Here is a 57251-nt window from a genome sequence, read left to right as displayed (position 1 = left end):
AGAAAGGGGGGCGACGCGGCCGATGACATCCCCTTCAGCTTCATCGCCATGGGCTGACCGTCGGCCGAGGAGCTCCATCGCCGATCGGCGGTCGTGCCGACGCTGAAAGCCGGTCGAGATCACGGGACAGCTCCGCGGCGGGAAGTGTGGACGCGACCACGTGCCCCGAGTACGGGTGCGCCGGGCGAGGCCGAGCGTCGCCGGCCTGTGCCCGGCCTCCTGCTGTTCGGTGAACCGCGCCTCGGCGTCGACGAGCGTCTCCAGGCGTCGGCCGGCCTTGTCCCGCTCATCGGCCCCGATCGGCACTCCCGCTCACCGTGCGCCCGTACGGTGCGAAGGAACCGGCCCGCCCAGCTGCAGTGCGACGCCTGGCTCTTTGGAGGGCCGGTCATCGTCGGTGCCGCGCGCCAGTCGGTTGGTGGTCCGTGGTGCGCCGGTCGGAGGCATCGTCCGGTGCGTCGCGGCGGTTGGCGGTGGGCTGCTGCCGATGATGCCGAGGACAGGGGCATGCGGGTGGCTGCATCGCTGCGATCGGCGCGACGAAGGCGTGGCCGGATGCCCGGTGACTTCCGGAGGCAGAAGGTTCTGGCGTGAGTCCGACTTCCCAGGTGTTCAGCCATGCCATCAGCAACTTCTCCAGCGTGGTGTCCGGCGGTGTCGATCCCCGGACGGGGCTGTTCGGTGTGCGGATCGGGCTCGGCGAGCTCGTCGGCAACCGCGCTCTCGGCCCGACGATGCCGCTGACGCTCTCGTACTCGCCGCTGTCCCGTACCGACATGGGGTTCGGGCAGGGCGTGTCGTTCGGGCTGACCACGTACGACGTCGACGAGCGACTGTTGGTCCTGTCCAGCGGCGAGCAGTACCGGGTCGAGGAGACCGGGACGAAGGTCGTCCTGCAGCAGCACAAGCTCGACACCGTGCACGTCGCCCGGGACCAGGAGAAGAACCGCTACCGGATTGTGCACAAGTCCGGTGATGTCGAGGAGCTGACCGGGCCCGGGAACGGCCACAGCCTCAAGGTGCCGACCGCGCTGCTGACCCCCACCGGGCACCGCCTGGACCTGAGCTGGGACTTCGCCGCCGGCCCGCAGCCCCGCCTGACGGCGGTCAAGGACGAGCAGGGCGCGTACGGCGAACTGTTGACCGTGGCCTACGTCGGCCAGTCCAAGACCACCCTCCACGTCCTGCCCGGGCAGGAGGAGGGCTACGACGTCGAACTGTGGTTCCGCAATGGTCTGCTGGGGAGCGTGCACCACTTCGGGGCCGGACCGGACAAGCCGCTGGTGTGGGAGTTCACCTACACCGCGGTCGGGGACGAGGGGGAGTGGGGTACCTGGATGACCGGTGTGAGCATGCCGGGCGGAATGACCGAGACCGTCTGGTACCGCGACGACGGCCACCGTTTCCCCGCGACCGCCGACATGCCGGCGCTTCCCTGTGCATACCGGTACGTCCTGACGCCGGGCGGGGGACAGCCCCCGATCGAGGCGGCGTACGACTACACGGACACGAACTTCCTCGGCGGCCATTCCGACGTGGACTGGGACAGCTCACGGGACTGCCTGTACGACGTCCTGACGGAGTACACCTACGGCTCCACGGAGTCGCGGACCTGTGCGGGCCAGACCACCCGGACCACCCGGAGGTACGACACCTACCATCTGCTGACCACCGAGAAGCAGCAGCAGAACCACTGCTCGCACCTGGTGGAGACCCAGTACTACGCGGTGACCGGAAAGCCGTTCGAAGAGCAGCATGCGCAGTTCCAGCTCCCGAGGAAGCACACGGTCACCTGGTCCGACTTCCGGCAGGGAACGTCGCGTGTCGACGTCACCGAGACCACCTTCGACACGGAGGGCAACCCGCGGTCCCAGACCGACCCCGACGGCAGGCTGACCGAGTGGACGTACTACCCGTCGCAGGGCAACGACGACTGCCCGCCCGATCCCAACGGGTTCACCCGCCTGCTCAAGAGCGTCGTACACAGGCCCTCGGACGACGCGGGCGCCTTCCCCGACGCACCCGTCCGCACGACGACCTACCGCTACACGGCCCATGACGTCCCGGCCGAGGACTCCCCGGTGAAGAAGACCGTGCTGAAGTCGGAGGAGAAGCACTACGCCGGAACCGACCGGCTGCTTCAGGGCAATGCGTACTCCTACAGCACCTCGGACGCATCGGAGTTCGGCCGTCTCACGGGCCTGGTCGAGACGGAGTACGACGACACCGGAGCTGCTTCCTGCGGGACGGCCCACACGTTCACCTTCTCGGTCGACGGGGACGCGCTGGTACAGGCCGACACACTGGTCGTCCAGGTGCTCTCCCAGGACCCGCTCACACTGACGCGTTCGCAGAGACGGTCACGGTTCACCGAACGCCTGCGGTCCGAAACCGACACGCAGGGCGACGTGACGGAGATGACCTACGACCGTCTGGGGCGACCGCTGACGCGCACCACGAATGCGAAGGACACCACGTACAAGGCGACGGAACAGCACGCCTACGAGGTGGGAGGTTCCTTCGCGTTCACCGCGCAGTCCACGGACGTGCTGGGCAACCGGATCCGCGACGGATACGACGGAGCGGGCCGGCTCATCCAGCGCGAGCGCAGCGACATCGGCGACGACGGCCAGAACCACGACTGGTACGTCGTCCAGCGGCAGAGCTACGACGAGCAGGGCCGTCCGGCGTCGGTCACAGTGCTGGACCAGCTCCCGGACGGTACGGAGCAGACCCGACTCACCCGGACGTTCGTCTACGACGACTGGGGGCAGCTCAAGGACACCGTCGACAGCGACGGACTCACGCACCGCACCCTGACCGACCCGGTCACGCTGACCACCACCACCCAGCTCCTGGCCGCGGGCGGTGTGAGGACCGGCAGGAAGGTGACGACCTGCAACCAGCGGGGCGAGCCGTTGAGCGTGGAGCGGTTCGACCTGGACGAGAAGTCCGCGGGGAAGCGCTCCCTGAAACGCGACGGCTGGGGACGCCTGCGCAGCGAGACCGACGAGATGCAGCACACCACGCACTACGACTACGACCTCCACGACCGGCTCGTCACCACGACGCTGCCGGACGAAGCGACGGTCACGCACACCTACGCGCCCTTCTCGTCGGAGGCGCTGGTCACCGAGGTCCGGGTGAACGGCGCGCGCTACGGCACGCAGGAGTTCGACGGCCTGGGTCGGCTGAGGTCCTCCACGTCGGGCGGACGCACCTGGGCCTATCACTACACGGCGGACCACGACCCCCTGCCCGCTTCGGTCACCCTGCCCGACAAGAAGACCACACACGAGTTCCGGTACATCCGGCAGGTCGGCAACGCCCTGTCCCAGGTGACGGCGGACCGGATCTGGCAGAAATACGAGTACGACCCGCTCTCCGGCGCGCTGCGGCAGGCCAGCGAGGGGGCGAAGGACAGCGACGCGAGCGTCACGATCACCCGCACCTACCACCGCTCGGGACGGCTGCACACCGAAACGCTCTCCGGCCAGCCCGACCGCACCGCGACCTGGGACTACACCGTGGGCGGCCGCCAGCACAGCTACCAGGGAGTGGACGGCAAGACCCAGCGGATCGCCCGGGACGCCTTCGGCCGGCTCGCCAACGCCGTCGACCCGGACATGGAGGCGACGCCCCAGTACGACCCCCTCGGCCGCGTGGTCAAGCAGTCGGGTACGGACACGCAGACGAAGGACACCCTGACCACGGTGCTGGACCTGGACGCCTTCGGACGCGAGAAGACGCGCACGATCACGGACGGCCAGGGGACGACGTGGACGCTGGAACACACCTGGCAGCCGAACGATCTCCTCGGCCGCCGAACGTTCAAACGCGGCACCACGACGCTGAGGGACGAGACCTTCAGCTACAGCAAGCGCAATCAGCTCACCGCCTACACCTGCACGGGCGACGCGCCCCCGACGGACGGCCAGCACAGGATCACAGAACAGACGTTCGTCCATGACGCCTACGGCAATGTCACCGAGTGCACGACCGCGTTCGCCGACGGCACCAGCACCAAGGCCGAGTACAAGTTCGACAAGGACGACCCGTGCCAGCTGACCCGCATCCACACGGCTTCGGGGCAGACCGATCTGAGCTATGACACGGCCGGGCGGCTGATCAAGGACGACGCCGGACGCGCACTCACCTACGATGCCCTGGGCCGGCTGCGCGGGGCGGGCCCGGCGAGCACCTACGGATACGACCCGCTCGACCGGCTGCTGACCCAGGACACCGCCGGCACCACCAGCACGCTCCACTACCGCGGAGCCCGGCTCGCCCTGGTGGTCGAGGGCGACCGGACCACCCGCCTGCTCCACCTCGGCGCGGCCTGCGCGGCCCAGCACCGCAGCGGAGGAGGCCAGAGCGAGACACGGCTGCTGGGCACGGACGGCAAAGGCACCGTACTCATCGCCGCCGCCGGGAAGGACCATGAGGAATCCGCCTACACCGCCTACGGACAGCGCACGGCGGGCGGCGGGACGAGCGTCCTCGGCTACGACGGCCAGCGCACCGATCCGGCGACCGGCTGGCTGCACCTCGGCAACGGCTACCGCGCCTACCACCCCGGACTGATGCGGTTCACCACCCCCGACAGCCTCAGCCCCTTCGGTGCGGGTGGGATCAACCCCTACGCGTACTGCCTCGGCGACCCGGTCAACCGCACCGACCCCACCGGCCACCTCAGCTGGGGCACCTGGCTCAACATCGGCATCGCCGCGCTGGGCGTGGGCCTGGCGGTCTTCACCGGCGGCCTCTCGATCGCCGCGGCCGCCGGCATCTGCGCCACCGTTGCCGCCGTCACCGCCACCACTCTCGGCGTCGTCTCGGCCACCACCGCGGTCTTCGCCGCCGCCGAAGAAGAGCGGAACCCCCGGACCGCCGCCGTCCTCGGCTGGATCTCCCTCGGCACCGGCGTCGCCGAATTCGGGGTCGGCGCCGGTGCTGCCGGCGGCCGCCTCCTCGGTGCCGCCGGGCGCAGGCTGTCCCGATTCGCCGCGCGGAGCGGCCGCTCCACCATGCCGGCGGAGGAGCGGGCCGCATTTGCCCAGGGGGGAGCCGCCTACAGGCGGTATCTCAACTCGCTCCCGGAACACGAGTTCGGCGGACGGGGCAGGCCACGCGTCTCGAGAAACACCACCCCCCAGGCAGCCGAACCCGATCCCGTCGCGGGGCCCTCCGGGCAGGCTGCGGCCGCAGTCGAACCGAGCACGGACCTCCAGCCCCCGCCGCATGAGACATTGTTCCACTACACAGATGCCGACAGCCTGAAGAAAATCCTCGCCTCCCAGAAACTGAAGGCATCCAAGGTGGGGGTGCCAGGCCATCACACGGTACACGGCGGCGGGAAATATCTGACACCTCTGAAGCCGGACGAATGGGATGTCTTCGAGGTATCGAGCAAAATCGCGCACACCGAAAACATCAGCCGGTACACCCATTTCTTGGAGATCAGATCAGCCGACCTGAACGTGGTCCAGCCGGTCAAGGGGCGTCCTACTGTCTACATGATCAGGGGAGAAGAGGACCTCGACCTGACAGGCAGAATCGTGAGCTGGAGTCCTTATCCTTAAGAGTGGGCCGGAATGCGGAGGAAAGCGCGGTGTCGTCGAACGTGCTGCGAGTGGGTGATACGGCCGATGCCGAAACCGGGGACGGAAGGTTGTACCCGGCGACGGTCATCGATCTGTTCTCGTGCTGTTTTCCGTGCTGAGTGATCGGCGCCCACCACGGCATCGGCCCGGTGGAGCGCCGCCGACACCCGTCGCTGACACCCCCCCAGGGGATTGACAGTCAGGGCTGCTGTTGTCTGTTGCGACCCGTCCGCTCGGCCGGAAGGTTCGTCAGGCGCCACCGTGCCGCCGGCGCGGTCACCGGCCGCACGACAGCCACCACTGAACAGGCGGCGTCCACCGGGCTTCGATACTCGATCCCAGCGTTGGGGCTGGCAGGCACAGGCCGGTCCGGATGCGAGCGGCTGGCCCTCGCAACCGGTGTCCGTGACAGCCGGGCGGCTTCGGCATGGCGGGTCCGGTCGGGGGAGTCCGGCCGTTCGGCCAGTGTGTCGGCCGTCCCGCGGGGCTGTGGTGCGGTGGGGTGTACGGACGACCCATCAGTACCTGGAGGAATCATGCGGCTTCGCAATGCGACGGCCACCGGGCTCGCCGGGCTCGCCCTGGCCCTCGCCGTGCCTGCGGTCGGGCACGCGGCCGGCAGCGTCCGGCAGATCGGCACTGGTGGCTCCCAGTCCGACAGCGTCGTCATCACCGGCCATGGCCTTGCGACCCCGGGATCTCTCATTTGGGACGGGAACGACACCGGGTCCGCCACCGTGGGTGGAGAGGACTGACCGAGCAGGGATCCGGATGGCTGCGGGTCCGGCCGAGCGGCCGGACCCCGCGAGGCTCGGCACCCTCCGAGCGGCCGACGCGGGAACGCTCGGCCAGTCCGCGTCCAGCCGTCGCATCGAGGGAAGGCCGCTGCCGTCGGCCGGACCACGCCGGGTTGTAGCGCAGCCGCCACGTTCGCGCCGCGTGGTTCAGGGCGCTTCGCAGCATGGCTTCCGTGCGGTGGACGGTTGTTCGCCGGCGGCCGGCGGCGAGCTGCGCGCTCACCCGGGCGGCGATGTGCTTGGGGTGGAGGTCGAGGAGCAGCATGCCGCCGAATGCGGGGACCAGGTCGCGCTCGAGGCACGCCCGGTAGCCCGCCCGGGTGCTCGGGGCCGGCGCCGGCCGCCTCGACTCCGGCTGCTTGTGCAGGAGCAGCCCGACGCGCAGCGTCCGTCCTCGTGCACACCCTGTGTTCGGTGTCCATCAGCCGCGCCGTCTCCCGGGCCGCCTCGGCCCGGCTCGCGAACGGTCCCCCCGCCTGCTGACGACCTGTCAGAAAAGTCAGCAAAAGGTCAGCATTCATCCGCCCACAGCGTGCAAAACCCGCCTGAACGTGGGAATCGGCGAGGTGCTCGCGACTGCTGGCGAGGGGTCAGTCGGCGGCGCTCATTGCCGTCTCGCCCGGAGCCGAAGGCGGTTGTGAGCCGCCTCGCAGAGGCTGATCGCCGCGACCGCCGAGTTTGGCATTCGTGCAGGTCAGGCTTGGTTTCCTCGCGCCTTGAGGGCGACGTTCGGAAGCTCCGGCGCGGGCAGCCGGTCGCCCGGGTAGCCCTGGACCTCGCCGAAGCGAACCCCCTTCTCCCAGTCGAGTCGGGCTTGCACGATCTCCTCGCCGGATCGGCCGATGAAGTTCCACCACATGACGATCTGCTCGTCGAAGGGGGTGCCGCCGAGGAGGATCAGGCGGGCGGGGGTGGCGGAGGGGTTGGTGAGGGTGAGGGTGGTGGGGCCGGCCGGGAGGTAGCCGAGGTCGGCGGGGTGGAGGGGGGTGCCGGCGAAGGTGATGTCGCCCTGGTCGACCAGGAGGCCGTGTTCGAAGGTGGGGTCCACGTCGAGGGTGACGGTGGCGCCCGGGTCGAGGGTGAGTTCCGCGCCGAGCAGCGGGCTGAAGGTGGGGACCGGGGAGGTGTCGCCGGCCAGGGTGCCGAGGAAGACGCGGGCCTCGCCGCCGTCGACGGTGACCGGGGCGGGGACGTGGTGGTGGAAGTCCCGGGCGGTGTGGCGGTGTTCGTCGGGGAGGGCGACCCAGAGCTGGACGCCGTGCAGGACGGTGGTGGCCGCCGTGGACGTCTCGGAGTGGGCGATGCCCTGACCGGCCGTCATGAGGTTGAGTTCGCCGGGGCGGACGAACGCGTGCACGCCGAGAGTGTCGCGGTGCTCGATCTCGCCGCTGAACAGCCAGCTGACGGTCTGCAGTCCGATGTGCGGGTGCGGGGCGACGTCCATGCCGCCGGTGACGGCGACGTCGTCGGGGCCGTAGTGGTCGATGAAGCACCAGGCGCCGATCAGGGTGCGCTCGCGCTGGGGGAGGGTGCGACGGACGGTCATCGCGCGCGGCCCGCCGAGCGGGACGTCCCGCGGCGGGAGGACCCTGGCGGTGGTCGGGCGGGGCCCGTTCTCGGTGGTGCTCATGGTGATGCTCCCTCCCGTGCCGCCCGAACCCTGCCGGGATTCCGGACGACTCGTTCCGCTTGTCCTGCTCGATTCGGTCGGTCTGCTCGGCGCGCTGGACCCTCGCGGGGCCGGCCGTTCGGCAAATCGTTTCAGCTTCAACTATTATGGACGATATCGTCGGACAAACACCAGCGCGCATGCGGAGGAGCTCCAGGTGACCGAGGTGGCGACCATGACGAACGACCGGCGGGTCTACATCGACAAGCAGCACCCGCGGGCCTTCCGGGCCCTGCTGTCCACCGCCGAGACGGTCCGCGAGGCCGCCGCCGAGGCGGGACTCGACCGCCGCCTGGTCGAACTGGTCAATCTGCGGGTCTCGCAGCTCAACGGCTGCGCGTACTGCCTGGACGTGCACACCAAGGCCGCGTTGCAGGCGGGCGAGAGCGTGCAGCGGCTCGGCGTGCTGAGCGCCTGGCGCGACACCGCACTGTTCGACGAGCGCGAGCGGGCCGCACTGGCCCTGGCCGAGGCGACCACCCACCCCGCCGACGCCACCGCCCAGGAGACGGCGTACGCACAGGCCCGGGCGGTGTTCGGGGACGAGCAGATCTCCGCCGTGATCTGGGTCGCGGTCGCCATCAACGCCTTCAACCGCGTCTCGATACTGAGCAAGCACCCCGTCAGGCCCGCCCGGGTGCCCGTGACGGACTGACGACCCGTCGGAGCGGCGCCCCTCGGTAGCCGCCCGCCCGTCCGCCCGAAAATGCATGGCCGGCGGACCCGGGCGGGTGGCAGGGTCGGAGAATGGCCCACCAGCCCGGCTCGCCCCGCCACTTACCGCCCCGTCCCTCGCTGTCCGGTCACTCGCTGTCCGGTCACTCGCTGTCCGGCGCCGTGTCGCCGCGGCGTTCGTCGGCCCCGCGTTCGCCGCGCGGCCCCGTCGCGGCCGGGCAGCCGTCCGAACTGCACGCCGTGCGCGCCGACTTCGACGACAGCACGATCGTGGTCTACCAGGCGTACGCGCCGGCGATCGCCGAACCCGCGCTGCGCGCCGGGCGGTTCGTCGCGCCGTTCTCGTTCCGGCGAATGACCTGGATCAAACCCTCGCTGCCCTGGCTGCTGCACCGCAGCAACTGGGCCACCAGACCCGGGCAGGAACGCATCCTGGCCGTCCGGATCACTCGCCGGGGCTGGGAACGCGCGCTGGCGGCAGCCGAGTTGACCACCGGGGACCAGCAGCGGCTGGCGGCGGCCGAGGTGCATGTCCAGTGGGATCCGGAACGGTCGCTGCGCGGGGCGGCGCTCAACCACTACAGCATCCAGGTCGGCCTGGGGCGGGAGACCGTCCGTACCTTCGTCGAGGAGTGGATCGTCTCCCTCACCGACCTCACCCCGCAGATCCGGCGCGCCGCTGGACTGGTTCGCGCCGGCCGCGCCGAACAGGCCCGTCGGCTGCTCCCGGACGAGCGCCGCTACCCGCTGCCCGCCGAACTCGCCGCGCGCCTCTGCAGAGTCTGAAATCCCCCGAAATCCGGCACGCAGAGCGGCCTGGGGGAGTGGCCGGGGGAGTGGTGGACGGTGCGGGAGAGGGGTCAGGGCAGGTCGGCGGGGCGGATCCGGTAGACCTGGAGGTTCAGGTCGTAGTACTTGGTGGTCTCGCCGACCCAGCGCATCCCGAGCCGTTTCGCCACCGCGTGCGCCCGGTCGTTCTTCGGCCGGGCCACCGCGAAGACCTCCTCGACGTCCTGGGTGAACGCCCACTCCAGCAGCGCCAGGCCCGCCTCGGTCGCGTAGCCCTGACCCCAGGCGTCGGGGGCGAGCTGCCAAGTGATCTCCAGATCCTCCTCGTAGGGCGGCAGCGGCCGGATGCTGAGCCCGCCGACGACCTTTCGGTCCTCCCTGCGCTCCACCGCCCACCGCCCGCGCGGCGGCAGCAGCCCGGACTGGTCCTGCCCCCAGGCCTGAAGCACCGCCCGCATCGCATCGACATCCGCGACCCGGGTCATTGCCGGCGTCAGCCAGCGGGCGACGTCCGTGGAGCCGTACACGGCCAGTGCGTCCTCGGCGTCGTCGGGCGTCCAGTCGCGGACGACGAGCCGATCAGTGGTGATGCTGATCCCCATGGCCGGGTCCTCCTTCATTCGATTGGCGGACGTCTCCTTTCCCGGAGTGTGCGCCCCCGACCCGCCCGAGTCGAGCCGGAGAACCGGCCGACACCGCCCGTCATCGACCGGTCACCGACCCGTCGCGCCGGCCGCCCGACACGCCGGTCGGAAGGCCCGGCCGGGACGGGTTCAGCGACGGCCCGCCAGCGGAATGCACACGCCGTCCGAACCACCGGCCCCCACGGTCAGCGCAGTGCCGATCTCCTCGGGCAACGCCGTCAGCCCCAGCACGGCCAGCGCCAGACCGGCCGCGGTGCGGTGCCAGTCGCCGGCCCGGCGCATCAGGGTGTGGCCGCTGCCGAACACCCGGTAGCCGGCCACCCGGGCGCCGTGGTCGCGGGCCCGCAGCGCGAACAGATCGGTGTCCGCGGGCGGCGTCACCCGGTCACGGTCGCCGTGCAGCATCAACACCGACCTGCCCCGCAGGTGCTCGGTCGGCTCGTCCCGCGGGCACCACGGCGCCAGCGCCACCACGCCCCGCACGCACGGGTGCGCGGCCGCGCGCAGCGCCGCCCGGCCACCCATCGAATGCCCGATCAGCACCGTCGGCACCGGACCGAGCGTCTCCGCCAACTCCGCCAGCGCCGCCTCCGCGTCGCGCGCCGCGTCCGCGCGCTCGCCGTTCCAGCCCCGGCACCGGTAGTGCACCGTGCCCACCGCGAGCGACCGACCCACAGCCCCGTCCCCGCCGTGCCGCACCGCCCGTTCCACGGCCCGCGCGAACGGGCGCATCCGCAACCCCGGCAGGTTCAACGCCGGCACCGGCTCCGCTCCGAACTCCCGCCCGCCGTGCAGCACCAGCACCGCCGCATCCGGCGCCGGCGGCCGCACCCGCCAGGACAACGCCCGGTGCGCCGCCTCCGCCCCGACCCCGCCGGAGTGCACCGCCAGCCGCCCGTCGTCCATCACACCGTCCCGTCACCGCGCCGACCTGGGCTGCCACTGTACGCGGACGCCACCACCGGCCGGGAGCACAGGGGCCGGCCCGGTGCGCGGGCACGGGAGGCGGTCGGCGTGCGGAAACTCGCGGGGTGGGCGGCGCTCGGGCACGAGGTGGCCGGGGGTGAACGGCGAGTGGGTCGGCAGCGGGGTCGACGCCCAGGTGCGCGACGTGGCCCGGGTGCGGGCATGCAGGCATGCGGCCGGAACCACTCAGGGCCGGTACGGGACGGCGGCCCTGGCCGCTCGTAGGGTGGCAACGTGCCCACGGCGGGCCGCATGCCTGCCGGACAGCACCCCAGCCGCAGACCCGCCGGGTCGTGTCGGGCCGTTGGCGGGCCCGCGTCCGACCGGCAGAGCCGAGGAGAGCCATGGCCGACGTCCAACCGCCCCGCACCGACGGCACCCCGACCGCCGAACTCGGCGTCATCGGCGGATCCGGGCTGTACGCGCTACTTGAGGACGTCACCGAGGTGCACGTCGAGACGCCCTACGGACCGCCCAGCGACGCCCTGTTCATCGGTGAGGTGGCCGGCCGGCGGGTCGCCTTCCTGCCCCGCCACGGCCGCGGCCATCGGCTGCCGCCGCACCGCATCAACTACCGCGCCAACCTGTGGGCGCTGCACTCGCTCGGAGTGCGCCAGGTCCTCGGCCCGTGCGCCGTCGGCGGGCTGCGCCCCGAGTACGGCCCCGGCACGCTGCTGGTGCCCGACCAGTTCGTCGACCGCACCTCCGGCCGGGTGCAGACGTACTACGACGGCCGGAGCCTGCCTGACGGCTCGATGCCGGAGGTGGTGCACGTCTCGATGGCCGACCCCTACTGCCCCGACGGCCGGAACGCCGCATTGGCCGCGGCCAGCTCGCTCGCCTGGGAACCGGTCGACGGCGGGACCCTGGTGGTGATCGAGGGGCCACGTTTCTCCACCCGCGCCGAATCCCGCTGGTTCACCGCCAACGGCTGGTCCGTGGTCGGCATGACCGGCCACCCTGAAGCCGTGCTGGCCCGCGAACTCGGGCTCTGCTACACCTCGTTGGCACTGGTCACGGACCTGGACGCCGGGGTGGAGGCCGGCGAGGGCGTCACTCACGCCGAGGTGCTGGAGGTCTTCGCCCGCAACGTGGACCGCCTGCGCACCGTCCTGTTCAAGGCCCTCGAGTCGCTGCCCGCCACTCGCGACTGCCTCTGCTCGCACGCCCTGGACGGCGTGCAGACCGGCCTGCCGGGCGTCTGACCTCGCCCCGGGCCCGAGCCCCGGGCCCGATGCCTCGGCGCCTTCGAGGCCCTGGCGACCTCGGGGGCATCGCCCCGCGACGTTGCCCTGCGACGTCGGTCGGCCGACGCCCACCGTTCTTCGGCGGTGTGTCGGCCGACCGAGAGGTCTGCTGCTCTGCTCTGCTCTGCTGTGCTCCGCTCCACGCGGGGCGGGCGGGGCGGGTGTGCCCGCTCCCACCTACCTACTGCGGGCCCCGGCTGCGCCGAGTGAAGCGCGCCAGTGCCAACAGGGCTGCCAACGCCGTGCCCCAGGCCGCCACCACGGCGACCAGCAACGTCGGCGCCCGCAGTGCCACCGCCAGTCCCAACAGTCCGAATGACACGGCCAGACAGCATGCGATCACCGCGACCACCGATCGTGGCCTGGCGGCCAGTGACCGTCGAAACCGCGCCAACCTTGCCGGCCGCATCGTGCGCAGCTCGCGTTCCAGCTCCAGATCGCTCCCCAGCTCGGCCTCGATCTGATGAAGGATCAGGAGCTCACGCGGGGAGAGTGCCGGTCCGTCCATCAACCACCTCCGCGCCGCCAGGCAGGCGCGCCCGGCCTTCCCCGCCGGCGCGTCCCTACGTCCCAGGTAGGAACACATCTGCCCGCTGGACGCCGGTTCTAACATGCGAACGTCGGGCCGAACCGCCGTGCTGCGACCGGCGTTTCGGCCCCTGGCACCCCAAATTCCCCGCGCGGCGCGCCCGCCTCATCGGCCCCGGTCGCACCCTTTCCTGCGGCTTGCACACGACCGGTGGGGCGGCGCGCGACGTACATGGGAAGAACCGATTCGCCGCCGGGCCCCCTCACTACGGTGGTTCGCGCCGGGCCGGACCCGCCGGCCGCGCGCTCGATCGGAAAGGCCGTACCACCCCCATGCACCTGCGTCACACGGCTGCCGCCGCCGTCGCCTCGCTCGCCCTGCTGTTCGCCACACCATGCCCCGCCGCCGCGGCCGTTGGCGAGTTCCGCTACACCTACTACGACGACTTCGGCAACCGCGCCGCGGGCATGCTCGTCGACCCGGACAGTCGCGTCTGCGTCACCCTCCCCGAGGTCGCCGACCCCGACACCACCGAACCCGCCTTCGCCCCGCAGAACTTCACCGGCTCCACCGCCACCATGTTCACCGGCCCCGACTGCGACGGCGACTACTACTCGCTGCGCCCCGGCGGCCGCGCCTCCGACCGTCTCAAGCTCCGGTCCGTCGTCTTCTCCTGACCCAGCCGTCGCCCGCACCCACCGCCGCGCGGCCCTTCTCCCAACTCGGGCCGCGTGTCCGGGCCGTGCGGTCACGGAGTTCCCGCGGGTATGGGGACCGAGCAGGCGTCAGGATGCCTTGCGCGTCGCGGACTTCTTGGCGGCAGCCTTCTTCGCGGGTGCCTTCGCGGTCTTCGCCGCCGCCCCGCTTCGGTCTGCCGCCCCGCTCCGGCTCGCGGTCGCCTTCCGAGGCCGCTTCGACGTGCCGCCGCCCGCCGCCGCGCCGCCGCCCGCCGCCGCGCCCTGGTCCGCCTCCGTTCCGGTGGCGGTCGCCTCCTCGGTGTGCGCTGCCGACCCGCCTGCGGCCCGACCGCCCTTGGCGCCTCGGCCGTGCTCACCCTTCGCGGCCTTCACGCTGCTGCGCAGCACCGCCATCAGGTCGATCACCTCGGCCCCGCCGCCCTCGGTCTGCTCCTCCAGATGCGGGGCCTCGACCCCGGCCAGCTTGGCGTCGATCATTTCCTGGAGCGCCTGCTGGTACTCGTCGTGGAGCGCGGACAGGTCGAAGTCCTCCGACAGCGTGTCCATCAGTGAACGCGCCATCTTCAGCTCCTGCGGACGGACCGTCACCTTCTCGTCCGGCGCCATCCCCTGTGCCGAGCGGACCTCGTCCGGCCACAGGCAGGTCTGCAGCACCAGGGTGTCCTCGTGCACCCGCAGCACCGCCAGCGACTCCCTGGTCCGCATGGTCACCTTGGTCACCGCGATCTGCCCCGACGCGCGCAGCGCGTCCCGCAGCAGTACGTAGGGCTTCGCCGGGGACTTGTCGGCCGTGGCCACGTAGTAGGCCTTGGAGTACACCAGCGGGTCGATCGACTCGGCCGGGACGAACGCCAGCACGTCCACCACCTTCTTGCTCGGCAGCGGCAGCTCCGCCAGGTCCTCGTCGTCGAGCACCACCTGCCGGCCGTCGGGGGACTCGTACCCCTTGGCGATCTCGCTGTACGGAACCTCCTTCCCCTCCGCCTCGCAGAACCGCTTCAACCGGATGCGCGAGCCGTCCTTCGCGTGCACCTGGTGCAGGGAAGGGCCACTGTGCTCCTCCGTGGCGGCATACAGCTGGACCGGTACGCTGACCAGCCCGAACGTGATGACGCCTTTCCAGGTGACCTGTGGCATGGCAAGGCCCTTTCGCGGGGATTTCCCACGGTATGCCCGAGCGACAGGTCACGGAAGTCGAGGGCCGCCGCCTGGTTCTCTCTCATCTTGACAAGGTGCTGTGGCCCGCCACGGGGTGGACCAAGGGCGAGGCCCTCTACTACTACGCGCAGATCGCCCCCGCGATGCTGCCGCACCTGCGCGGCCGCGCAGCCAGCTTCCTGCGCTTTCCCTCCGGGATCGGCGAGGAGGGGTTCTTCGCGAAGAACCCACCACCCGGCCTGCCCGCCTGGGTACGCACCGTGACCGCGCCCAGCCACGAAGGACCCAAGCAACGCGTCGCCGTGGACGACCTGCCGACACTGATGGTCGTCGCCAACGGCTACGCCCTGGAACTGCACGTCCCGCAGTGGACCGCCGAGAGCGGACCCGACGCCCACGACCGCCTGGTCGTCGACCTCGACCCCGGACCCGGTGCCGACCTCACCCACTGCTGCCAGGTCGCCCTGCTGATCCGCGAAGCCCTCGCCGCCGACGGCCTGGTCTGCCGGCCCAAGACCTCCGGCAGCAAGGGACTGCACCTGTACGCCGCACTGCGCCCGGCTCCCGCCCGGCAGGTCAGCGGCTATGCACGCTCCCTCGCCGAACGCCTCGCCCGTGAGCACCCCGCCCTGGTCGTGTCCCGGATGACCAAGGCGCTGCGCCGGGGAAAGGTGTTCGTCGACTGGTCGCAGAACGCGACGGCGAAGACCACCGCCGCGCCTTACACCCTGCGCGCCACCAGCGTCCCGGGCGTATCGGCCCCGGTGAGCTGGAGCGAGGTCGAGCAGTGCACCGACCCGGCCGAGCTGACCTTCAGCCCGGAGGAGGTGCTCGACCGGTTCACCGAGCAGGGCGACCTGCTGGCCGAGCTGCTCAGTGACGACCAGACCCTGCCTGCACCCGACGGCTGACCGAGCGATCGGTCGACCGGGGGTGGGTGGCCGGCCCGAGCGTCGGTCCCGCGACGGGCTCGGGCAGTCGGCTGCGGCGGGCTCGCAGACACCGTGCGGCGGCGAGGTGACGTCAGGACACGGCAGCCTCCGCGGCGGGTTCGGCGATCAGAGCGGTGCCGATGCGGCGGAAGCCCACGCTCTCGTAGATCCGCGCCACGGCGGCGTCGCTCGCGGACAGGAAGACCGTGCGTATCCCGGTCGACCGGGCATGCTCGACCAGGTGCGCGGTGATCCGGCGCGCCAGACCCTGCCGGCGCAGGGACGGGAGCGTCGCCACCGCGACGATCTCACTGACCTCGCCGACCGGCTGGTGGCAGCCGGAGGCGATCGCCAGGCCGTCCGGCCCGGCTGTCGCGGCGACGACCGTGCGGCCGGCCTCCATCCGCCCGGTCATCCGTGCCACCTGGCCGTCGGCGATCGCCGTCCGGGTCGCCTCGGCAAGCTGCTCCACGCCGGCCTCGCCGACCGCGGTACCAGGGTCGGCGAAGGCGAGGTGCGGAACGGCGACGGCGCTCGGCAGTAGCGGGTCGTCGGTCGTCAGCACCCGGACTTCCGGGCCGTCCCCCGTCGCCGGGGCGGCAGCCGACGAGCCGTCGAGCTCCAGGGCCAGCAGGGGGTGCTCATGCACCTCCAGGCCGGAGGCCTCGACCGCAGCACGCAGACCCGGCGAGGTCTCGTGCACCCACTCGAAGCTCTCCGGCGCGCCCAACTCGCGCTGGCGGGCCCGGACGCGGTCCACCTCGGCCGCGGTGAACTGCCCGTCGCCGCCCAGCGTCGGGCGTCCGTAGTAGTGCCAGCCCGACCCGGTGCGGACGAACAGGGTGAACGGGCCGTGCTCCTCGGCGGTCGCGGAGAACCGGGGAACAGCGTCGTAGAACTCTTCGAGCCGGGCCAGGACGGCCGACGGCCCGTCTGCCCCCACCCCCTGGTCGGGGACGAGGTCGTTGTCGTGCAGGGTGTCGCGCATCGTGCCGTCCAAGGTGTGGTGCGTCCTCTCGTGGAGGTTGATCACGCGGAATCAAATCAGCGGGATCGGACGCGTGCACCTGCTTTTTCGAACCCTGCGCATCTCGTGTTCGACCCGGTCAGCCGGTGTGGGCGGCAAGTGCAGAACCGATTCTGTATGCGGCAGTTGACCAGTTTGGGAGTAGAAAGGAGGTGCCATTGCCTCCCGCGGGTGGCGTCGAGAGGGCCTCCAGGCCCGAACAGGGCGCCGTTGTTCACTCGGGGGAGGGAATGTGAACTGCGGTCCGCTGACGTACTGTCAGGCCTTCCACACGTCGGCGAGGTGGGAGATCAGCAGGTCGGCCACCTCGGCCGGGCGCTCCAGGGCGGGCAGGTGACCGGCCCACGGGAGTTCGCGGTGTTCCCCGGCCGGCAGCACGGCCGCCGTATCGACGGCGATCCGACGGAAGTCGTCCACGTCGTACCGGCCACCGAACACCAGCGCAGGGGCGACGGCGTTGCGCAGATCCACCTCGAGCCGGGTCGGCTCGATCTCCTCCTCGACCGCGAGCTGCACCTCGTAGGCGTTGCGCTGCATCAGTCGGACCTTCGCCTTGGCGGCCTCGTCCGCATCCGGTCCGAGCCAGGTGTTCACATTCAGCTCGACCGCCTCGTCCAGCCGGCCGGACTCGACCAGCGAGACTTCGCGCTCGCCGTACTCCACCAGCTCGGCACTCGGCTCGTGCGTCGAGCTGCCCGGGCAGAGTAGCGTCAACGAGTGCACGCGCTCCGGGCGCAGGGCCGCGAACTGCGCGGCCATGTTGCCGCCGAAGGACGCGCCGATGAGCGAGACCCGGTCGATGTCGAGCTCGTCGAGCAGTTCTTCCAGGTCGGTCAGGTTGCTGTAGGGCGCGTCCGCGCAGGGGGTCTCCCCGAAACCACGGAAGTCGCACCGAACGACTCGGTACCCGGCCTCGCGCAGCGCGTCCCACTGGCCGTCCCACATCCGCCGGTCGCAGACGGAGGAGTGCAGCAGGAGGACCGCAGGGCCGGTGCCGGCCACCTCGTGAGTGATTGTCATCGCGCCAACCTAAGACAGCGGAACGCCACCTGACGAGGATATTTCCTACCAGCAGAGGCGGCGGGGGCAGCCCGGGACGCGGTGTCCGTGACGGGCGGCATGATGGGGGAGTGCCCGAAGGAGACAGCATCTACCTGGTCGCCACCCAGCTCAACCATGCCCTCGCCGGCGCGGTGTTGACGGTGGCGGACCTGCGCGTGCCCGCCCACGCCACCGCCGACCTCACCGGCCGCCGAGTGCTGGAGACGGTGCCGCGCGGCAAACACCTGCTGACTAGGTTCGAGGGCGGCGTGACGCTCCACACCCACCTGCGGATGGACGGCCGCTGGCAGGTGTTCCGGCCCGGCGAGCGCTGGCGCAGCGGGCCCGCGTTCCAGATCCGGGCGATCCTCGGCACCGAACAGGGCACCGCCGTCGGCTACCGGCTGCCCGTGGTGCAGCTGCTGCGCACCGCTGAAGAAGCCCGGGTGGTCGGCCACCTCGGCCCCGACCTGCTCGGCCCGGACTGGGACGTCGCCGAGGTCCGCCGCCGTCTGCTGGCCGCCCCGCAACGCCCGATCGGCGCCGCCCTGTTGGACCAGCGGAACCTGGCCGGCATCGGCAACGTGTACGCGAACGAGCTGAGTTTCCTCGCCGGAGTCACCCCGTGGCTGCCGGTCGCCGAACTGCCGGACCTGGACCGGCTGCTGCACCGGGCGCACCAACTGCTGGACGCCAACAAACTGCGGCACGGCCACATCACCACCGGCGACACCCGGCCCGGCTGCCAGCACTGGGTGTACGGCAGGGCCCGCCGCAACTGCGTGCGCTGCGGCACACCGATCCGCACCGCCGCCCACGCGCAGGACCGCACCGCCTACTGGTGCCCGCGCTGTCAGCGAGGCCCGGCGCCGACGAGATGACGGAGCAGCGGGGTCGACGGGCCGTCAGTTCTCTTCGACCAGTGCCGGGTGGCGAGGGTCGTCCACCCGGACGGTGAGGTCGGCGAGTGCGGCCGGGTCGGTCTCGGTGCGGTAGCGCTCGTGAGCGGGCAGCGTCCAGTGCTGGTCGGCAGGCGTGCGACGGGCGAGCGCGGCCGGGGACTGGGTGAGGTGCACGGTGAGTTCGAACGGTAGCCAGCGGCCGAGCAGGAACGGGCCGTTCAGCAGCAGCACGCCGCGCGGCGGCAGCTCCAGGTAGCCGGCCCGGGTGGAACGGTCGGTGGCAGGATCCCAGAAGGTGGGAAGAATCCGGCCGTCCGCGCCCGGCTCCAGCGGGTCGAGGACCTCACGCAGCAGCGCCCCCTCGTCCAGCCACAGATCGTGGAACGCATCCGGATCCTGCTTCCCGTACTCGAAACGGACCGAGGCGGGGCGCAGAAAGTCGTCCGCCGACACCCGTTGCACCGGCCGACCGAGCAGCCGCAGCGGCTCCACCAGCGCGTCCGCCAGCGCGCCCGGGCGGGCGGCGGCCGCGCCGTCGATCGCCACCCGCAGGCGGCGGTCCGAGTCGCCGGGCAGTCGGTGGATCCGCTCCGCGAGCAGGCCGACCAGGCGCTCCGGGGAGATCGGGGTCACCCGCACCGTACGATCACTCCCTTTCCGTCAAGCGGACTATATTTTCCGACACCTGATCGTCGCTCATCCCTGGGGGACCTTGCCGTGCGTTCGCCCACCCTCGCAGAAGTGGACGCCCTTGCCGCCCGCGCGCACGCCGGACAGCGCGACCGGATCGGCGTCCCCTACATCGAACACGTTCGCGCGGTGGCAGCGGGCGTCGCGGCGTTCGGCACCGGGCTGCAGATGGCCGCGCTGCTGCACGACGTGCTGGAGGACACCCCGACCCGCGCCGACGACCTGCTCGCCGCCGGTGTCCCCATCCCTGTGGTCGCCACCGTCCGCCGGGTCACCCGGGCACCGGGGACGGACTACCGGACGATGCTGTTCGACATCGTCGCCGACCATGCCGCCACTCTCGTCAAGATCGCTGACAACGCCCACAACTCCCGCGCCGACCGGTCCGCCCAGCTGCCCGAGGCGGACCGCGCCCGGCTTGCCGCCCGCTACCGGGACGCCCGAGCCGTGCTGTGGCCCGCCGTCGCCGAAGCCGACCTGCGGGTTGTCCTTGCCGCTGTCAACCCCGGGTTGCTGGCCGAACTCGACTGAAACGTTCGGTGGGAGCAGGCTGGAAGGAGCAGTGGGGGCCCGACCGCGAGGAGCCGAGGATGTCCGAGATGAACGACAGGCTCAACGACAAAGCGAAGCGCGACGAGGACGACGCCCGCGCCGCCGACCCCGAGGAAGGCATCACCTCCTACCAGACCATGCACGCCTGGGAGGAGTCGCAGGCGGAGGGCGACCGGCTCGCCGAACCGCCCCAGCAGGAGAACGAGCGGTGAGCGGCCGCGCCGCGGTGCCCGAGCCGCACATCTCCGAGTGGTCCGTTCGCCTCCGGCTGGTCGAAGTCGGTGACCTCACCGAGGCGCACGCCGTCCTCGACACCGGCCTCAACCTGATCGAGGTCGACGCCGAGGCCCACCGCAGCGCCCAGGACCCCGCCGACCCGGCGATCGGTGACGAACTCGCCGTGGGTCGGGCTCTGGCCGCCCTCGGGCAACAGCTGATCCACCGAGGCTCGACTGCTGCGGAAGCCGTCGAATCGGCCCGCCGTCGCGACACGCCGTGACCGGCGGTCATCGGGGTGGGGCGGGGCGGGGCGGGCGGGGCGTCGCGGTTCGATGAGGTGAGGGTGCCGGTGGCGTGATGTGGTGAGCGGCCGTGACAGGCGGTTGCTGTGCGGTGCTGCGTGAGGGCGCCACGGAAGGAGCCGTGCGGCGCGGCCGGAAGCCGGAACCGACCTGGCGGACGGCGCCGAATCGAGGCCAGGCCGAAGAGCCGAGTAGAGGCAGACCGAAGCCGGGTGGGCAGGCCGGGACCCGGGCCGCGCGGTTGGCTGTGCCACGGGCCCGGGCCGGGTTCGGAGGGAGTCAGGACTGCGGGGCGGTCGCGCCACCACCCGTCTTCACTGCCTCCACCATGTGCTGGTGCACCTCGCGTGCCGCCGCCTCGTCCGGCGCGACCACCGGGCTGCCCTCCACGGTGAACCAGTCGAGCGCCCCGCTGTACTGCACTGTCAGTCGCGCCTCGCCCTCGATCCACATGGTGTGCACCGTCAGATCACCGGTGATGACACCGATCTCCACGGTCTTCACCCCACCATGGCCGGACAGAATGCCCTGCGTGGTCCAGGTTGCCCAGGTATTCACAAACCCGCTCCCATCCGCCGCCCTACGGGCGGCTCGGTCCCGACCCCACAGGTACCCAACCCGTGGCGGCCGTCTTCCACTGTCACCCGGAAGGCCGAAAACCGCCCCCCGGGCGGGTGCTCGGCACTGGAAGCGGCATCGGTGCCCGGGTGGGAGAGGCGCGGTGCTCGCGGTGCCGAACACGGTTCGCGAGACCGACAGCGACTCGGGCATCGTCGCGCCGATCGGCGCGTGTCCGTGTGGCAGCGATCCCGCCGGTGCCTTCGTGCCAGCTGATCCCCGGGGCTTCTGGCGGTACACGGGGGCTACGGGGGCTTCTGGTGGTACACGCGAATGCGGGTTGGCGACGGCCACGGTCGCTGCCGGATGGAGCGAATTCGACGGGCGAATGCTCGCCGGCCGGCGGCTGGAGCACTTGATGGTCGTGCCCGTACGAGGCGGTCAACCGGGCCGAGGATCTCCGGCTGGGCCACACGACGGCCGTCAGTGCGTCAAGCCGTGGAATGCGCCGGTTTGCCGAGGGGGCGGAGCTCGGCCATCTTTCGCAGGCGCATCTCGCTGTCCTCGGGCTGGCCAGGACAGTGCTGCCACTCACCGGCGTCGGCGAGTTCGATGATGTGCTTGACTGCGTTGACCGAGTAGATCTGGCCAACCGGGTGGACGGGGCTGCGGAACACCATGGCGGTGCCGTGGGCTCACCTCGGTAACCCGCCGCCGGCATCCTGCCCGGGCAGCGGCCGTGCCAGGAGCCGTCGGGGACTCGCCCGGGCGTAGTCGCTGCTCGACCCCGATGGGCTGCGTGCGGTGTGTCACCCTGGTTGGATTTGCCCAACTGGGATGTTCCCCTGGGAAGTTGATGACCCAGTGGATGTCGTAACGATAGGTGGCATGCACCTATCAATTCTGGGAGTTTGCTGGCAATCTGCCCCTCGGCCGGGGCCCCCACAGACCCCGGCAACCGAGAGGAGCACCGATGAGCGACAGACTCCGCGCCCTCGCCACCCGGGCCGCCGCGCTGCTGAGCACCACCGTGCTCGTTGCCGTCGGCACCGCGACCCTGGCTGCCCCCACCGCTCAGGCCGCCCAGGGCAACACTGCTACGGCAGCCGCGAGTTGCACGGCGACCCAGGTGATGGCGAACGGCGGATTCGAGTCCGGCACCACGCCGTGGACTTCGTCCAGTGGCGTGGTCACCAGTGGGGGGAGCCAGAACGCCCACGGCGGTACGTACTTCGCCTGGCTGAACGGCTACGGGTCGGCCCACACCGACACGCTTGCGCAGACCGTCACCCTGCCCGCGGGCTGCACCACCGCCAGCCTCAGCTTCTGGCTGCACGTGGACACCGCCGAGACCACCAAGACCACGGCGTACGACAAACTCACCGCCAAGATCGGCACCACCACTCTCGCCACGTACTCCAACCTGGATGCGGCGGCCGGCTATGTGAAGAAGACGTTCGATGTGTCCGCCTACGCCGGGCAGACCGTCAGCGTCTCGTTCAGCGGCGTTGAGGATTCCGCCCTGCAGACCAGCTTCGTGCTGGACGATGTGGCGCTCGACGTCTCCGGCGGCGGCACCACCCCGCCGCCGACCACCGATGCCACCCGCACCCCGGCACCCAGCGGATACACCGTCAACCTGACCAGCGACGCCAGTGGCGCCAACTGGTCCGGTCACCAGAGCATCGGCTTCACCAACCCCTCGGCAACCCCGCTGACCGAGGTGTACCTGAGGCTGTGGGACAACTACCACGGCAGTTGCCCCACGACGCCGATCACCGTCAGCAACCTGACCGGCGGCACCGCCGCAGCGCTCACCGTCGGCTGTACCGCGCTCAAGGTCACCCTGCCCGCGCCGCTCGCGCAGGGTGCCGGCGGCAGCGTCGGATTCGACCTGTCCATCGCCGTCCCCTCCGGCGCGGACCGGTTCGGACGCGACGGCGCATTCAACTTCATCGGCAACGCGCTGCCCGTGCTCGCCGTCCGTGACGCGGCCGGTTGGCACCTCGACCCGTACACCAACAACGGCGAGTCGTTCTACACGCTGGCGTCCGACTACACGGTCACCCTCGACCACCCGAGCAGCCTGCTCGTGCCTGCGACCGGCACCTCGGTGGACACCCCCGGCAGCAGCGGACGGACCATCACCACTGCCACCGCCAAGAGCGTCCGTGAATTCGCCTGGGCGGCCGGTCCGTTCAGCAGGATCTCCGGCACCTCGCCGGCCGGCGTCGCCGTCAATGTGTATTCCGTCAGCGGCATCAGCTCCTCCAGCGCGCAGTCCATGCTGACCACCGCCAAGTCCGCTGTCGACTCGCACGCCGCCCGCTTCGGCGCCTACCCCTACGGTGAGCTCGACGCGGTGATCGACAACAACTTCTGGTTCGGCGGCATGGAATACCCCGGTTTCGTGCTCGACCTGGTCTCGACCACCGCCCTCACCCACGAGATCGGCCACCAGTGGTGGTACGGCATCGTCGGCGACGACGAATACAACAGCCCCTGGCTGGACGAGGCGTTCACCGACTACGCCACCGACCTCGCCCTCGGCAGCACCGGCACCAACTGCTGGAACAGCGTCTCCTGGGCCTCCTCCGCCGAGAAGATCACCAACTCGATGGCCTATTGGGACGCCAACTCCTCCCGCTACTCCACGGTCGTCTACAACTACGGCAAGTGCGCCCTGCACGACCTGCGCCGCACCATCGGTGACACCGCGATGACCACGCTGCTGCACGACTACGCGGCAGCACACTGGTACGGAGTGTCCACCACCGCCGAGTTCAAGGCCGCCGCGCAGGCCGCGACGACCGTGGATCTGACGTCGTTCTGGACCCAGCACCGCATCGAGGGCTGAGCGCCCCAGTCCGTCTCTCTCACCCACCGGCCCGGCTCGGACCTTCATGGTTCGGGTCGGGCCGGTGTGCGGGTGCGCCCGGCGTGCAGTCGGGCCGGGATCGGCATCCGGGCCCTCGGAGCAGCCGTTGAGCGGCACCGGCATCATCAGGACGAGTCGGGACATCACTGCCTCCCGGGGCATATGGGATCAACGTGGCGTGCGCCAACGTACCCGGGTAATCGGGCGGCCTAACGGGGAGCGGCGCTCGGGAGAGCGGAAATCTCCTGTCGGTTGACATCGGGTCAACCGATCGGCTGATGGTCCATCAACTGAACGGCCGGGAAGGGACAGCCGATTGTCTCGAGAGGGCTTCGGAGCGGCCGGGCACACTCCAGATATCGCGGAACATTGGGTGCGAACTTCGCGCTGGAGTCGAAAGGGGATCAACATGCGTGAACTGCAGAGCATGCTGGAGCGCCGGGTCGCGGACGGCACGGTGCCGGGGGCAGTGGCCCTGGTGGCCCATGGCGGAAGGTCGGAGGTTGCGGCGGCCGGTGATCTGACCAGGGAGTCCCTGGTGCGGATCGCATCGGTCGGGAAGCCGATGACGGCCGCCGCGGTGCTGCAGCTGATCGACGACGGTGCGTTCGGCCTGGACGACCCCGTCGAGCACTGGCTGCCGGAGCTCGCCGATCGGCAGGTGGTGCGGACACCGCGGTCCCCGGTCACCGACATCGTGCCGGCGGAGCGACCTGTCACGGTGCGGGATCTCCTCGAGTCCCGGGCGGGGTACGGCTTTTCTGCGGACTTCGCGCTGCCGGCGCTGGCCCCCTTGGCCGACGAGTTGCTCCAGGGGCCGCCCCAGCCCCAGAAGGTGATGCCACCGGACGAGTGGCTGGCGACGCTCGCCCGCATCCCGATGCTCCACCAGCCGGGCGCGGCGTGGTTGTACAACATCTGCTCGGACATTCAGGGTGTGCTGGTGTCCCGGGCGACCGGGCAGCCGCTCGAGGAGGTGTTGGCCGAGCGGTTGTTCGAGCCGTTGGGGATGAGTGACACGGGCTTCTCCGCACCGCCGGGCGAGGCCGGCCGGCTCACTCCGCTGTACCGGCGGGGCCAGGACGGGGCGCTGACCGTGACGGATCCGCCGGAAGGCCAGTGGAGCAGCCTGCCGGCGTTTCCTTCGGGGGCCGGTGGCCTGGTGTCGAGCCTGGACGACGTGTTCGCGTTCCAGCGGATGCTGGTGTCCGGTGGCCGGGCCGACGACGGGCGGCACGTTCTGACCGAGAGCGCCGTCTGGCAGATGACGACCAACTACCTGACGCGGCAACAGCGTGCGGACAGCGAACTGTTCCTGGAAGGCCAGGGTTGGGGCTACGGCGGATCGGTGGACGTGGAACGGCGCGAGTCGTGGAACGTGCCCGGCCGGTACGGCTGGGTGGGCGGTACCGGAACGGCGGCCCACCTGGTCCCGACGACGGGCCTGATGACGATCCTGCTCACCCAGCAGGAGATGGCCAACCCCTCCTCGCCGCCGCTGATGCGGGAGTTCTGGCGCTATGCGGCAGGCGGCTGACTCTCCGGAGCAGCGGAAGCCGAGGCCCGCCGGTAGCTGGACCCGTCGCGGGTGCGGGTCAGCAACCGGGCCTCGATCAGATAGCGACGAAGCATGGAGGTGTCGGCGTGGACGGTGAGGAGCGCCTCATTGACCTCGCGCTCGCTGTACGAGCGGTCGGGCTCGAACAGAGACTGGGCGAGGTGGTCGAGCAGGGCGGTGCGACGGGCCGGTTTGCGCGGGATCGACGTCAGACGGCCCTCGGTGAAGAAGGCGGCAAGGGTAATCGGCGTTTCGTTGGTGGACATGAGCACGCAGCCTTGCAGGGCAGTTGCTGGACGGACAACCGGATTTCGCTGCGGGACGCCGGCCACGGGCCGGCGTCCCCGGCGGAGGAGGACACGCATGCGTAGGAAGAACGAATGGCGGGCGCTGCTGCGGAGACTGCTGCTGCGGTGCGGCCGGAGCGCGGGATCAGGCCAGGCCGAACCAGCCGAGGACGGTCTGCACCAGCAGCACGGTGGACATCAGGGCGACCCCGGCCACCACAGTGGTCGCGGCGATCCGGTACCGCCGGCTGTTCGCGGCGTCGCCGAGCAGCGAGCGGCGGTTGGTGAGTACCAGCAGGTACACCAGCACGATCGGGCTGATCAGTCCCTGGAGTACCTGAGTGCCGATCAGCAACTGGATGACGTCCACGGGCGTCAGGGCCATGACCGCACCGAGGGCGATCTGCGCAGTGAAGAGACCGAGGAACAGCGGTGCGTCGCGGAACCGTCGGGAGACCGAGCGTTCCACCCCGGCGGCCTCACCGATCGCGTAGCTGGCGGACAGCGGAACCACCGCGCCTGCCAGGGCAGAAGCGCCCAGCAATCCGAAGGCGAACAGCAGTTCGGCGCCGGGCCCGGCCACCGGCTCCAGAGCACGGGCCGCCTCGGCCGCGGACTGCAACGGACCGGTGCCGCCGATCGCCGACGCGGTGGCCACGATGATGGTCAGGCTGATGACGCAGGCGAACACCGCTCCGAGCACGGCATCGGCCCTGATCAGCTTGTAGTCCTCGGGCTTCGCTCCCCGGTCCACCACCCCCGCGGCGGCGTAGAACTGCATGTAGGGGCTGACGGTGGTTCCGATCAGAGCCACCGCGAGGAGGATGAAGTCGCTGGACGGTTCGACGTGCGGCACGACCAGGTTCTTGCCGACCGCGCCCCAGTGCGGGTGGCCGAGGATCATCGCGATCGGGTACGCGAAGAACGCCAACGACATCACCAGGAAGATCCGCTCGGCCCACCGGTAGGAACCGAACAGCACCAGTGCCCACAGCAGCACGGCGGCCGGCGGGATGACCACCCACTTCGGCACGCCGAGCAGATCGAAGGCCGCGCCGATTCCGGCGAACTCGCTGACCACCAGGCCGGTGTTCGCCAGCAGCAGGCAGCCGACCGCCACCGCGGTCAGCCGGAGACTGAACTGCTCGCGGATCAGGGCACCGAGGCCCTTGCCGGTGTACGCCCCGAGCCGGACAGCCATCTCCTGAACCATCACCAGGGCGATGGTGACCAGCACCATGAAGAACAGCGTGCCGTACGTGTACTGGGATCCGGCCGAGGCGTAGGTGGCGATGCCGGCGGCGTCGTTGCCCGCGTTGGCCGCGACCAGGCCCGGCCCGGCGATCATCGCCAGAGCGGCGATCCGGCGCAGCCCGCGCCGACGTCCCGGCGGTGCCGGAGCGGCGGGCGGCCCGGAGGGCACGACGGGGACGCCGAGCTCGACCGATGCGGTGACGGTCGGGGCCGGACCGGCCTGCGGAGCGGCCGGTCCGGGGGCGGCGGGGTCGACGTGGGCGTTCACTGGCGGAACCTCCGGAAGTGCAGGCGCCCGCGTTCGGGCAGCAGGGCGTCGAGGATGTCGTCGGCGAGGATGCGGCCCAGGGGCCTTCCGTCCTCACCGACCACCACGAGGGAGGACTTGCGAGCCGCCATCAGCTGGTCGGCGGCCTCGGCGAGCCGGGTGTCCGGGGTGAGCGTCACCGGCGGGCCGAACTGGGCCAGCCAGTCCGTCAGATCGGCGATCCGGGTGGAGTCCTCGGCCACCGCGAGCTCGAACAGCGGGATGTCGGCGACCAGTCGCCCGTGGGTGTCGAGCACCACCACGGCGTCGATCTCGGCGCGGTGGTCGGTCTGGGCGGCCAGGTCGGCCCTGACCTCGGAGACGGTCTGTTCGAGTCGGACGGTGACCAGACGGGTCGTCATGGCCCCACCGGCCGTGCCCTCCCGGTGGGAGAGCAGGCTGCGGAGCTCGGCGGCCTCCCCGCTGGGCATACGCTCCAGCAGCGTCTCCCGCTCGCTGGGCGCCAGGTCGCGCAGGGCATCTGCGGCTTCGTCGGGCTCCATCGCATCGATCAGGCGTGCGGCGTCCTCCGGGCGGGCCTCCCGCAGCAGGTTCTCGAGTTCGGCGGGCACCATCTCCTCCAGGGCGTCCGCGGCGTGCTCCGGCTCCAACCAGTCCAGGAGCTGCTGGCGTTCGCTGCGGCCGAGGTCCTCCAGGATGTCGGCCAGATCGGCCGGGCGGAGTCGGTGCAGCGCGGACCGCGAGTCGCGCAGGCGGACTTCCGTCGGGCCGTCGGTGGCCTCCTCGCCGAACGGGGCGACGGACTGCCAGTCGAGGACCCGCTCCGGGGTCGGGCGAACCTGCCAACGGCGCGGGCCGAGGCGGCGCAGCAACGTCGGCAGTGAGACGTCCACTCCGACCAGGACCACTCGACCCACCAACGGGGCCAGGTACAGATCGGCAGCCCTGGTCACCTGGACGCCGTCCACATCGACGAGTTGATGGTCCAACACATCGCGGGCCAACAGCACCTCGCCGGGGCGGCGCTGGAAGTCCCGCAGGTCGACCCGGGAGGCGCACAGGCTGACCTGTCCGGCCGAGAGTCGTCCGATGGCATCGGCCGGCAGGAAGGCCCGGCGGCGTCCGATCCGCAGAATCAGGCCCGTCATCGGCGGATACGGGTCCGGCCCGTACAGCCGGGCGACCACGTCGGCGAGCCGGCCGATCTCGGCACCGGCCTGGTTGGTGACGGGTGCTCCGATCAGCCCCGCCAACGAGACAAGGGAGGAACGGACCGCACGGCCGGCGATGGTGCGGTGGCCCAGGTTGATACGACGATCGCGAAACCTGGAGGTGGTCGAGTGGAAAAGTGTGTTGGTGGCCATGGCGAACACCCCTCTGCCCCGGAGAGACGGGACGGACGGGCGGTTCTGGACAGTTCCTTCTGAGCTCCGGTCGGCTTCCGTGACCGGCCCGCTCCGTGGCCCCGACCGGTTCGGTGAGTCGCGCTGCGGCGGGCCGGCCCGGTCCAGGCTGCGCCGGCCCGGCGGCAACGGTCCGGGCGGGCGCGGACGTTCCGATCCGGGCGGCCCCGCCCCAGGCGCTCCACCGGGGCCCGGCGCGACGGGCTGCCGATCGCCCCGTGGCACGGCGGAGCGAAGGCGCGGCGGAACGCCTTGGTGCGGTCGGACCGGATCGGAGCAGGGCTCGGTCAGGCGCAGGTGTCAGCCCGGTCGTGCCGCAGGAAAGGGCAGCCGGGTCGGCCGCGGGCCGGGCACCCGACCGCGCTCGGCCGAGCAGAATCACGGAGTCAGTGAAGGAGGAACTGCCTCGAACCGCAGAACAACGGCGAGGACGAATCGGGAAGGGGCTGATCGTGCCCCGGACTACTGCAGTCCATCTCGCCTCCTCCCGGTTTTGGCCGACGAGTTCCACTCGCGGGCACGCGGCAGGCGACCGAGCCATGACGGCCCGGCACACCCCAACTCGTCAGAGCTTTGGCACTCCACGGCGTGTCCCCGCGCAGGGGAAGCCACTTGGGGTCACCCCTTGGGCCGGGGAGACCTGTCCTGATCCGGAGCGTCTCTCGACGGGTGGGATCAGTGGCCTGTGTCCGTGAAGACGCCTCACCGAACGAGGTGTCCTTACGCGACCAGGATAGGGCCCCCGGAACCCCCGCTACCGCACCTTTGACCAGGGTTTGACTCCAACCTGGCCGGACCCTGGCCGAAGGACCGGCACAGCGCCCAAAGGGCGAAGGGGGAAGCAACGGCACCTGGTGGGGGCGGTGGAGGCGGCCGGGCCGGTGGGGCTTGTGGCCGAACCGCAATCCGCCGGACGGTCAGGCGCGAAGGGAGACCGGAGATGATGACCGACACGGGGAGAGGGGGATCGACGTGAAGGGAACGTCGGCACGCAACGGGTATGTCGACCTGCTGCGCGCAGCGGCGATCGTGCTGGTGGTGGTCGGACACTGGTTGATCACCGCACTGGAACGGAAGCCCGACGGGTCGCTGGCAGCGCCCGAGTTGATGGTCACCGTGCCGTGGACCCAGTGGCTGACGCTGCTCTTCCAGATCATGCCGGTGTTCTTCCTGGCCGGCGGCTACGCGGCGGCCGGGTCCTGGGGCGCCTGGCACGCCGAGGGCGGTACCGCGGCCGGTTGGATCCGCGGGCGGGCCCTGAGGCTGCTGCTGCCCACCGGCGCCTACGTGGTGCCGGCGCTGGGTGGTCTGCTGACAGCGGCAGCCTTCGGAGCCGACCCGTCGCTGCTGGCAATGATCGGCTGGGCGCTGGCCATGCAGTTCTGGTTCCTGCCGGTCTACTTGACGATCAGTGCGCTGACGCCGTGGCTGTACGCGGCGCACCGGCGGTGGGGTCTTCGCCTCGCGGCGGCGACGGCCGTTGCGGCCGTCGGTGTCGACCTGATGGTGCTCGGTGCCGACGGGGACCGGGCAGGGCAGCTCGGCCGGCTGAACTACCTGCTGGTGTGGGCGGTGGCGTACCAACTCGGCTTCGCCTGGAAGGACGGCGGTCCGACAACTCGGCCGTGGTTCGGGGCCGTTCTGGCACTGGGCGGCGCGGCGGGCTACGCGGCGCTGGTGGGGTTGGGGCCTTTCCCCGTCAGCCTGGTGCTGGTCAGCGGCGAGGAGGTGTCCAACACCGATCCGCCCTCGGTGGCGATGCTGGCGTGGCTGCTCGCCCAGTGCGGGCTGTGCCTGCTGCTTGCTCCGTTCGCGGAGCGGGCGCTGCGGTCGGCGCGCCGAATGCGCCTCGTCGGATCGCTCGGCCGGGTCAGCATGACGCTCTACCTGTGGCACATGGTGCCGGTCCTTGCCGCCGGCGCCGTGTTCTACCTGACCGACCTGGCTCCCGAGCCGGAGGTGGGATCGGGAGCCTGGTGGGCCTGGCGACCCGCCTGGATCCTGGTGCTGGCCGCGCTGTTCTGCCTCCTGCTGGTGGCCCTGCGGCCCGTGGACGGCCTGCTGATACGCCTGGCCCGGCGGGCCCGACCAGGAGCTGAACTCAACGGGGTCTGGCGGTCCCTGTGCCTGGTCGCCGGCCTGGCCGACGCGGTCTGGGCGCTGACGCAGTGGGCCGTGCAGGGCCTTGCCCGGGAGGGATCGCCGGACTGGCCGACGGTACTCGCGTTCGCCGTCGGCGCAGCCCTGGTCGTCTCCGCCGCCACCCGGTGGGCAGCGGCGGAGCGGCCGGAGGCGGAGGTGCGGCAGGCAGGCTGACCGGACATCAGGACGGAAGCGGGAGGCGGAACTCGGCGGAGCGGTACGTGGTGCGGTAGCCGAGGGCCCGGTTCACGGTGATCATGCCGGTGTTGTTGTGTGCGGTGTCGGTGAGGAGACCCGTGATCGCGGGCTGTTCGGTGCGAGCCCACCGGACGGCCTCGGCCTTCATGACCCGGGCGAGGCCCCGGCGGCGGTGGGCGGGCAGGACACCGGTGCCGTAGTGCTGGGCGTCGCCCGACCGGTCCGCCGGAAGGACGAGCTCGGTGAAGCCGACGATGGTGCCGGTGGACTCCTCCACCGCCGCCACGGTGTGCAGGAGTTCACCCCGGTCGGCAACGGCCTTCGCCGCGGCGAGGACCCGGGCCTCGTCCCAGGCGACCAGGCCGAAGTCGGTGTCACCCATCGGCATGTCGTCCATGGCGGTGCGTGAAACGGTGAAGGTGGCCAGCCACTCGGCCGGGCAGCTTCCGAGCCACGAGACCAGCCGATAGCCGGGGTGCAGCGGCGCTTCGTCGAGGGCCGGCGGGGCGGCGGGAACGGTCAGGTCGAGTCGGGCGTACACGAGGACCAGCGCCCGTTCGAAACCCCGCGCGGTGAGGAAGGCGTCGCCGGGGGAGCCCTCGACCGCCGGGGAGAGCAGCCCCCGGCGGCCGTCCTCCCCGGCTGCCGCAGCGGCGGCGGACAGCAGCGCCGAGCCGACGCCGCGTCGCCGTTCGGCGGGATGGACGTTCAGCGTCAGGGAGGACAGATGGGCCTGGCCGGGTGAGGTGAACAGCCCGAGAACGGCGGTTCCGAGCGGAGTGCCGTCAGGGTCGGACGCCAGCCAGGTGAGTCGGCGGGTGAGGGGCGGCGGGGCGGAATCGGTGAGGGCGGTCAGACGGAATGTCACGGGTGGTGAACTCCAGGAGGGAGGCGGCAGGGCGAAGAACGTGCACGCCGCACCGAAGCAGGCGGCCCCGGTCGGCGCAAGCGATTTCGGTCCGCTGTCGGGAGCCGACCAACGACGGTGGGCGGCCGAAGCGAGGCTCTTGGTGCGGAGACGTCGTCGAGGTGATCAGGAGGTGGGGGAGGGATGAGCAGGTTGGTGATGACTCGTCATATTGCTTGTACAGATGATGTTCTGACGATGAATCAGTTTCGACCGACACGCGCGCGGCCACTGGTGCGGGCAGGTCCGGGGCGGGATCATCGTCGCTGTGGTGGTCGGCGTCCCGGCATCCGCACGGGGTGCCGGGACGCGCACGGGCGGCGGAGCTGGAGGGCGGATGACCGACGCGCGACTCACGGTGGAGCGCCTGCGCAGCCTGGTGGCCGAAGGCGCCGTGGAGACCGTGGTGCTGGCCGTCACCGACATGCAGGGGCGACTGCAGGGCAAACGGCTGGCGGCGGAGTACTTCCTGAACGAGGTGCTGGCCGGCGGCGCCGAGGGCTGCGGCTACCTGCTGGCGGTGGACGTCGAGATGAACACCGTCGACGGCTACACGGTCTCCTCCTGGGAGACCGGCTACGGCGACCTGGTGTTCCAGCCCGACCTGTCGACGCTGCGGATGGTGCCGTGGCATCCCGCCACCGCGATGGTGCAGTGCGACCTCGCCCACCAGGACGGCAGCCCGGTCGCAGTGTCGCCGCGTCAGGTGCTGCGCCGCCAGCTGGAGCGGCTCGCCGGCTACGGCTGGCAGGCATACGTGGGCACCGAGCTGGAGTTCATGGTGTTCCGCGACAGCTACGAGCAGGCCTGGGAGAAGCGCTACCAGGACCTCACGCCGGTCAACCAGTACAACGTCGACTACTCGATCCTCGGCACCGGGCGGATCGAGCCGCTGCTGCGCAGGATCCGCACCGAAATGGCGGGCGCCGGGCTGGTGGTGGAGTCGGCGAAGGGCGAGTGCAACCTCGGTCAGCACGAGATCGCCTTCCGCTACACGGACGCGCTGACCTGCTGCGACGACCACGCCGTGTACAAGACCGGAGCGAAGGAGATCGCCGCGCAGGAAGGCGTCAGCCTCACCTTCATGGCCAAGTACGACCAGCGGGAGGGCAATTCCTGCCACATCCACCTGAGCCTGCGTGATCAGCAGGGCCGCCCGGTGTTCCCCGGGAGCGGCGCGGGGGAGGCGCAGCCCAGCGGACTCTCCCGGACGATGGAGCACTTCCTGGCCGGGCAGCTCGCCTGCCTCGGCGAGTTCGCGCTGCTGCTCGCCCCGACCGTCAACTCCTACAAGCGTTACGTGGCGGGCAGCTTCGCCCCGACCGCGATCGCCTGGGGCCGCGACAACCGGACGTGCGCGCTGCGGGTGGTCGGGCACGGCAACTCGCTGCGGTTCGAGAACCGGGTGCCCGGCGGGGACGTCAACCCGTACCTTGCCGTGGCCGCCCTGATCGCCGCCGGGCTGCACGGGGTGGAGCACCAACTGCCGCTGGAGGCGGAGTTCACCGGCAACGCCTACGCCTCCGACGCCCCGAGAGTGCCCGCGACGCTGCGCGAGGCGATCGAGCTGTTCGACCGCAGCGAGGCCGCGACCGTGGCGTTCGGCAAGGAGACGGTCCGGCACTACGCCCACGCGGGACGGGTGGAAGTCGCCGCCTCCGACGCCGCAGTGACCGACTGGGAGCGCCGTCGCGGCTTCGAACGGCTGTAGGCGCAGGCATGAGGCCCGTCGTGCAGGCACCACCGCCGGACACCGCAGCCCGAACACCGCGGGGCGCGCCGCCCGTCGGCGCCGCAGCGCGGACACCACAGCAGAGGAGAGCGCCGTGACCGACCAGCCCGACCCGTACCAGGTGGTCAACCCCGCCACCGAGGAGGTCATCGCCACCGTCGAGCTGGCCGGTATCGAGGCCACCGACGCCGCAGTCGCCCGAGCCAAGGCCGCGTACGAGAGATGGCGGGCCGTCAGCCCGGGCGACCGGGCCCGGCTGCTGCGCCGGTTCGCCGCCGAGGTGGACGCCGACCGCGACCACCTGGCGGAGCTGGAGGTGGCGAACGCGGGCCACACCATCGGCAACGCCCGGTGGGAGGCAGGGAACGCGCGCGACGTCATCGAGTACTACGCCGGCGCGCCCGAGCGGCTGTTCGGCCGTCAGATCCCGGTCGCCGGTGGCCTCGACGTCACCTTCCACGAACCGCTCGGCGTGATCGGCGTGATCGTCCCGTGGAACTTCCCGCTGCCGATCGCCGCCTGGGCCCTCGCACCCGCCCTCGCCGCCGGGAACACGGTGATCGTCAAACCTGCCGAACTCACCCCGCTGACCGCGCTGCGCCTCGGTGAACTCGCCCTGCGCGCGGGGCTCCCGGAAGGCGTGCTGCAGGTCCTGCCCGGCCGCGGCCCCGTCGTGGGGCAGCGCTTCGTCACCCACCGGGACGTCCGCAAGGTGGTGTTCACCGGCTCCACCGCCGTCGGCAGGTTCGTGATGGCCGGCTGCGCGGCCCAGGTCAAACCCGTGACGCTGGAACTCGGCGGCAAGAGCGCCAACATCGTCTTCGCCGACGCCGACCTGGACAAGGCCGCCGCCACCGCCCCGTACGCGGTGTTCGACAACGCCGGACAGGACTGCTGCGCCCGTTCCCGGATCCTGGTCGAAGCGAGCGTGTACGAGGCGTTCATGGCCAGGCTGGAGAGCGCGGTCCGGGCCGTGCGGGTCGGCGACCCGGGCGACGAGAAGACCGAGATGGGGCCGCTGATCTCGGCCGCGCACCGGCAGCGGGTCGCCTCGTACGTCAACGGCGACACCGAGGTGGCGTTCCGCGGCAGCGCCCCCGAGGGGCCCGGGTTCTGGTACCCGCCGACGGTGCTGGCGCCGATCGAGCCCGAACACCGGGCGTTCACCGAGGAGGTGTTCGGGCCGGTGGTCGCGGTGGTGCCGTTCCGCGGCGAGAGCGACGCGGTACGGATCGCCAACGCCACCGACTACGGCCTGTCCGGTTCGATCTGGACCCGCGACGTGGGCCGGGCGCTGCGCGTCGCCCGCGCCGTCGAGGCGGGCAACCTGTCGGTCAACTCGCACTCCTCGGTGCGCTACTGGACACCGTTCGGCGGCTTCAAACAGTCCGGCCTGGGCCGCGAACTCGGCCCCGACGCCCTGCACGCCTTCACCGAGACCAAGAACGTCTTCATCGCGACGGAGGAATGAACCCCATGACCAAGCGACTCGACGGCCGGGTGGCCGTTGTCACCGGCGCGGGCAGCGGCATCGGCCTGGCCACCGTGCGCCGGTTCGCCGCCGAAGGAGCGAAGGTGGTGTGCGCCGACATCGACGAGGAGACCGGCGCGAAGGCCGCCAACGAGGTCGGCGGCCTGTTCGTGCGCACCGACGTCAGCGAGGAGGAGCAGGTCCGGGTGCTGTTCGACACCGCCGTCGAGCACTACGGCAGCCTCGACGTGGCCTTCAACAACGCCGGCATCTCGCCGCCGGACGACGACTCGATCCTGGTCACCGGGCTGGAGGCGTGGAAGCGCGTCCAGGACGTCAACCTGACGTCCGTCTACCTGTGCTGCAAGTACGCGATCGGGCACATGCGCCGCCAGGGCAAGGGCTCGATCATCAACACCGCGTCCTTCGTGGCGGTGATGGGCGCCGCGACCTCGCAGATCTCCTACAGCGCCTCCAAGGGCGGTGTGCTGTCCATGAGTCGCGAGCTGGGGGTCGAGTTCGCCCGCGAGGGGATCCGGGTCAACGCCCTGTGTCCCGGGCCGGTCAACACCCCGCTGCTGCGGGAGCTGTTCGCCAAGGACCCGGAGCGGGCCGCCCGCCGACTGGTGCACATCCCGCTCGGCCGGTTCGCCGAGCCCGAGGAGATCGCCGCCGCCGTCGCCTTCCTGGCCAGCGACGATTCCTCCTTCATGACCGCCAACACCTTCCTGGTGGACGGCGGTATCTCCGGCGCCTACGTCACCCCGATGTAGCCGTCGGAGCGCTCGACGGGACGGCCGGGCGGGCCGCGAGGACACCGCCCGGCCGTTCAGGCCCCGACAGCCCATGGCTGGCGGGGAGTCACCGGCATGATCACTCCGCGGAGACGGCGTCCCCGTCGACGGCGATCGCGCTGCCGTCGTAGGCGAGGGCGCTGCCCCCGACGGCCGCCGCGTCGCCGCCCAGCGCCTCGGCGTCGCCGTCGACGGCCAGCGCGTCGCCTTCCTCGGCCCAGGCGTCGCCGTCGACGGCCGCTGCGTCACCGCCCAGCGCGCCCGCGTCGCCGCCGACGGCCGCCGCGCTGCCGTTCTGGGCCCACGCGTCGCCGTCGACCGCCGCCGCGTCACCGTCCTGCGCCACCGCTTCGCCGCCGACGGCGATCGCCCCCTGCGGGTGGTCGTGCGCGGACGCGGTGCCCGCCGCGCCGAACAGGGCGAGCCCGGTGAGGAAGGTGGCGGTGGTGAACTTGGCAATGCTGGAACGCATCGATTCCTCCATGGTTGATGCCGAACGCGACCGATCGCGACCGATCCTGGAGGAGGGCCGACCCGCGGCGCCCGTCTCCCGCCGTGTCATCACCCGACCGGGGCAACACGACTGCCGTGACGGGTGATTGAGGTACCGCCGGATGCCGTACGCGGTCACCGATTCGTGGATTCGCCCGGTTGGAACGGGAGTTGAGGCAGGTCGGTACGACGATCGGATCAGTGGGCCGGGAGTTCCATCTCGAACCAGACCACCTTGCCGTCCCGGGTCGCCCGGCTGCCCCAGCGGTGCGCCAACTCGTTGATCAGCTGCATGCCCCGCCCGCCCTCGTCGTGCGGACCCGACGGCCGCAACCGCGGCTCCCGACTGTCAGCGTCCGACACCTCCACCGTCAACAGCGTCCCCCGGAACAGCCGCAGTTGCAGGGGCGAGCCGGCATGCATCAGGGCGTTGGTCAGCAGCTCCCCGGTCAACAGCACCACCGGCTCCACCAGCGACGTCAGGCCCCAGCCCGTCAGCGTCCGCCGAGTGAACTCCCGGGCGTGCCGCAGCAACGCCGGGTCGCCGGACAACGGCAGCGTCGCCAGCCGGTCCTCGCCGACCGGGCCCGCATACGCCATGATCACCGCCACGTCGTCCTGCCCCATCGTCGCCCCGAACGCGTCCAGCACCACGTCGCAGCCCCGCTCCAGCGTGCCCTGGCGGTGCGTCACCGTCTCGCGCAGCAACTCCAGGCCCTCGTCCAGGTCCTGGCCGCGCCGCTCCACCAGCCCGTCCGTGTAGAGCACCAGCAGCCCGTCCTCGCGCAACGGGAACCGGATCGACTCGAACGGCACCCCGCCCACGCCCAACGGCGCCCCCGGCGGCGGCTGGATGAGCCGCGCCTGCCCGTCGTGCTCGGACACCACCGGCGGCAGATGCCCGGCCGAGGCGAGGACGCACTCCTCGTCCACCGGGTCGAACACCGCGCACACGCAGGTCGCGAACTGGCCCTCGCCGAGCTGCGCCGTCGCATCGTCCAGCCGGCGCAGCACCCGCGCCGGATCGAGGTCCAGCGTGACCAGGGTGCGCGCCACCGTGCGCAGCTGGCCCATGGTCGCGGCCGCCCGGATGCCGTGGCCCATCACGTCGCCGACGATCAGCGCCACCCGGCCACCGGTCAGCGGCACCACGTCGAACCAGTCGCCGCCGATCTCGTCGCCCACCGTCGAAGGCAGATAGCGGTGCGCGATCTCCAATCCCGGCGTGCGGTGCACGTCCTGCGGCAGCAGGCTGCGCTGCAAGGTCAGCGCGGTGTCCCGCTCACGCCGGTACAGCCGGGCGTTGTCGATGCACACCGCCGCCCGCGCCGCCAACTCCTCGCCGAGCGCCAGGTCCGCCGCCGTGAACGCCTCCGGATTGGCCATCCGCGCGAACTCCACCCCGCCCAGCACCTGCCCGCGCGCCAGCAACGGCACCATCAGGTACGAGTGCAGGCCGGCCTCCAGACTGGGCTTGACCCGTTCCGGATAGGTGACGATCCGGTGCAGCGCGGACTCGTCCACGTGCGGCACCAGCACCGACCGGCCGGTGCGCATCGCCTGCGCGTACAGGTGCGCGGAACGCGAGGACCCGCCGACCTCGTCCGCCGCGCCCACCAGCTTGGCGTCCTCGCCGTCACCGGTGCGCTCGCCGACCGCCACCGCCCGCAGCAGCACCGAACCCGACTCGGGCACCGGCTCCGGCTCCTCGTCCGCCATCACCGCCTCGCGGATGTCGACCGTGACGAAGTCCGCGAACCGGGGGATCACCACGTCCACCAGCTCCTGCGCGGTCAGCTGCAGGTCGAGCGTGGTGCCGATCCGGGTGGACGCCTCGTTCAGCAGAGTCAGCCGCTGCTGGGCGGTCTCGGCGGCCTCCAGCGCGCGCTGACGCTGCTCGGCGGCGTCCCGCTCCCGGGTGTAGAGCAGCGCGTTGTCGATCGACACCGCGGCCCGTCCCGACAGCTCGGCCGCCAGCGCCACGTCCGCGTCGTCGTACCGGGCGTCGGTGCACGAGCGCAGGAACGTCGCCGTGCCGATCGCCGAACCCCGGGCGATCAGCGGTACCACCATGAACGACCGCACCCCCTGTTCGCGGATCGCGGCAGTGCGCACCGGATCGTCGGCGAACCACTTCATGGCCGGGGCGCCGGCGTCCGGCACCAGCACCGACCGACCGTGCGCCAGCGCCCACGCGAACGGGCTGCTCGGCTGGTAGCGCTGCACCGCACCGACCGGGCCGATCGACCACATCCCGCTGCCCGGAACGGTGTGGAACGCCAGCCGGCGCAGCACCGCGGAACCGTCCGAACGGTCCGGCAGGGTGACGGCCTCGCCGCGCACCATGGACTCCAGCACCTCGACGACCACGGTGTCGGCCAGCCGCGGCGCCGCCGTCTCGGCCAACTCCCGGGCGGTGGTGGCCAGGTCCAGCGTGGTGCCGATCCGGGCGGACGCGTCGTTCAGCAGCGCCAGCCGCTGCCGGGCGGCCGCGGCGGCGGTCTCCGCCTCGAACCGGTCGGTGATGTCCACCACCGTCACGCAGACCCCGAGCACCTTGCCGTCCGGCTGGTCCAGCCGGAAACACGCCACCGACCAGGCGTGCTCGCGCTCCGGGTCGGCCGGCGTCCACCCGCGCGTGCGGGCGTCCAGCACCGACTCGCCGGTGGCCAGCACCCGGGCCATCATCGCCTCGACCTGCTCCCCGTCGATGCCCGGCAGCACCTCGGTCAGCCTCCGCCTGACGCTCTGCTGCCGCGGCACCCCGTTGAACCCGGCCAGCGCGTCGTTCAACCGGACGAACCGCAGATCGGTGTCGAACACCGCCATGCCGACGGGGGACTGGGTGAAGAAGCCGTCCAGAATGGCCAGGTCGGAGGCCAGCTTGCGCACCGAGCTGACGTCGGAGGCCACCGCCAGCACCATCGGGCCACCGTCCGGGCCGACGATGGGAAACGTCCGGAACTCGAGCCGCACCAGGTGCCCGTCCCGGTGCCGGACCGGAAAGACCCCCGAGAACGGTTTCCCGCCGAGGATTCGGGAGAACAGCTCCAGCACCTCCGGGCGCCGGTCCCTGCCCACCAGCAGATCCGCGGCGCGCGCGCCCACCGCCTCCTCGGCAGGGAAACCGAGCAGCGTCTCCGCGTCCGGACTCCAGTGCAGGATCCGGCCGTCGGCCGCGATCAGTGCGGTCGCCACCGGAATGGCCAGCAGGCCGTCCGGCAGCTGTGCACCACCCTCCGCGAACGGGGAGGTGGGGCGGGTTCGGTGATTGCCCTGCTTGTCGGTGTCCATCTGGCCACCTGCCGATCCGGGGGCGGGTACCGCCATGCCATCGTCGCACGCCGGGCCGCCCGCGCCCAGACGTGTCTGCGACCGCTATCGTGGACCGGATGTGCACCCGTCGGACCGACCCCCAGGTGGCGCCCGGTGGCGCGTAGGCCCCCCGCCCCCGTGAGCCCGCTGCCGCAGCGCGACGGCATCGACCCCGTCCACGTACGCCTCCCGCTCGACGGCACCTGGCCGACCGTGCGGGCCTACCTGGAGGAGCGGTACGGCACCGCCGCCGGGCCGGGACGGATCGCGGCGATGCTCGCCGCCGGCGAGTTCGTCGGCCCCGACGGACCGGTCGCCCCCGACGAGCCCTACCGGCCCGGCAGCCACGTGTGGTTCCACCGCGAACCCGGGCCGCCCGAGCCCGTGGTGCCGTTCCCGGTCGAGGTGCTGTACCGCGACGAGCGGATCGTGGTCGCCGACAAACCGCACTTCCTGGCCACCACACCGCGCGGCAGCCACGCCACCGAGACCGCGCTCGCCCGGCTGCGCCGCGACCTCGGCCTGCCCCGGCTCAGCCCCGCACACCGCCTGGACCGGCTCACCGCGGGCGTGGTGCTGTTCGTCGCCGACCCCGCCCGCCGGGGCGCCTACCAGGGACTGTTCGAACGCCGGGAGGCCGTCAAGACGTACGAGGCGATCGCCCCGTACGACCCCGCGGTGACCCTGCCGACCACGGTGCGCAACCGCCTGGTCAAAGACCACGGCCGGCTGGACGCCTACGAGGTTCCGGGCGAGCCCAACGCGGAGAGCCGGGTCGAACTGCTGGAGGCCCACGACGGCCTCGGCCGCTACCGACTCTCCCCGCACACCGGCCGCACCCACCAGCTGCGGGTGCACATGAACGGGCTCGGCCTGCCGATCCTCGGTGACCCGATCTACCCCGCGCTGCTGCCCGAGCAGGACCCCGAGGACTACCGGCGTCCGCTCCAACTGTTGGCGCGCTCGCTGGAGTTCACCGATCCCGTGGACGGCACACCGCGACGCTTCGTCAGCGGACGGGTGCTGGCGGCGTGGGCCGATCCGGCCGGCTGGCGAGGCTGACGGACCCTCGGACCGGCGGGCGGCGGTTCCTTGTGCGCAGTGTATTGACGGACAGTCTAATAACTTCTACCTTCGCGGCAGTGGCACCGTTCCACCCTCGTCGACCCTCGACTCCGCCCCCACCGCGAAGGAGCCGGCATGCCGCCCCAGCCCGCCGCCACCACCGGCGCTCCCGACCGCCAGCGCACCAACCCCGACCGGGAGCGCACCGCCGAACGCCTGCTCGCCTCCTCCGCGAAGCTCTCGTTCAACCCGCTCAAGGACATCGACTGGGACGCCGACCCCGTCCCCGGCGCGTACTACTGCCCGCCCCGCCACGTCTCCCTCTACGGCACCGACCTGTGGGAACGGATGACCGAGGACGAGCGCGTCGAACTCTCCAAGCACGAAGTCGCCTCGATCGCCAGCGTCGGCATCTGGTTCGAGGAGATCCTCATGCAGATGCTGCTGCGCCACGCCTTCGACCGGGACCCCACCAGCAACCACGTCCAGTACGCACTCACCGAGATCGCCGATGAATGCCGGCACTCCATCATGTTCGCCCGCATGATCGCCAAGATGGGCGTCCCCGCGTACGGCGCCGGATTCGTCGCCCACAACCTCGGCCGCCTGTTCAAGGCCATCTCCACCCACAGTCAGACCTTCGGCGGCACCATGTACGTCGAAGAGATCCTGGACGCCTTCCAGCGCGAAGCGATGAACGACGAAACCCTCCAGCCGCTCACCCGGCAGGTCTCCCGGATCCACGTCATCGAAGAGGCCCGCCACATCAGCTACGCCCGCGAAGAACTGGTCCGCAAGCGGCTCGGGCCGCTCCAGCGGCGCTGGGAGCAGCTCTTCCTCGGCGTGGTCATCTACTTCGCCACCACCGCGCTGGTCCACCCCCGGGTCTACGCCGCCGTCGGCATCGACCCGAAGGTCGGCAAGGCCGTCGCCCGGGCCAATCCCCACTGGCGCAGCACCAAGACCGAACTGGCCCAGAAGGTGATCGGCGTGCTGGACCGGGCCGGACTGGTCGGCCGCACCAACCGTTGGCTGCTGCGCGCCGCCGGGGTGGTCGGCTGAGCGGAGCCGGTGGCCCGTTGTCCACGGCCGGCTGCCGCGGCATCGACTTCAGGTCCGACGGCCCTTCCGGCGGCCGTGCCGCCGAGGTGAACTCCGCACTTCTGGGCCTCGACCGTGCGGTGCAGGCCGCCCGGCGATGCTCGGGGCGGCCTGCGTGGCGGTGCCCGGCCGGCCGCCGTCCCCAAGAGACGGCGGCTCGGACGGGCGGTCGTCAGCCCAGGTTCAGCACCTGGCCCGGCTGGATCAGGTCCGGGTTCCCGCCCACCACCTGCTGGTTGGTCTTGTAGAGCTCGGCCCAGCCGCCTTCCAGCCCCTGGGTGCGGGCGATCTTCGCCAGCGTGTCGCCCGGGCCGACGGTGTACGGCTGCGCGGCCGGAGCGCTGCTTGCCGGGGTGCCCGTGGCCGGGGTGTCGGTCGTCGCGGACGGGCTGGTGGGCGGTGTCGAGCTGTTCGGCGCCGGGGTGGTGGCAGCCGGGCTCGGGTCGGCGGCGGGACCGGTCGGACCGGTGGGCGGGGTGGAGGGTGCGACCGACTGGTTGCCCCCTCCGTTGCCGTCCTGGCTGTTGCCGTTGCCGTTGCCGTTCGCGTTCCCGTTCTCGGCGCCGTTCCCGGTTCCGTTGCCGTTCTGGTTGCCGGGGGGCGTGGTGGGGCTCGGGCTCGGAGTCGTGCCCGGGTCGGTCGGAGGTGTCGGGGCGACCGGGGAGACCGGCGCGGTCGGGGTGGCCTGGCCGTCCGGGGCGGTGGTCGGGGACGGCGCGGGCGTCGAGGGCTGAGGGTAGGTCAGCTGGATGTAGCGCTCGTACAGGCTCTGGTGGCTGGTCCAGAACCAGCCGCCGTTCTTCTGGTACCAGTAGACGTGGTACACGGGGTCGTAGCCGGGCAGTCCGGAGAACACCGGGGCGGCGTTCGGGGTGGCGACAGTACCGTCCGCGGCGGTGTTGGCCCTTGCGGCGCCTCGGGCACCGCGCAGCGCGCCGGCCTCGCTCGCCGAGTCGTTGTCGTCCACCACGCCAGGGGCGCTGACCGTGCGAAGGTCCGCCGGGTCGGCGCACGAGGCCCAGGGCTGCGGGCCCTCGGTGGCCAGGATGCGTTCGGCGACCGCGATCTGCTGGCTTCGGGTGGCATCGCTGGGCAGCGCGGCGTACTGGGTGCCGCCGTAGTCGACCCAGCGCTGGGCGGTGATCTGGAGTCCGCCGTACACGCCGTCGCCCGAGTCGAGACTCCAGTTGCCGCCGCTCTCGCACTCGGCGACCCGGTCCCAGACCGCGCTGGGTGCGGCGTGCGCACCTGTCGCGGTGAGTAGTGGCAGTGCGATGCCGGCACCGACGACGCCGGCTGCGGCGATGGCCCGCTCGGCGGCTTTCTCCGCCTGGCTCTGCCGACGGTGGCGCCCGGAACCCGTGAAGAGCATGCCTGATCCTCTCCGCACGCCTGCGAGGTGAGCTGTCGGGTTCGGACCCGGAGGGAGGCCCGGCCGCCGCATGCCGGCCGGAGCCGGTGCGGGCGACTTCACCCCTAGCCGTGGGGGCGGCGACGTACCTGGTTCCCCCGTCCCTGTCCAAGGGTTGTGGCGGTCGACCCGGTAGCGCGGCGGACAGGGTTCGGCGTTGCCGCGCGCGGGGCCCGGTGGTCCGGGCTGGGCCGAGCCTATTCACTCGAACGGAGCAATCACAAGCTCATCGCGCCGGCATCACAGCCGCGTCACGCCGACCCGAGGGGGCTCGGACACGGACCGTCCTTGCGGCGGGGGGAGAGTGCGGCGGCTGTGCGTGGGCGACCTGTTGACGGGCGGTCGAGGGCGGTCGGGCGGCGGTGTGGTGCGGCGGTGCGGTGTGGCGGTGCGGCGGTCGGGCGGCGGTGCGAGGCGGACGTCCGGCGACTGTGCGAGGTGGAGGTCGGGCGATCGGGGGAGCGGGAGGTCGGCGGCCCGGATGCGAAAGTCTGACCGATCGGTGGGATTGGGGCGCGGGCAGCGGGGAAGGTGCGCGGCCGGATCTCTCCATTTGGCAGCTGAATTTGCATCAACTGCCTTAGGGGAACCGGAAGTTGCTTCAAGTCGGGACATTACTGGCGTTGCGGATAAATCGCGCGACAGCTCGTTCGGAGGCTTCCTACCATCGCGGTGATCGCTGTTCCGACCTGCTGTGGAGGTGCCCGTGGCTGTGCCGATTCCCGAAGTGCTCAGGGTGGAGCGTCAGTTCGCCCGTCTGTTCGTCGGCCAGTCGCTGTCCGTGCTGGGCGACAGGGTGTCGTTCGTGGCGTTGCCGTTCGCGGTCCTGTCGATCGGCGGGTCGACCGCCGATGTCGGCCTGGTGACCGCGGCGGGCCTGCTGCCGGTGCTGGTGTTCATGCTGGTCGGCGGAGTGTGGGCAGATCGGATACCCCGGCAGCGGATCATGCTGGTCTCCGATCTGGTGCGGTGCGCGGTCCAGACGGCCATTGCGGTGCTGCTGCTCACCGGGACGGCCCGGGTCGGGGTGCTGGCGCTGCTGATGGTGGTGTTCGGGGTGGCGGACGCCTTCTTCCTGCCCGCCTCCACGGGGCTGTTGCCGCTACTGGTGTCCGGCGAGCGGTTGGGCGAAGCGAATGCGTTGCGCGGGTTCGTCCACTCGGCGGGGTTGGTGATCGGCCCGGTGCTGGCCGGTGGGCTGGTCGCCCTCGCCGGGCCGGGCGGTGCCCTGCTGGTGGACGCCGTGAGTTTCGCGGCCAGCGCCGCCGTGCTGGCGAGGCTCGGTGCGGTGGGCGGGCGGGCCGTCGGGGAGCGGGCCGAACGGCTCGGCTTCCTGGCCGAACTTCGGGTCGGCTGGCAGCAGGTGCGTGAACGGTCCTGGGTGTGGTCGGGCATGCTCGCCATGGCGGTCTACCACGTGGTGGTGCTGCCCTCGGTGTTCGTGCTGGGTCCGGTGCTGGCGGCCCGCGAGTGGGGCGGGGCGGGCGCCTGGGCGGTGGTGGTCACCGCCTTCGGCCTCGGCTCGATCGTCGGCGACGTCTGCGCCTACCGCCTGAAACCGGCCCGCCCGATGGCGGTGGCGGCTGTTGCGATGGCGGTCGCCTCCTGCCAGGCGCTGATCATCGGCTCCGGCGCCCCGGTCGCGGTGATCGCTCTGCTGGAGGCCTGCACGGGAGTCGGCGTCTCCCTGTGCTTCGTGTTGTGGGAGACGTCACTCCAGGTGCACATACCCGAGCAGGTGCTGTCCCGGGTCAGCTCCTACGACCAGCTGATCGCAGTGGCGCTGATGCCGCTCGGCCTGGTGCTCGCAGGCCCGCTCGCGGACGGGATCGGCGTGCACCGGACGCTGTTCGGCATGACCGCGCTGGCGGTACCTGCTGCCCTTGTTCTGCTCGCCCTGCCGGCGGTTCGGAAGCTTCCTGCGCGGCCGTCCGGCGACATCGCCTCCATTAATCCATAAATGATTGGAATATGATCGCCATGTGCCACCGCACGATCGACGCCCGCGGAGCACCGGCCCACGCACCACATGTCACGCACCACGTATCACGCACCACCCGGGAGACACCCATGTCCGTTCAGCCCCAGCGGCCACTGCCGCCCCCGGCAGCCGTGCCGAGCCCTGCTCCGCGCACCGCCCCGGCCGGCGGGTCGACTGCGGGCCGGCCGATCCGGCTGGGGCTGCGCGCCAACCTCGCGCAGTTCGGCCTGCTGGTGGCGGTCAACGCGCTGGTCGGTGGGATGCTCGGCCAGGAGCGGACGGTCCTGCCGCTGCTCGCCGACCAGGTGTTCCACCTGTCCGCCTACACGGGGGCGCTGACGTACATCCTGGCGTTCGGCGCGACCAAGGCGGTCACCAACTTCTTCGCCGGGACGCTCTCCGACCGGTACGGACGCCGACCGGTGCTGATCGCGGGCTGGCTGGTGGCACTGCCGATACCGGCGATGCTGGCCTGGGGCCCGACCTGGGGGTGGATCGTCGCGGCAAACGTGCTGCTCGGCGTCAACCAGGGCCTCACCTGGTCCACCACCGTGATCATGAAGATCGACCTGGTCGGCCCGGCCCGGCGCGGCCTCGCGATGGGCCTCAACGAGGCGGCCGGCTACCTCGCGGTGGCCGTCACCGCGACCGCCACCGGCGCGATCGCCGCCCACTGGGGCCTGCGCCCGCAGCCGTTCCTGCTCGGCGCGGCCTACGTCGCGCTCGGCCTGGGCCTGACAGTCGCCGCCGTCCGGGAGACCCGCGAGCACGCCCGGGCCGAGGCTGCCGCCCACCGGGCCCCGGCCGATGCGCAGTTGGAGGGCAGCGCCGACGCCACGCACACGGACACGACGGTCGCCACGGCGGAGTGCGCGGTTGCCGCCACCCCGGCGGGCACGGACGGCACCGCGTCCGAGGGCGCCGCCGCCGGCGCGCCGGCGGCCGGGGGCGACGATCCGGCCGGGCTCAGTACGGCCCGAATAGCCCGCACCACCAGCCTTGGCGACCGGGCGCTGTCCAGCGCCAGCTGGGCGGGCATGGTCAACAACCTCAACGACGCGCTCGCCTGGGGCATCTTCCCGTTGCTCTACGCCGCGCACGGCCTGGAGCTCGGTCGGATCGGCATCCTGGCCGCGCTCTACCCGGCGGTCTGGGGTGCGGGGCAGATGCTCACCGGTTGGTGGTCCGACCGGATCGGCCGCAAGCACCTGATCACGGCGGGCATGCTGCTGCAGGCCGCTGCGCTCGGCCTGGTCGCGATCGGGACCACTTTCCCGGTGTGGGCCGCCGCCCAGGCCCTGCTGGGTGCGGGCACCGCCCTGGTCTACCCGACGCTGCTGGCCGTCATCGGCGATGTCGCCCACCCCGCCTGGCGGGCCCGCGCCGTCGGCGTCTACCGGCTCTGGCGGGACGGTGGCTTCGCGGTCGGTGCCCTGATGGCGGGCATCCTCGCGGACGCGTACGGCGTGACCACCGCGATCTGGGCGGTCGCCGCTCTGACAGCAGTGGCCGGGATCACCGTGGCGGTGCGGATGTACGAGACACACCCGCGCCACTGAGCGGCCGCGGACAACCGCCGTCGACACCGGCGCGATGCTGCAAGCGGGAGAGACCCGAGCAGGGAGGAGCTACTTCGTGAGGCCGAACTCGCTTCGCAGGGCCGCGAGTTCGGACGGTCGAGCGCCGTGGGAGCGCAGGTGTTCGTCCAACGTGCCGTGGTGGGACCGGACGGAGAGCAGGGCGCGCCGGAGGTGGACGGCCGCGACCGGGCGGGTGGCGTGGCCGGGGACGTGAGGGTGGGGCGCGGTGAGTCCCAGCGCGGTGTTGGAGCGCAGGAAGTCGGCGAGGATTTCCGGCTCCCCGGCGCCCAGCAGCGACTGCAAAAGCGCCACCACCACCCCGGTGCGGTCCTTGCCGGACGCGCAGTGCACCAGGACGGCCCGGCGCTCGGCGGCCAGCAAGGCCCGGAGCGCGGCAACGGCCGGGCGTCCGGCGAGCTCGGCCATCAACGGGTACAGCTCGGCCTGCTCCTCGGGCCAGCGCTGCTCGGCGAAGACCGGAACGTGCAGATAGCGGATGCCGCTGTCGCCGAGCGCGTCGGGGCGGGCCGCGGTCTCCGGCGTGCTGCGGAGATCGACGACGGTCCGGACACCGAGGTCGAGCAGGGCGAGGGCTCCGTCGGCTGTCAGGCGGTCCAGCGCGCCGGAGCGGTACAGCACCCCGCGGGGAAGTGCCCCGAGCCCGCCCGCATCCCGGAGGTTGCGCACCTCGGGGACGGCGGGCCCGTCCGCTCCTGCATCCGTCGGTTCGTCCGTGATCATGGCGGTCATCCTAGGTTGCCCAGGTCGGCGGACCCTCTCGGCCAACCAAGGGGCAGGAGGTCGGTGCCCGTCGAGGGTTCAGCCCGGGAGGACAGTCGCGGACGGGCACCTGGCGTGCAGGCCCGGGCCCGCGGCTGGGGATGCCGCGAGTCCGGGCCAGGGCGCAGGGGAGAGCGGGAGGTCAGCCGAGGGTGATGCCGGGGTAGAGCGGGTGCCCCGCCAGCAGGTCGACGGCGCGCTTGGCGACCGCGTCGCGGACGGCGGCGTCGAGGACGTACTGAGCCTTGGAGGAGCCGGCGGCAGAGGTTGCCGACAGGACGGTGTGGATCAGGTCCGCCACCTCGTCCAGCTCGGCGGCGCCCAGGCCGCGGGTGGTGAGGGCGGGAGTGCCGAGTCGGACGCCGGAGGTGTACCAGGCACCGTTCGGGTCCTGCGGGACGGCGTTGCGGTTGGTGACGATGCCGGAGTCCAGCAGCGCCGCCTCCGCCTGACGGCCGGTCAGACCGTAGGAGGAGACGTCCGCCAGCACCAGGTGGTTGTCGGTGCCGCCGGTCACCAGCCGGGCGCCGCGCTTCAACAGGCCTTCGGCCAGTGCGTGCGCGTTGTCCACCACCTGGCGGGCATACACCTGGAACTCCGGACGCCGGGCCTCCGCGAACGCGACGGCCTTCGCGGCCATCACGTGCGACAGCGGGCCGCCGAGCACCAGCGGGCAGCCCCGGTCGACGTGCTCGGCCAGCTCCGAGGTGCACAGCACCATGCCGCCGCGCGGGCCGCGCAGCGACTTGTGCGTGGTGGTGGTGACGATCTGCGCGTGCGCGACCGGGTCGAAGTCCCCGGTCAGCACCTTGCCCGCGACCAGGCCCGCGAAGTGCGCCATGTCGACCATCAGGGTCGCGCCGACCTCGTCCGCGATCTCCCGCATCCGGCGGAAGTTCACCAGGCGCGGGTACGCCGAGTACCCGGCGACCAGGATCAGCGGCTTGAACTCGAGGGCGATCCGCCGGACTTCGTCGTAGTCGACCAGCCCGGTCACGGGGTCCGTGCCGTAGCTGCGCTGGTCGAACATCTTGCCGGAGATGTTCGGCCGGAAGCCATGCGTCAGGTGACCGCCCGCGTCCAACGACATGCCGAGCATCCGCTGGTTGCCCAGCTCGCGGCGGAGTTCCGCCCAGTCCTGCTCGCTCAGGTCATTGACATTGCGCACGCCCGCCCGCCCGAGAGCCGGGCTCTCCACCCGCTGCGAGAGCACCGCCCAGAACGCCACCAGGTTGGCGTCGATCCCGGAGTGCGGCTGCACGTACGCGTGCTCGGCGCCGAACAGCTCACGGGCGTGCTCGGCGGCCAGCGACTCCACCGTGTCGACGTTCCGGCAGCCCGCGTAGAAACGGCGGCCCGGGGTGCCCTCCGCGTACTTGTCGCTCAGCCAGTTGCCCATCGCCAGCAGCACGGCGGGCGAGGCGTAGTTCTCACTGGCGATCAGCTTCAACGAGGCGCGCTGGTCCTCGATCTCCGCCCCGATCGCCGCGGCGATCCGCGGCTCGACGGCGCGCACCACGTCCAGGGCGCTGCGGAAAGCGGTGTCGGCGGCAGGGCTGCCGAAGGTGTGCTGGGTCAAGGACTCGGCCAAGGCGGTCTCCTCGTTCGGAACAGCGACGATTCGGACGGCCCAGGCGCTCGGCTACAGCACGTCGGAACCCGCAGGTTCCGTGCGGAGCCGCTCCCCGATGGTGAAATCCATCCCAGCGCGCCAGTCACGGCTCACCGCGATGCTATCAACCGTCCGCACCAGGTCCGGCGCAACCCCGACCCGGGCGAACCATCCGACACCGGGTCGACCTGGGCGAACCTCCGACACAGGGCCGACCCGGAGCGCGTGGCGAGGGCCGGTGAGGGCGCCGACCTCGACGTGCTGGACCCGGCCCGTGCCGAACAGGAGCACATCGACGGGGTCGGCGGCGCTTGATTCAGTGTGTCCGAGCAGCGTCCGAGCCGTGCCAGAGCCATGCCAGAGCCGCGCCGCAGCAAATGCCTGATCGGTGCCGAAGTGCCGTGCGGGGAGCGGGGAATGAGGCCACCCCGATCGAACGGTCAGTCAGATGACCGGATAGCATACCGAGTATGGGACCTCTCGAACCGAATGTGCCCGAGCTGATCCTCGGCCTGATTGTCTTCTTCCTGCTGTTCGCGGTGCTCGGCAAGGTCTTGCTGCCGCGCATCGAACGGACTCTTGCCGAACGCCACGACAAGACCGACGGCGGTCAGGCCCGGGCGGAGGCCGCCCGGGCCGAAGCCGAACGGATCCGCGACGAGTTTCATGCCGAGCTGACCGCAGCCCGGCACGAGGCCGCCGCGATCCGGCAGGCCGCCGCCGAGGAGGGCGCGGCCCTGGTCGCCGCGCTCCGCGCCGAGGGTCTCCAGCAGCGTGAGCAGCTGGTGGCCGAGGGGCACGTGCAGCTGGCGGCCGACAAGGTGCTGGCCGAGGCCGAACTCCGCGAGGACGTCATCAAGGTGGCGACCGAGCTGGCCTCCCGGGTGGTCGGCGAATCGCTCGCCGACCTGCCCTCGACCCGCGCCATCGCGGAGGAGTACCGCAACCGCGCCACCGTCTGACGTCCTGTCGTACCGGCAGCCGCAGACACGGACGGGCCGTCCGCCCCCAGGAGTTCTGGGAGCGGGCGGCCCGTTCGGCGTTGTCGGACGGGTGACGAGCAGTGCGGCAAGCAGTGCAACAGGCCGTGCGAGCGGCTGCGTGGAACGGGTGCAGCGGGAGCCGGTCGGGCTCAGGTGCAGGGGCCGTCGTCGGCCCACACGCCCCACTGGCCGCTGCTGGACGGGTTCTCGTTCAGGGTCCACCACTTGGCGTGGTAGTTGTGGCCGTTGTAGCTGGCTTTGTCGCCGCCCACGTAGGTGGTGGTCGGCAGCCAGACCGGGCTGCACGTGGTGGTGCCGGTCGAGGAGCTGGAACTGCCGGAGGGCGAGGGCGAGGCCGGGCCGGTGGGCGGGGTCGCGCCGGCGAACCTCACGGTGAACTTGGTGAAGTCCCAGTCGTTCTGCGCCACGCTGGAGCACGACCCGGACAGGCCCGGGTCCACCGTGCCCGGGCACTGCCGGTCCCGGTTGACGGACCAGTAGGTGTAGCGGGCCAGGCCGTGCGCGGTCGCGAAGTCCAGCACCGTCTGGAAGTCCGCCTGCTTGAAGTACTCGGCGGCGTCGGTGCGGCCGTTCATCATCGACACGCCCTCGTGGGCGTACGCGGTGGCCTCGTTCCAGCCGAAGGTGCTCTGCAGGATCTGGTTGAACTTCGTCAGCGCGTCGGTCTGGGCCGCCGCTCCGCTGAAGCCGCCGTCGAACGGCATGATCGAGAAGTTGTTCGGCGTGAACCCTTGCGACTTGGCTTCCTGGAGCATCTGGGTGCCGAACCAGCCGGTGCCAGCGTTTGTGCCCGCGGTGGTGACGGAGATGTAGATGCCCGGGTTGTTCTGCTGGAGGATCCGGGCCGCGCCGATCTCGTTGTGGATCGCGGCGGTGTTCTCGTACTCCGGCTCCTCAAGGTCGAAGTCGATCGCCTTGAGGTTGTACTTGGTGACCACCTGCTGGTAGGCGGCGGCGGTCGCCTCCGGGGTGCCGCAGGTCTGGCCCAGTTTGGTGCCGCCGTAGCCGCCCACCGACACCGAGACGTCGCCGCCCTTGTTGCGGATGGTCTGGATGACGGCCGGCATGGTGGTGTCGGAGGTGATCGGGGAGGTGCCGCCCCAGGCCGGGGTGCAACTGCTGCCCTGGGCCAGGATGAACGCCAGTTGGAAGGCCTTCTGGCCGGTGGCGTCCATCACCGCGGCGGCGTCCGGCGGGCTGTTGTCCTCCGGCATCAGGTACGGCGCGGAGGCGTACCAGTTGGAGCCGATCCCATCGGTGGTGGCGGCGTTCGCCGGCCCGGACGCGGTGACGGCGGCCACGCCGCCCGCCAACAGACCGAACACGGACAGTGCCACCGCGAGGGCGCGGCGCGGCCGACGGCGGCGCGGCGGCGCGTCGACGGCAGGGGGGTGTGGGGGGAGTGCGCGTTCCATCGAGAACCTCTCCAGGAGGCGGCGAGGACGGCGGCCCGGGGCGCGAAGTGGGGGCGCGCGGCCGGGTCAACGGTCGGGTACCAAGCCGAGGTTGACGTGACTTGCCACTGGTATAGACCTGTGCCGGATCGTCGTCAACCCTTGCTGACACCCGCCGGTCTCCCGCTCGGTTTCCCGCTCGCTCGACTTCCCTCGCTCGGCTCCCTCATGATCGGCGTTCGCACGCTCGACGGCAGCCGGCCCGGTGCCCTCCCGCCAGATGCCCGGCGGCCCCGACGCCCCGTCAGCTGCTCGGGCCCTCGGCTCCGGCCGCCCCGCCCGCCGGGCCGTGAAAGGACTGCTCGCCGTCGGACACCGGGCCGGGACGTCCGGTGCGTCCGGTGCGGCCGACGTGGCCGGGGGCTGCCGCGGGAGCCGGCGCGTTCGCCGGCAGGAAGGATTCCAGGCCGCGCAGGAACACCTCGATCTTGAAGGCGTACCGCTGGTCGCCGTCGCCATCCACCATGTTGTCCGCCATGCGCTGAAGAGTCGGGAAATGCTCGGCCGGCAGGTCGTGCAGGTAGCCGCGCAACTGGTCGAAGTAGGCGCCGAGGTCGGTACCCCGGGCCAGCCGCTCGTGGTACACCCAGGCCTCGTACGCGTCGGTGTCGATCAGTTGGCCCAGGCCGTCCAGCGCCCAGGCCGCCACCTGCGGCGGCAGGCCGACCTGCAGCAGCAGATCGAGCAGGAACTCGGTGATCCGCAGCTGGCTCTCGCCGACGGGGATGCTGCCCAGCGACACCAGCGCCACGTCCCGATGGGCCGTCATCACCCGCTGCGCCTCGAAACAGATCTCGGTGATCTGTTCCTTCCAGCGTTCGGGCTCCGGCCGGAGCGGCATTCGGATCTCTGCCACGACCCGCTCCAGCATCAGGTCGAACAGCTCCTCCTTGTTGGAGACGTGCGCGTACAGCGAGGCCGGGCCGGTGCCGAGTTCCTGGGCGACCCGGCGCATCGTCACCCCGGCCAGGCCCTCGGCGTCCAGCACCCGGATCGCCGTGTCGACGATCAGCGAGCGGCTGAGCGGCTGGCGCGGGTCGGCCTTGCGTGGCTTGTGCCACGGGATCGCGGGCATCTGCGCGGGCATCGGGCACCTGCTTTCGCTGAACGTTGTCCCGTCGATCATCGTACTCGGGACGAACGCCGTTCGACCCGTGGGCGAAGGATCCGGATCAAGGCCGATCCGCCGGGTGCTCCGGGGCTGGTAAGCGCCCTCGGGAGTTCTCAGGGGCGGGTCCGGGGCGGACTCGGGGAGAAGTCAGGGTAAAACCGTTTGACGGGAACGCCGCTCGACTCGTAGAACAGTGTTCGTTGGAAGAAACACCGTTCACTGCGCGGCCCCCGTCCACCGCGCCCTGGCATTGAGCAGGAGTTTGCAAATGACCGACGCGGTCGGACTCTCACCTTCGGCGACACCGCCCTCCGCGGGCGAAGCCGAACCCTACCGTTGGCGCTGGGTCGCGCTGTTCGTCATCCTCGCCGCCGAGGTGATGGACCTGCTCGACTCGCTGGTGACGAACATCGCCGCGCCCGCGATCCGGCAGGACATCGGCGGCGGCGAGTCCACCATCCAGTGGCTCGGCGCGGCCTACACGCTGGCGATGGCGATCGGCCTGATCACCGGCGGTCGGCTCGGCGACATCTTCGGTCGTCGCCGGATGTTCATGCTCGGCGCGGCCGGGTTCACGCTCGGCTCGCTCGCCTGCGGCGTGGCACAGGAGCCCTGGCAGCTGATCGCCGCCCGGGTCGCGCAGGGCCTGCTCGGCGCGGTGATGCTCCCGCAGGGCCTCGGCATCATGAAGGAGATCTTCTCGCCGAAGGAGCAAGGCGCGGCCTTCGGCATGTTCGGCCCGGTGATGGGCCTGTCCACGGTCGGCGGCCCGATTCTGGCCGGCTGGCTGATCGACGCCGACTTCGCCGGCACCGGCTGGCGGATGATCTTCCTGATCAACATCCCGCTGGGCCTGTTCGCCCTCATAGGCGGCCGGGTCTTCCTCCCGGCGCAGGCGGAGGGCCGGACGGTCCGGCTCGACCTGGTCGGTGCGCTGCTCGCGGCGGTCGGCGCGGCCACCGTCATCTACCCGCTGGTGCAGGGCCGTGAGCACGACTGGCCGCTGTGGGCGTTCGCGCTGCTGGCGGTCGGCGTGGCGGTGTTCGGTGTGTTCGGGTGGTACGAGTCGCGGCGCAAGGCCGTGGGCGCCGACCCACTGGTCGAGCCGAGTCTGTTCGCCAAGCGCGGCTTCAGCGGTGGCATGGTGCTCGGCCTGATCTTCTTCACCGCCATGACGGGCTTCTGGCTGACGTTCAGCCTCTACACCCAGCTGGGCCTGCACTACACCCCGCTGAAGTCCGGCCTGGCCGGGGTGCCCGCCTCGGTCGGCATGGTGATCGCGTTCGTCGCCTCGCAGGCGCTGCAGCGCTTCGGCCGCAAGGTGATGCACGTGGGCCTGCTGGTGATGCTGGCCGGCGTGCTCGGCCTGATGTACACGCTGCACGGCGAGGGGGCCGGCGTCACTCCGTGGCAGACGGTGCCCGCGCTGGCGGTCACCGGTCTGGGCATGGGCCTGGTGATGGCTCCGTTCTTCGGCATGGTGCTGGCCTCGGTGGAGGCGCACGAGACCGGTTCGGCCTCGGGCACGCTGACGGCCGTTCAGCAGCTGGGCGCCGCGCTCGGCAGCGCCATCCTCGGCACGGTGTTCTTCGAGCGGCTGAAGACCGCCGACTTCGCCAGCGCCGAGCAGGTCACCCTCTGGTTCGAGGTCGGCATGCTGGTCGTGGTGTTCGCCGCGATATTCCTGCTCCCCAAGTTCGCCCGCCCCGAGGACGACGAGGGCGTACATGAGGGGAGCACCGACGCCGCGGCCGCACCCGGTTCCCACAAGGCGGAGGAGCACCAGCCGGTGTGACGTTACGTCAATGACCGGCCGACCGGCCGCCCTCGGGCACCAGGTGCCAGGGGGCCGGCCGGTCGGCCAACTCAGAGTCTCAGCCGTTGTAGGCGGCGAACATCTTCGAGAACTGGTAGGGGGTCTGCGGAATGTTGGTGCACTTGGGCAGCGAGCCGGTGCAGGCGTTGGCGTCCCGGGTCATCTCCCAGAATGCCAGCTCCCCGAGGTGGTTCTGCTGGGCGAAGGTGAGGAGCTGCTGGGCGTCGGAGATACCGAACACCTCGGAGGAGGTGTCGTTCTGGCCGAGCATCGGGGTGACACCGACCATGGCGTAGGCCTGGGCATCCGTCAGGTTGGTCCACACGGAGCGGATCTGCGCCTCGGTGGACTGGGCGGACTGGATCGCGTAGGCGCCCATCTTGCCGGCGGGGCTCGGGGCGGCCCAGTCGCCGAAGTCCATCGCCATGACGTTGACCAGGTCCACGGACAGGCCGGCGTTCTTGGCGGACTGCAGGATGTACACGCCGTCGGTGGTGAGGCCGCTGGGCAGCACCGGCAGGGTCAGGCTGACCTTCAGGTCGCGGCCCTTGGCGCGCTGTGCGGCCTGCACCTGGGCGAGGGCGGCGGAGCGGCGGTCGACGGAGGCATGGTCGGTGACAGCGGTGCCCTCGATGTCGAAGTCGACGCGGTCCAGCGCGTAGACGTCCACCACCTTCTGGTACTGGGCGGCGAGCGAGGCCACGGTGGTGCAGGACTGCGCGAGCTCAGTGCCGTTGGCGCCACCGAACGACGGGCGGACGTCGCCACCGGCGGCCCGGATGGCGTCCATGTCGGCCTTGTCCCAGCCGGTGGCGGGGTCGTACGCGCCGAACCAGCTGGCGGTGCAGGGCTGGGTGCCGTTGATGATGAACGCCAGCGAGAACTCCTTGAGTCCGCTGGCGGCGGAGAGCGCGGGCAGGCTGGGCGTCGGGTAGGCGCCGAGGTCCACGTAGGGTGCGGCGGTGCCGGGCGTGGTGCCGGTGCCGGCGGTGGCGGTCACGGCGGCGGAGGCGGCGGACTCGTTGCCGGCGGCATCGAACGCGCTGACGGTGAAGGTGTGGCTGCTGCCCTGGAGCAGGCCGCGGACGGTCGCGCTGGTGCCGGTGGCGGTGGCGACGACGGTGCTGCCCTCGCGCACGTGGTAGCCGGCCACGCCGACGTTGTCGGTGGAGGCGTTCCAGCCGAGGGTGATGCTGCCGGGTCCGGTTCCGGTGCTCTGCAGGTTGCCGGGGACGGTCGGCGGAGTGGTGTCGGCGGGTCCGCCGGCACACGGCTGGTTGTTGATGGTGCAGTTGGCCGGCGCGGTCTGGGTGGCGCCGGTGGTGACGCCGAAGCCGACGGCGGGGGCGCTGGTGCCGGGGGTGAGCGGGGAGGCCCAGGTCGGCGAGGTCACCGTGTAGTGGGTGCCGGTGGAGGTGCTGGTGGAGGTGAGGGTGCCGTTCCACAGGCTGGAGACGGTCTCGCCGGCCGGCAGGTCGAAGGAGAGCGACCAGTTGTTGACGGTCGAGTTGGTGTAGTTGGTGACGGTGTAGGTGGCCTGGAAGCCGTTCGACCAGCTCTGGGTCACGGCGTAGTCGGCGACCAGTCCGGAGACTCCGGCGGCGTTGGCCGTGCCGGCCGAGGTGGCGGCCAGCGGCGCGACGAGCAGGGCCGCGGTGGCGGCGAGAGACAGGGTGACGCGCCTCATGGGCGGGTTCTCCTCGACGGTGTGGGGGGGGTGGGGGTGGTGCGCTGGTGCTGGGGGCGCACTCAAGATGGTCCAGACCAATTGGGGCCGTCAAGGTGGAGCCCTGCGGTTTTGCAGAGAGTTGACGGTTCATCAAGCTGCCGGTGCGGCAGATCGCCCGGGGTCGATCGAGGCCGCGCGGAGCTGATCGAGGCTGATCGGGGCTGCGCAGCGCTGATCGAGGGCGCTCAGGGCCGGTCGGGGCTGCCGAGCCGGGAAGGCCGTGGGCGACGGGGCGCGGTGCGGGAATACGCGGGAGTGCGCGGGAATACGAGGGAATGCATGTCCGCGGAGGCGGCGGAGGCGGCGGAGGTCGTGGCGACGGGCGGCCGCGGCAAGGGGAGCGGCGGCCGGGGAACGCCGTGGTCAGGCAGGGCCGTGACGGCGGAAGGTCGCGGCAGGGGAGGTTGCGGCAGGGGAATGCCGTAGCAGGGAAGGCGCGGAGGTGGACGGCTGTGACGACGGAAGGCGCGGCCCCCGAACTGTGGGGGATGGGGCCGCGCCACCCGCCTGGCCCGTTCGGGTCAGGCGTTCATGGGCCGTCAGGCGGTGACGGCGGCGTTGCGCATCCGGCGGGCCATGAAGACGCCCGAGGCGGTGGCGGCCAGCAGGCCGGCGCCGGCCACGCCGAGGAGCAGGTTGTTGCTGTCGGAGGTGTGGACCGACGCGGCAGTGGTGGTCGTGGAGGTGCCGGCGGCGGCCTCCTGGGCGGTCAGCGCGTCACCGCCGTGGCCGTAGTGGGAGACGGAGGAGTGCGCGGCGCCCGCACTGATCTGCGCCTCGGTGGGCGCGGACGGGGTCTGGGCGGCGAACGCTCCGGCCGCGGTCTTGGTGCCCGAGCCGAAGTCGACGTCGGAACAGCCGAAGAACGCCTCCGGGCTGTCGGTGCGCTGCCACACCATGTAGACGATCT

The 57251-nt window shown here is 71.5% G+C and carries 46 protein-coding genes and 3 riboswitches (2 of these 49 only partly in view); of the genes, 23 read left to right on the top strand and 23 right to left on the bottom strand.

All coding sequences use genetic code 11. From position 1 onward, the window contains the following. Together ACIQF6_RS33555 and ACIQF6_RS33550 are read left to right on the top strand one after the other, a co-directional pair. Nucleotides 1-57: the 3' end of a hypothetical protein gene (locus tag ACIQF6_RS33555; RefSeq protein ID WP_400901936.1), read on the top strand. Its footprint begins 225 nt before the window's first position; 57 of the gene's 282 nt are visible here — the last part of the coding sequence; its start codon lies beyond the left edge, outside the window; the stop codon is at nucleotides 55-57. A 533-nt stretch (nucleotides 58-590) separates the two neighbouring features. Next, on the top strand, nucleotides 591-5582 hold the full coding sequence (locus ACIQF6_RS33550; protein WP_400901934.1) for an RHS repeat-associated core domain-containing protein: 4992 nt from the start codon (nucleotides 591-593) through the stop codon (nucleotides 5580-5582). A gap of 1512 nt (nucleotides 5583-7094) precedes the next feature. Here ACIQF6_RS33550 and ACIQF6_RS33545 read toward each other — a convergent pair. Continuing rightward, nucleotides 7095-8030, bottom strand: coding sequence for a pirin family protein (locus tag ACIQF6_RS33545; protein ID WP_400901932.1), 936 nt, complete (start codon nucleotides 8028-8030; stop codon nucleotides 7095-7097). 214 nt (nucleotides 8031-8244) lie between these two features. Here ACIQF6_RS33545 and ACIQF6_RS33540 point away from each other — a divergent pair, with 214 nt between their 5' ends. Further along, a complete protein-coding gene (locus ACIQF6_RS33540; RefSeq protein ID WP_400901964.1) occupies nucleotides 8245-8724 on the top strand; it encodes a carboxymuconolactone decarboxylase family protein in 480 nt (159 codons plus the stop codon). A 251-nt stretch (nucleotides 8725-8975) separates the two neighbouring features. After that, complete coding sequence (locus ACIQF6_RS33535) at nucleotides 8976-9530, top strand: DUF4291 domain-containing protein (protein WP_400901962.1); 555 nt, start codon at nucleotides 8976-8978, stop codon at nucleotides 9528-9530. A gap of 74 nt (nucleotides 9531-9604) precedes the next feature. Here the strand turns inward: ACIQF6_RS33535 and ACIQF6_RS33530 are convergent, their stop codons facing one another. After that, entirely contained in the window at nucleotides 9605-10135 is a 531-nt protein-coding gene (locus ACIQF6_RS33530; RefSeq protein WP_400901930.1) for a GNAT family N-acetyltransferase, read from the bottom strand. A gap of 171 nt (nucleotides 10136-10306) precedes the next feature. Continuing rightward, nucleotides 10307-11083, bottom strand: a complete 777-nt coding sequence (locus tag ACIQF6_RS33525) for an alpha/beta fold hydrolase (protein WP_400901928.1) — start codon at nucleotides 11081-11083, stop codon at nucleotides 10307-10309. A gap of 404 nt (nucleotides 11084-11487) precedes the next feature. Here ACIQF6_RS33525 and ACIQF6_RS33520 point away from each other — a divergent pair, with 404 nt between their 5' ends. Beyond that, entirely contained in the window at nucleotides 11488-12348 is an 861-nt protein-coding gene (locus ACIQF6_RS33520; RefSeq protein WP_400901926.1) for an S-methyl-5'-thioadenosine phosphorylase, read from the top strand. A gap of 223 nt (nucleotides 12349-12571) precedes the next feature. Here ACIQF6_RS33520 and ACIQF6_RS33515 read toward each other — a convergent pair whose 3' ends face one another. Beyond that, nucleotides 12572-12898, bottom strand: coding sequence for a hypothetical protein (locus tag ACIQF6_RS33515; RefSeq protein ID WP_400901924.1), 327 nt, complete (start codon nucleotides 12896-12898; stop codon nucleotides 12572-12574). Between the two features lie 353 nt (nucleotides 12899-13251). On the opposite strand from ACIQF6_RS33515, the gene ACIQF6_RS33510 reads away from it, so the two are divergent. Continuing rightward, a complete protein-coding gene (locus ACIQF6_RS33510; protein WP_400901922.1) occupies nucleotides 13252-13596 on the top strand; it encodes a hypothetical protein in 345 nt (114 codons plus the stop codon). 108 nt (nucleotides 13597-13704) lie between these two features. Here the strand turns inward: ACIQF6_RS33510 and ACIQF6_RS33505 are convergent, their stop codons facing one another. Continuing rightward, nucleotides 13705-14754: a Ku protein gene (locus ACIQF6_RS33505; protein ID WP_400901920.1), complete on the bottom strand. Its 1050-nt coding sequence runs from the start codon at nucleotides 14752-14754 to the stop codon at nucleotides 13705-13707. A gap of 32 nt (nucleotides 14755-14786) precedes the next feature. Between ACIQF6_RS33505 and ligD the strand changes: the two genes are divergently transcribed. Beyond that, nucleotides 14787-15686 (top strand): non-homologous end-joining DNA ligase, encoded by a 900-nt coding sequence (gene ligD, locus ACIQF6_RS33500; RefSeq protein WP_400901918.1) that lies wholly within the window; start codon nucleotides 14787-14789, stop codon nucleotides 15684-15686. Between the two features lie 112 nt (nucleotides 15687-15798). Here ligD and ACIQF6_RS33495 read toward each other — a convergent pair whose 3' ends face one another. Both ACIQF6_RS33495 and ACIQF6_RS33490 read right to left on the bottom strand, forming a co-directional pair. After that, a complete protein-coding gene (locus ACIQF6_RS33495) occupies nucleotides 15799-16707 on the bottom strand; it encodes a GNAT family N-acetyltransferase (protein WP_400901916.1) in 909 nt (302 codons plus the stop codon). Between the two features lie 285 nt (nucleotides 16708-16992). Then, a complete protein-coding gene (locus ACIQF6_RS33490) occupies nucleotides 16993-17754 on the bottom strand; it encodes an alpha/beta fold hydrolase (protein ID WP_400901914.1) in 762 nt (253 codons plus the stop codon). A 110-nt stretch (nucleotides 17755-17864) separates the two neighbouring features. On the opposite strand from ACIQF6_RS33490, the gene ACIQF6_RS33485 reads away from it, so the two are divergent. Continuing rightward, entirely contained in the window at nucleotides 17865-18656 is a 792-nt protein-coding gene (locus tag ACIQF6_RS33485; RefSeq protein WP_400901911.1) for a DNA-formamidopyrimidine glycosylase family protein, read from the top strand. Between the two features lie 24 nt (nucleotides 18657-18680). On the opposite strand, the gene ACIQF6_RS33480 is transcribed toward ACIQF6_RS33485, so the two are convergent. Next, a complete protein-coding gene (locus tag ACIQF6_RS33480; RefSeq protein WP_400901909.1) occupies nucleotides 18681-19316 on the bottom strand; it encodes a uridine kinase in 636 nt (211 codons plus the stop codon). Nucleotides 19317-19418: 102 nt separating this feature from the next. Here ACIQF6_RS33480 and ACIQF6_RS33475 point away from each other — a divergent pair, with 102 nt between their 5' ends. From ACIQF6_RS33475 to ACIQF6_RS33465, 3 genes are read left to right on the top strand one after another with little or no spacing between them, the layout of a single operon-like run. Next, on the top strand, nucleotides 19419-19898 hold the full coding sequence (locus ACIQF6_RS33475) for an HD domain-containing protein (RefSeq protein ID WP_400901907.1): 480 nt from the start codon (nucleotides 19419-19421) through the stop codon (nucleotides 19896-19898). Nucleotides 19899-19957: 59 nt separating this feature from the next. After that, complete coding sequence (locus tag ACIQF6_RS33470) at nucleotides 19958-20131, top strand: hypothetical protein (RefSeq protein ID WP_400901905.1); 174 nt, start codon at nucleotides 19958-19960, stop codon at nucleotides 20129-20131. Continuing rightward, nucleotides 20128-20418: a dsRBD fold-containing protein gene (locus ACIQF6_RS33465; protein ID WP_400901903.1), complete on the top strand. Its 291-nt coding sequence runs from the start codon at nucleotides 20128-20130 to the stop codon at nucleotides 20416-20418. Before ACIQF6_RS33470 ends, ACIQF6_RS33465 begins: the two co-directional genes overlap by 4 nt. Nucleotides 20419-20719: 301 nt before the next feature. Here ACIQF6_RS33465 and ACIQF6_RS33460 read toward each other — a convergent pair whose 3' ends face one another. Continuing rightward, nucleotides 20720-20998: a hypothetical protein gene (locus ACIQF6_RS33460; protein ID WP_400901901.1), complete on the bottom strand. Its 279-nt coding sequence runs from the start codon at nucleotides 20996-20998 to the stop codon at nucleotides 20720-20722. Nucleotides 20999-21489: 491 nt separating this feature from the next. After that, nucleotides 21490-21678, bottom strand: coding sequence for a hypothetical protein (locus tag ACIQF6_RS33455; protein WP_400901899.1), 189 nt, complete (start codon nucleotides 21676-21678; stop codon nucleotides 21490-21492). Between the two features lie 293 nt (nucleotides 21679-21971). On the opposite strand from ACIQF6_RS33455, the gene ACIQF6_RS33450 reads away from it, so the two are divergent. Next, nucleotides 21972-23855 carry a M1 family aminopeptidase gene (locus tag ACIQF6_RS33450; protein ID WP_400901897.1) on the top strand — a complete coding sequence of 628 codons (1884 nt, stop codon included), beginning with the start codon at nucleotides 21972-21974 and terminating at the stop codon, nucleotides 23853-23855. A gap of 430 nt (nucleotides 23856-24285) precedes the next feature. Then, nucleotides 24286-25413 (top strand): serine hydrolase domain-containing protein, encoded by a 1128-nt coding sequence (locus ACIQF6_RS33445; RefSeq protein WP_400901960.1) that lies wholly within the window; start codon nucleotides 24286-24288, stop codon nucleotides 25411-25413. On the opposite strand, the gene ACIQF6_RS33440 is transcribed toward ACIQF6_RS33445, so the two are convergent. From ACIQF6_RS33440 to ACIQF6_RS33430, 3 genes are all read right to left on the bottom strand, one after another. Next, complete coding sequence (locus ACIQF6_RS33440; RefSeq protein WP_400901895.1) at nucleotides 25395-25700, bottom strand: DUF2087 domain-containing protein; 306 nt, start codon at nucleotides 25698-25700, stop codon at nucleotides 25395-25397. The genes ACIQF6_RS33445 and ACIQF6_RS33440 overlap by 19 nt on opposite strands. Nucleotides 25701-25866: 166 nt before the next feature. Beyond that, a complete protein-coding gene (locus ACIQF6_RS33435) occupies nucleotides 25867-27243 on the bottom strand; it encodes an NRAMP family divalent metal transporter (RefSeq protein ID WP_400901894.1) in 1377 nt (458 codons plus the stop codon). After that, nucleotides 27240-28607 (bottom strand): magnesium transporter MgtE N-terminal domain-containing protein, encoded by a 1368-nt coding sequence (locus tag ACIQF6_RS33430; RefSeq protein ID WP_400901892.1) that lies wholly within the window; start codon nucleotides 28605-28607, stop codon nucleotides 27240-27242. Before ACIQF6_RS33430 ends, ACIQF6_RS33435 begins: the two co-directional genes overlap by 4 nt. Before the next feature lie 588 nt (nucleotides 28608-29195). Further along, nucleotides 29196-29367: riboswitch (M-box (ykoK) riboswitch) on the bottom strand. 251 nt (nucleotides 29368-29618) lie between these two features. Here ACIQF6_RS33430 and ACIQF6_RS33425 point away from each other — a divergent pair. Further along, nucleotides 29619-30962: an acyltransferase gene (locus ACIQF6_RS33425; protein ID WP_400901890.1), complete on the top strand. Its 1344-nt coding sequence runs from the start codon at nucleotides 29619-29621 to the stop codon at nucleotides 30960-30962. A 7-nt stretch (nucleotides 30963-30969) separates the two neighbouring features. On the opposite strand, the gene ACIQF6_RS33420 is transcribed toward ACIQF6_RS33425, so the two are convergent. Beyond that, nucleotides 30970-31854, bottom strand: a complete 885-nt coding sequence (locus ACIQF6_RS33420; RefSeq protein WP_400901888.1) for a GNAT family N-acetyltransferase — start codon at nucleotides 31852-31854, stop codon at nucleotides 30970-30972. A gap of 376 nt (nucleotides 31855-32230) precedes the next feature. Between ACIQF6_RS33420 and ACIQF6_RS33415 the strand changes: the two genes are divergently transcribed. From ACIQF6_RS33415 to ACIQF6_RS33405, 3 genes are all read left to right on the top strand, one after another. Continuing rightward, nucleotides 32231-33604 carry a glutamine synthetase family protein gene (locus ACIQF6_RS33415; RefSeq protein WP_400901886.1) on the top strand — a complete coding sequence of 458 codons (1374 nt, stop codon included), beginning with the start codon at nucleotides 32231-32233 and terminating at the stop codon, nucleotides 33602-33604. A 115-nt stretch (nucleotides 33605-33719) separates the two neighbouring features. Then, nucleotides 33720-35096 (top strand): aldehyde dehydrogenase family protein, encoded by a 1377-nt coding sequence (locus ACIQF6_RS33410; RefSeq protein WP_400901884.1) that lies wholly within the window; start codon nucleotides 33720-33722, stop codon nucleotides 35094-35096. Continuing rightward, a complete protein-coding gene (locus ACIQF6_RS33405; protein ID WP_400901882.1) occupies nucleotides 35093-35869 on the top strand; it encodes a 3-oxoacyl-ACP reductase in 777 nt (258 codons plus the stop codon). Before ACIQF6_RS33410 ends, ACIQF6_RS33405 begins: the two co-directional genes overlap by 4 nt. Before the next feature lie 100 nt (nucleotides 35870-35969). On the opposite strand, the gene ACIQF6_RS33400 is transcribed toward ACIQF6_RS33405, so the two are convergent. Both ACIQF6_RS33400 and ACIQF6_RS33395 read right to left on the bottom strand, forming a co-directional pair. Further along, nucleotides 35970-36362 carry a hypothetical protein gene (locus tag ACIQF6_RS33400; protein ID WP_400901880.1) on the bottom strand — a complete coding sequence of 131 codons (393 nt, stop codon included), beginning with the start codon at nucleotides 36360-36362 and terminating at the stop codon, nucleotides 35970-35972. A gap of 218 nt (nucleotides 36363-36580) precedes the next feature. Further along, on the bottom strand, nucleotides 36581-39676 hold the full coding sequence (locus tag ACIQF6_RS33395; RefSeq protein ID WP_400901878.1) for a SpoIIE family protein phosphatase: 3096 nt from the start codon (nucleotides 39674-39676) through the stop codon (nucleotides 36581-36583). A gap of 135 nt (nucleotides 39677-39811) precedes the next feature. On the opposite strand from ACIQF6_RS33395, the gene ACIQF6_RS33390 reads away from it, so the two are divergent. Together ACIQF6_RS33390 and ACIQF6_RS33385 are read left to right on the top strand one after the other, a co-directional pair. Next, nucleotides 39812-40759: a pseudouridine synthase gene (locus tag ACIQF6_RS33390; RefSeq protein WP_400901876.1), complete on the top strand. Its 948-nt coding sequence runs from the start codon at nucleotides 39812-39814 to the stop codon at nucleotides 40757-40759. 138 nt (nucleotides 40760-40897) lie between these two features. After that, nucleotides 40898-41824, top strand: a complete 927-nt coding sequence (locus tag ACIQF6_RS33385; RefSeq protein ID WP_400901874.1) for a diiron oxygenase — start codon at nucleotides 40898-40900, stop codon at nucleotides 41822-41824. A gap of 211 nt (nucleotides 41825-42035) precedes the next feature. Here the strand turns inward: ACIQF6_RS33385 and ACIQF6_RS33380 are convergent, their stop codons facing one another. Then, nucleotides 42036-43235 (bottom strand): transglycosylase family protein, encoded by a 1200-nt coding sequence (locus ACIQF6_RS33380; RefSeq protein ID WP_400901872.1) that lies wholly within the window; start codon nucleotides 43233-43235, stop codon nucleotides 42036-42038. 3 nt (nucleotides 43236-43238) lie between these two features. Then, nucleotides 43239-43407: riboswitch (cyclic di-AMP (ydaO/yuaA leader) on the bottom strand. Nucleotides 43408-43980: 573 nt separating this feature from the next. On the opposite strand from ACIQF6_RS33380, the gene ACIQF6_RS33375 reads away from it, so the two are divergent. Both ACIQF6_RS33375 and ACIQF6_RS33370 read left to right on the top strand, forming a co-directional pair. Continuing rightward, entirely contained in the window at nucleotides 43981-45234 is a 1254-nt protein-coding gene (locus ACIQF6_RS33375) for an MFS transporter (RefSeq protein WP_400901870.1), read from the top strand. A gap of 110 nt (nucleotides 45235-45344) precedes the next feature. Then, nucleotides 45345-46814, top strand: a complete 1470-nt coding sequence (locus tag ACIQF6_RS33370) for an MFS transporter (protein ID WP_400901868.1) — start codon at nucleotides 45345-45347, stop codon at nucleotides 46812-46814. 69 nt (nucleotides 46815-46883) lie between these two features. Here ACIQF6_RS33370 and ACIQF6_RS33365 read toward each other — a convergent pair whose 3' ends face one another. Both ACIQF6_RS33365 and ACIQF6_RS33360 read right to left on the bottom strand, forming a co-directional pair. After that, complete coding sequence (locus ACIQF6_RS33365; RefSeq protein ID WP_400901866.1) at nucleotides 46884-47576, bottom strand: tyrosine-protein phosphatase; 693 nt, start codon at nucleotides 47574-47576, stop codon at nucleotides 46884-46886. 181 nt (nucleotides 47577-47757) lie between these two features. Continuing rightward, nucleotides 47758-49206, bottom strand: coding sequence for a glycine hydroxymethyltransferase (locus ACIQF6_RS33360; protein WP_400901864.1), 1449 nt, complete (start codon nucleotides 49204-49206; stop codon nucleotides 47758-47760). Nucleotides 49207-49236: 30 nt separating this feature from the next. Next, a riboswitch (ZMP/ZTP riboswitch) is annotated at nucleotides 49237-49344 on the bottom strand. 353 nt (nucleotides 49345-49697) lie between these two features. Between ACIQF6_RS33360 and ACIQF6_RS33355 the strand changes: the two genes are divergently transcribed. After that, the gene (locus ACIQF6_RS33355; protein ID WP_400901862.1) at nucleotides 49698-50189 is read left to right on the top strand and encodes a hypothetical protein; all 492 of its coding nucleotides are present in this window, start codon (nucleotides 49698-49700) and stop codon (nucleotides 50187-50189) included. 170 nt (nucleotides 50190-50359) lie between these two features. Here the strand turns inward: ACIQF6_RS33355 and ACIQF6_RS33350 are convergent, their stop codons facing one another. Together ACIQF6_RS33350 and ACIQF6_RS33345 are read right to left on the bottom strand one after the other, a co-directional pair. Continuing rightward, on the bottom strand, nucleotides 50360-51646 hold the full coding sequence (locus ACIQF6_RS33350; protein ID WP_400901860.1) for a chitinase: 1287 nt from the start codon (nucleotides 51644-51646) through the stop codon (nucleotides 50360-50362). A 283-nt stretch (nucleotides 51647-51929) separates the two neighbouring features. Then, nucleotides 51930-52772: a TetR/AcrR family transcriptional regulator C-terminal domain-containing protein gene (locus ACIQF6_RS33345; RefSeq protein WP_400901858.1), complete on the bottom strand. Its 843-nt coding sequence runs from the start codon at nucleotides 52770-52772 to the stop codon at nucleotides 51930-51932. A gap of 292 nt (nucleotides 52773-53064) precedes the next feature. Between ACIQF6_RS33345 and ACIQF6_RS33340 the strand changes: the two genes are divergently transcribed. Beyond that, nucleotides 53065-54591, top strand: coding sequence for an MFS transporter (locus ACIQF6_RS33340; protein ID WP_400901855.1), 1527 nt, complete (start codon nucleotides 53065-53067; stop codon nucleotides 54589-54591). Nucleotides 54592-54670: 79 nt separating this feature from the next. Here the strand turns inward: ACIQF6_RS33340 and ACIQF6_RS33335 are convergent, their stop codons facing one another. Together ACIQF6_RS33335 and ACIQF6_RS33330 are read right to left on the bottom strand one after the other, a co-directional pair. Then, nucleotides 54671-56299 (bottom strand): cellulose binding domain-containing protein, encoded by a 1629-nt coding sequence (locus tag ACIQF6_RS33335; protein ID WP_400901854.1) that lies wholly within the window; start codon nucleotides 56297-56299, stop codon nucleotides 54671-54673. A 581-nt stretch (nucleotides 56300-56880) separates the two neighbouring features. Next, nucleotides 56881-57251, bottom strand: partial view of a lytic polysaccharide monooxygenase gene (locus ACIQF6_RS33330; RefSeq protein WP_400901852.1) — the 3' portion only. The gene runs 562 nt beyond the window's last position; only the last 371 of its 933 coding nucleotides appear in the window; its start codon lies off the right edge, out of view; it ends in the stop codon at nucleotides 56881-56883.

It is taken from the genome of Kitasatospora sp. NPDC092948, from assembly GCF_044754805.1.
Lineage (GTDB): Bacteria > Actinomycetota > Actinomycetes > Streptomycetales > Streptomycetaceae > Kitasatospora.
This window is presented reverse-complemented; position numbering and strand designations above follow the sequence as displayed.

Bases quoted from the DNA above. Each gene is read 5' to 3' on its own strand.
- ACIQF6_RS33510 (WP_400901922.1), top strand. From the start codon at position 13,252: ATGCACCTGCGTCACACGGCTGCCGCCGCCGTCGCCTCGCTCGCCCTG.
- ACIQF6_RS33540 (WP_400901964.1), top strand. From the start codon at position 8,245: ATGACGAACGACCGGCGGGTCTACATCGACAAGCAGCACCCGCGGGCC.
- ACIQF6_RS33445 (WP_400901960.1), top strand. From the start codon at position 24,286: ATGCGTGAACTGCAGAGCATGCTGGAGCGCCGGGTCGCGGACGGCACG.
- ACIQF6_RS33395 (WP_400901878.1), bottom strand. From the start codon at position 39,676: ATGGACACCGACAAGCAGGGCAATCACCGAACCCGCCCCACCTCCCCG.
- ACIQF6_RS33450 (WP_400901897.1), top strand. From the start codon at position 21,972: ATGAGCGACAGACTCCGCGCCCTCGCCACCCGGGCCGCCGCGCTGCTG.
- ACIQF6_RS33340 (WP_400901855.1), top strand. From the start codon at position 53,065: ATGACCGACGCGGTCGGACTCTCACCTTCGGCGACACCGCCCTCCGCG.
- ACIQF6_RS33405 (WP_400901882.1), top strand. From the start codon at position 35,093: ATGAACCCCATGACCAAGCGACTCGACGGCCGGGTGGCCGTTGTCACC.
- ACIQF6_RS33505 (WP_400901920.1), bottom strand. From the start codon at position 14,754: ATGCCACAGGTCACCTGGAAAGGCGTCATCACGTTCGGGCTGGTCAGC.
- ACIQF6_RS33355 (WP_400901862.1), top strand. From the start codon at position 49,698: ATGGGACCTCTCGAACCGAATGTGCCCGAGCTGATCCTCGGCCTGATT.
- ACIQF6_RS33515 (WP_400901924.1), bottom strand. From the start codon at position 12,898: ATGGACGGACCGGCACTCTCCCCGCGTGAGCTCCTGATCCTTCATCAG.
- ACIQF6_RS33335 (WP_400901854.1), bottom strand. From the start codon at position 56,299: ATGAGGCGCGTCACCCTGTCTCTCGCCGCCACCGCGGCCCTGCTCGTC.
- ACIQF6_RS33350 (WP_400901860.1), bottom strand. From the start codon at position 51,646: ATGGAACGCGCACTCCCCCCACACCCCCCTGCCGTCGACGCGCCGCCG.
- ACIQF6_RS33520 (WP_400901926.1), top strand. From the start codon at position 11,488: ATGGCCGACGTCCAACCGCCCCGCACCGACGGCACCCCGACCGCCGAA.
- ACIQF6_RS33430 (WP_400901892.1), bottom strand. From the start codon at position 28,607: ATGGCCACCAACACACTTTTCCACTCGACCACCTCCAGGTTTCGCGAT.
- ACIQF6_RS33530 (WP_400901930.1), bottom strand. From the start codon at position 10,135: ATGGGGATCAGCATCACCACTGATCGGCTCGTCGTCCGCGACTGGACG.
- ACIQF6_RS33380 (WP_400901872.1), bottom strand. From the start codon at position 43,235: ATGCTCTTCACGGGTTCCGGGCGCCACCGTCGGCAGAGCCAGGCGGAG.
- ACIQF6_RS33545 (WP_400901932.1), bottom strand. From the start codon at position 8,030: ATGAGCACCACCGAGAACGGGCCCCGCCCGACCACCGCCAGGGTCCTC.
- ligD (WP_400901918.1), top strand. From the start codon at position 14,787: ATGCCCGAGCGACAGGTCACGGAAGTCGAGGGCCGCCGCCTGGTTCTC.
- ACIQF6_RS33385 (WP_400901874.1), top strand. From the start codon at position 40,898: ATGCCGCCCCAGCCCGCCGCCACCACCGGCGCTCCCGACCGCCAGCGC.
- ACIQF6_RS33345 (WP_400901858.1), bottom strand. From the start codon at position 52,772: ATGCCCGCGCAGATGCCCGCGATCCCGTGGCACAAGCCACGCAAGGCC.
- ACIQF6_RS33440 (WP_400901895.1), bottom strand. From the start codon at position 25,700: ATGTCCACCAACGAAACGCCGATTACCCTTGCCGCCTTCTTCACCGAG.
- ACIQF6_RS33470 (WP_400901905.1), top strand. From the start codon at position 19,958: ATGTCCGAGATGAACGACAGGCTCAACGACAAAGCGAAGCGCGACGAG.
- ACIQF6_RS33370 (WP_400901868.1), top strand. From the start codon at position 45,345: ATGTCCGTTCAGCCCCAGCGGCCACTGCCGCCCCCGGCAGCCGTGCCG.
- ACIQF6_RS33455 (WP_400901899.1), bottom strand. From the start codon at position 21,678: ATGGTGTTCCGCAGCCCCGTCCACCCGGTTGGCCAGATCTACTCGGTC.
- ACIQF6_RS33365 (WP_400901866.1), bottom strand. From the start codon at position 47,576: ATGATCACGGACGAACCGACGGATGCAGGAGCGGACGGGCCCGCCGTC.
- ACIQF6_RS33400 (WP_400901880.1), bottom strand. From the start codon at position 36,362: ATGCGTTCCAGCATTGCCAAGTTCACCACCGCCACCTTCCTCACCGGG.
- ACIQF6_RS33415 (WP_400901886.1), top strand. From the start codon at position 32,231: ATGACCGACGCGCGACTCACGGTGGAGCGCCTGCGCAGCCTGGTGGCC.
- ACIQF6_RS33525 (WP_400901928.1), bottom strand. From the start codon at position 11,083: ATGGACGACGGGCGGCTGGCGGTGCACTCCGGCGGGGTCGGGGCGGAG.
- ACIQF6_RS33490 (WP_400901914.1), bottom strand. From the start codon at position 17,754: ATGACAATCACTCACGAGGTGGCCGGCACCGGCCCTGCGGTCCTCCTG.